The sequence below is a fragment of the Rhodococcus sp. OAS809 genome, from assembly GCF_040546695.1.
GTDB lineage: Bacteria > Actinomycetota > Actinomycetes > Mycobacteriales > Mycobacteriaceae > Rhodococcus_F > Rhodococcus_F qingshengii.
Window position 1 is genome coordinate 5,358,862 of the sequence record NZ_JBEPOI010000002.1, and the last position, 56,427, is coordinate 5,415,288.

Below are 56,427 nucleotides of genomic sequence, written 5' to 3' on the forward strand. Positions count from 1 at the left end.
GGCCCCCTCCACCTCCTCCCAACCGAAGACCAGTGTGGCGTTGCTTGACAGTTCGGATGCGTTTCCTCGCCGACGATCCCGCAGCGCAGTCGCCCGAGAAGAGTGGAAGGCAAATCCGTCGAGTCGAACGATCAGTGCGACACCGCAATTGCGGTAGTCGACGTCCTCGTAGAAAGTTCTCCCATCGACGAGGACCGGCGATTGCCGTCGTGCTTCCGGCAAACCGTGTGCTCGCTCGACCTCGATTGCGTAGCGATGCTCGAGTACCGACTGGACACCGCGATCCAACAGGTCCAATGTCGAGGACAGCGCTTTGACATATCGCCTCGGCCGTCGGCATTCCATTCGGGTGCGCAATTCCATCCGTGACACTTTGCACGCCGTGGCCGAGCGAACCAGAGAACGAGCGGCGTCGCGAGCCGACGGCTCTGCAACCGCCAGGTCAATTGCGGTGTCGGCCAGCGAAGTACGAGCAGGCTGAGTGGCAACGCCGATGTGGGCCTGAGCGCGTGAACGATGAACGATCACTCCGGGATGGGCAGTGGACCACCCCAACGGAACGGGGCGCGCCGGGGAGCGTTCGGGTCTGACCGTCGGACTCTGACAGCGCGAGGATCTGCCGTATCGGACCGTGATGTGGACCGGCAGTTCGGACTCGATGTGCGTGAGTCCCCACTCTTCAGCTGCCGTCCGGTGACTCAGGTAGGTCTCTCCGCCGCCGAACAGAAGGGCGGCCTCGAGAATCATTGCTCGGTTGAGCGGGCCGTTGGTGCTGGATTGAACGCCGTGGAGGACGGAAGTCCATTGACCCGATTCGACCAGATGTTGGATGCGCCGCGGTGAATAGCCGAAAGGGCGTAGTTGTTTATTGGTCGCGAGTCCGTGTTGGAAGTCGAAGAGTCTTCGGAGATCAGGATCGATGTAGTCGCAGCTCATGCGAATACCGTCAGATCGCGGACCGACAAGAACCGGTCGAAGATGCCGCTCAGAAGCCCGCCTGTGGAATTTGTCGGTGCCTGTGGATAAATCTGCTGTGCGCCTTTATTAACCGCCGGGGGTTAATAAAGGCGCACAGCAGAGCTAGCCGATGTAGCGCGTCAGGCGGGCCGAGAGACGCGGTTCCAGGCCACCGTCAGACATGATCCGCTCTTCGACGTACGCAAGGTCGCCGCCTTCGACGATGCCGTACAGACGCTTCGCGCCGCCGTACAGTGCACCGGACTGGCTGCGGATCACCACGTCGGTGGCAAGTTCCCACGACGCTTGGGTGAGTGCGCGCCCGTAGTACATTTCGACGACACCGGAGCTGTGGCTGAGCAGGAGTTCGACCACTTCCTGGTTGACGCTGCCCGGGATGCCGTCGCCGCCCATGCGCCAGTAACCGCTCTCGCGCAGATCGGGGCTCACGTACTTGCCCTCGGCGTCGAGGCGCCAGGACCGGGACTCCCAATTGAGGTACGGGCCGCCGTCGTGCGAGATGACGATCTGCTGACCGAAGGCGTAGTCGCCGTTCTCGTCGTGTCCTTCACCTTCGCCGCGCCAGACACCGACGAGGGGGAGAAGCGCGAGGAGTTCGGGATTGATATCCGGGCCGAGGCGCAGGTTTGCGGTGTCCTCCGGCAACGGAAGGTCCGGCAGGGTCGGAATGTTGAGCGACGCCGTCGACTTGGAGCGCTCGACGGCGATGGCGACAGCTTCGTCCCCGCTGCCGCGCCTCACGGCACCTGCAGCGGCGGAATCGTCAGCGGTCGCGTCGGACCCTGAATCCGGAGCCTGACTCACGACTCGTCGGTGACCAAGCGGTACACGACGTACACGGAGAACCAAGCGATCATGACGGATGCGAGTGCGAGGAGTACCTCGAAGAAAATGACCACGGGTACATCTTAGACCGCGGCGACCGACCGGAAAAATCGGGAGCCGGAATGCAGAAGGCCCCGCACCGGAGGGGTGCGGGGCCGCCTGACAAAGCAGGAATTACTTGCTGACGGTCACGTCCACGTTGTGCACGCCCGAGCCCTCGGGAGCGACGGTGGAGGTGCCGTTGCCCGAGCTGGACAGTGCACGCACGGTCCACTCGCCCGGAGCGGCGAAGAAGCGGAAATCGCCGGTTCCTGATGCCACGACCTCGGCCGTGAACTCTCCGGAGCCGTCGAGCAGACGCACGAATGCGCCGCCGATGGGCTGGCCGTCAGCTGCGAGAACGCGGCCGGTGATGACCGTTTCCTTCTCGACGTCGACGCCGGCAGGCAGGGTCTGGCCCTGGGTAGGTGCTCCACACATGATCAGGCTCCCAATTCGATCGGTGCGCCGACGAGTGAGCCGTATTCGACCCAGCTGCCGTCGTAGTTCTTGACGTTGTTCTTGCCGAGGATCTCCTGCAGGACGAACCAGGTGTGGCTCGAACGCTCGCCGATGCGGCAGTAGGCGATCGTTTCCTTGGTGTCGTCGAAGCCCTTTTCCGCGTACAGCTTGGCGAGGTCGTCGTCCGACTTGAAGGTGCCGTCCTCGTTGGCGGTGGTGCTCCACGGGATGTTGATGGCTCCGGGGACGTGGCCACGCTGCTGCGCCTGCTCCTGCGGAAGGTGGGCGGGAGCGAGGATCTTGCCCGAGAACTCGTCAGGGCTACGAACGTCGACGAGGTTCTTGCTGCCGATGGCGTCGATGACCTCGTCGCGGAATGCGCGGATCGAGAAGTCGGGGGTCTCGGCCTTGTACTGCGTGGCTTCGCGGTTGACTGCGTCCTTGGAGAGCGGGCGTCCGTCGAGTTCCCACTTCTTGCGGCCGCCGTCGATCAGCTTGATGTCCTGGTGGCCGTACAGCTTGAAGTACCAGTAAGCGTAAGCGGCGAACCAGTTGTTGTTGCCACCGTAGAGAACGACGGTGTCGTCGTTCGCAATGCCTTTGGCGGAGAGCAGATCCGAGAACTGCTCCTGGTTCAGGAAGTCGCGTCGGACGCCGTCCTGGAGGTCCTTGCGCCAGTCGAGCTTGACTGCACCCTCGATGTGGCCGCCGTCGTATGCGCTGGTGTCCTCGTCCACCTCGACAAAAACGGTCTTGGGGGTGTTGAGGTTCTGCTCAGCCCAGTCAGCGGAGACTAGGACGTCGGAGCGAGCCATGGTGTTCCTTTCGATGTGGTCTTGCATCGGTCGTTATCTAGCAGGGGTTCAGCAGGGTTGTGGGGCAAGCGTTTTCACGCGGTGGTAGCGCGGCCGGTATTTCGCAGCCTTGCGACGAGTGGATAGATCTGGCAGCCGAGGCAGATGCCGAACGCGGCGTTGAGCAGGGCCGCGAACAAGGCGAAGCCGGTGGCAACGGTGCCGACGATCGTCGACCCGGCCAGGAAACCGACCGTGCCGGCGAGTGCGAAGACGAAGCCGACGAACTGCGCGAAGCGCAGCGGCGCCACGGGTTCGCGTTCGCTGACCGGCGAGAGTCGCGGGGCGACGAGCTTGCCGAAGATCTGGCCGTACGGGCTGCGCTTGGGGCCGAGTACCGCTCCGACCGCGAAGACGATGGCCTGTAGTGCGAGAACGACGGTGGCGGCGGGCAGTGAGAAGGTCGAGAGGATGAGCGTGAGTACGAGAACGCCGGTGGTGACCCACGCGGCGAATCGAGGTCCGCGGACGTCGACCTGCTCGAGCTGGGGTGTGGTTGTGGACATCGGGAGTGCTCCTGCGCTGGATTGCATGATGCTGTGCCTGGACCGAGAAAACGGGACGTCAAAGTCCCACTCGGTGGATTGATCACATGAGCGAAAGCTCGAAGGTCAGAGAGATCTGACGGATGAGGTGATCAGCAACAGGTACAGCAACAGCCCCCGAGGCGGCACAGGTCTACTGCGCGGCGTCGGGTGAGCATCAGCTCGTGGCGGGTTTGCACGTCGGCGAGTTTACCCCGAATTCTCGGATTTTGGCTCGTGGGGTCCGGATAGTGGTACGAGTGCAGCTTTCAGATCGGCTGCGGATGGCACTCCGGACACCCGGAACTGTTCCTCCAGGCCACCGTCGAGGATGAAGGTGGTGGGCAGCGAGAGGACACTCATCTCGCGTGCCAGAGCCGGTTCCTTGTCGATGTCGAGCTCGATCTCCACCGGCGGACGGGGAGCGTCGGCCATCGAGATCACGACCTGACCGACGACGCGGCGTACTGCCGCGCACGGTCCGCACCAGTCGGCAGAGAAATGCAGTACGACGGGTCCGCCGTTCGGCGAAGAGACTCCAGCGGCGCGGAGCAGTTCGAGGCGACTGTCCGCCGCGCCGGTCGCGGCCGGCGTGGTGACTCGGACCTTTCCGTTGCGCGACTTGAGAAAGAGCCCGACCGCGACGACGGCCACCAGCGCGACCAGCAGAATTGTGATCCCGGTCATCGGTTCTGCAGCTCTGCGAGATCGATCGTCGTGTTTTCGGCGCTGCCCTCGATCACGATTCTTCCGCCTTCCGCGTAGACCAGGCTCGGCTGAATTCCGTAGGGAAGTGCCTGCGGATCGATCGTGTAGCTGAACAAGCCGAGGACGACGGGTTCGAGTGCTGCGGGGATCGAGAAATCGGCTTTGCCCTCCGGACCGAAGTACAGATTGCTGGCGACGATCTTGACCTGCCCACCTTCCAGAACGAGGTTGGCCTGCACGCTCACTGCAGTCTCGACCGGACCGACGGCAACCGTTCCCGTCAGCACGACGGCGCCCGCGGTGCTCGCTCCGGTTCCGCCGCTGCCCCCGGTGCCATCCGACTTGTTGGCCGGCGGCGAAGATACCTGCAGGTCAGGGATATTGAGCAGCTTTCCGAGGTCGGTGGCGTTGATTCCCATCCGGCCGTCGAGTTTGTCGACGGGGAGTTGGGTGACATTGCCGTTCACGATGTCGGAGAAGGGAACGGTGACCCCGCGCAGATCGGCCTCGACGGTCACTTCGCCCACCACGTCGCTCTGGACGCCGGTAGCTCTGACGTAGACGTCCTTGTATTTCCCGCCGAGTGCCTGGGTGAGGAAGGGGAACCCGTTGAAGGTGACCTCCGGATCCGACTCGAGTGATGCGCCGGTTCGGAGCTCGCGGGAAACCCGGTACTCGGCGTACGCGGCCGCGCCGAAATCGGCCACCAGTCCGAGGCCGAGGAGAAAGACGATGCCGATGATCAGTTTGCGCACCGCACCATTGTGACGGACTCCGGTCGGGGTTCGATGCGACGGCCCCGGTACCAGGCACGCTAATGTAGGGACCGACCAAAAGCGTCGAACTACTCGAGCGTTGCCCTCACGGGTTGCGCGGGCTACTAGATAGGAGGCCGTGTGGAACTGCTCCTCCTCACCTCCGACCCCAACCCGGAAGCTGTACTACCGGCGTTGGCGTTGCTGGCGCACTCGGTTCGGCCTGCCCCCACAGAGGTTTCCTCGCTACTCGAGGCAAGTTCCGCGGACGTGGCATTGGTGGATGCGCGCACCGATCTGGCTGCCGCACGCGGGTTGTGTCGATTGCTCGGAAGCACAGGATCCGCAGTACCTGTGGTCGCCGTCCTCACCGAAGGCGGACTCGTTGCCGTCAACGCCGACTGGGGGTTGGACGACATCCTGCTTCCCGGTACCGGTCCGGCTGAGGTGGACGCCCGATTGCGGTTGTTGGTCGCCCGCAGCGGCGGTGTGGCCAGTCCGGAAGCGTCGGGAAAGATCACGCTGGGCGAACTGGTTATCGACGAGGGGACGTACACGGCACGACTGCGTGGACGGCCCCTTGATTTGACTTACAAGGAATTCGAGCTGCTCAAGTACCTCGCGCAGCACGCCGGACGGGTATTCACCCGGGCGCAGCTGCTGCAGGAAGTGTGGGGTTACGACTTCTTCGGTGGCACCAGGACGGTCGACGTCCACGTGCGTCGTCTGCGGGCGAAACTCGGCACCGAATACGAGTCCTTGATCGGTACAGTCCGAAATGTCGGATATAAGGCAGTGCGTCCGACCAGGGCCAAGGGTGGCGCCGCTGCTCCCGTTCAGTTCGAGGACGACGAGGACGTCGACTACGACGCGGCCGACGGATCGGTGGTCTGACGTGGGTTGGACAGATTCACTGCCGGCTGGATTCGCCGAGCAGGTTTCCGCGCTTCTCGATCGCGCAACCGAGTTCGACGGCAAGGCGCCCGTGTCGGAACAGGGGCGCCATGCCGTTGCCGGGCGCGGCGGCGCGCGACACTTCCTCGAACTCGACGGCGATGCAATCGTCGGTTATGCGCAGCTGCAAGCCGGTTCGGACGAGCATCCCGACATGGCCGAGTTGGTGGTCGACCCGCAGGCGCGGCGTCGCGGCATCGGAACCAGGCTTGCTGCAGCGGTATTCGACGAGGGCCGGCCGGGCACGCGTGTCTGGGCGCACGGAAACGTCGACGCCGCAGTCGAATTCGCCAAGACCCTCGATCTGGTCAGCGTTCGTGAACTCCTGCAGCTGCGTCGACCACTCGATGCTCCGCAGCTTCCGGAAATCGTTGTGCCCGAAGGTGTGACGATTCGGACGTATCGTGGACCCGAAGACGATTCCGAGATCCTTCGCGTCAACAATGCGGCCTTCTCCTGGCATCCCGAGCAGGGTGGCTGGACCCAGGCGGAGATCGACGAGAGAACGGCCGAAGGTTGGTTCGACCCTGCTGGTCTGTTCATGGCGTTCGCGGACACCGATCCCGATACTCTTCTCGGCTTTCACTGGACCAAGGTGCACGCACCCGAAGGTGACGATCCGGAGCTGGGGGAGGTGTACGTCGTGGGGATCGATCCCGCGGCGCAGGGACGCGGCCTCGGCCGAGTGCTGACTCTCGCTGGCATGCATTACCTGCGTGATCGCGGCCTCGGAACCGTCCTTCTGTACGTCGAAGGCGACAACACGGCCGCCCTCCACACGTACGAACGACTCGGCTTCGATCGCTTCCACGTGGACATGGCTTACGCCCGCGCGCTCTGACGTCACAGTCGGACACGCAGAAATGTCCAGTCTGTTCATTCTCCGTTAACCATGTGTGGTCCAGCCGGACACCGCGCCCGCCTACTTTTCTCTGTGGGCAGCGCCGTGTTGCCTGATGCAGATTTCAATCATTCTGCGTCTCATGTCGCCGCCCGATCGTGGGCGTGGCGGTAGCGATTTCCGGAGGATCTTGGTGAATCTCAAGCGCAGTGGTGCCCTGCTCGGTGTAGTGGCCGTGGGCGCCATGACCTTGGCCGCATGTGGCAGCGACAACAACTCGTCGTCGACGGGTGTGGACGCGTCCGCATCGAACGCAACGTGCGAAGGCAAGAGCAACCTCTCTGCCGCTGGTTCCTCGGCACAGAAGAACGCCATGGACCAGTTCGTCGCCACTTACATCTCCGTGTGCCAGGAAAAGGGCAAGACGGTCAACGTCGCGTACAACCCCAGCGGTTCGGGCGACGGTCGTACACAGTTCATCGCCGGCCAGATCGACTTCGCCGGCTCCGACTCGGCCATCAAGGACGAGCAGGCCGACAAGGCCAAGGAGCGTTGCGTCGGCGGCGAAGCCTGGAACCTTCCCCTCGTCTTCGGCCCGATCGCAGTTGCATACAACCTCGACGGCGTCGACAAGCTCGTTCTCAACGCAGAGGTTCTCGCGAAGATCTTCAACGGCGGCATCACCAAGTGGAACGATCCGGCAATCGCCGCGCTCAACTCCGGTGCATCGCTTCCCGACGAGAAGATCACCACCGTGATCCGCTCCGATTCCTCGGGTACCACTGACAACTTCCAGAAGTACCTCGACGCGGCATCGAACGGTGCTTGGACGTCGGGCGCAGGGTCCGACTTCACCGGTGGCGTCGGTGAGGGCGCCAAGGGTTCGGCGGGCGTTGCACAGGCAGTTGCCACGGCACCGGGTTCGATCACCTACGTCGAGAAGTCGTTCGCCGATCAGAACAAGCTCTCGGTTGCCGAAATCAACACCGGCTCCGAGGCAGTCGCACTGACCAACGACACGGCCGCGAAGTCGATCGCAGGCGCGAAGTTCAAGTCCGACGCAACCGGCGACCTGACGCTCGACCTCGCGTCGATCTTCAAGACCAACGAAGCCGGCGCCTACCCGCTGGTTCTCGCCACGTACTCGATCGTCTGCTCCAAGGGCTACGACGCGGACACCTCCGCAGCAGTGAAGTCGTTCCTGACGAGCGCGGCCAACGAGGGTCAGGCCAACCTGGCCGAGCAGGGTTACGTCCCGCTGCCGTCCAACGTCCAGGATCGCCTCAACGCGTCCATCACGGCAATCAGCTGACCTAGAGACTCGTGCGGACAAGCTCATGGATCTACATTCAGACGTGAAGGAAGTGAGCGCGCATGAGTGACGCGCCCATCACCTCGACATCTCGTTCTCCCGGCCCCGCAACCAGCGGGGCCGGGGTGGGCGGTCCGAACGGCACCACGGAGGACACGATTACTTCCACCAAGGCTCCAGAAACCGAGCATCCTCCGAAGGGTGACGGTCCGGGTAGCGGCAACAGCAAGACGGTGACCCGTCCGGGTGACCGCATCTTCAGCTCGCTCGCATCCGGTTCGGCAATCTTCATCACGGTTGTCATCGCGGCGATCGGCGCGTTCCTGATCTGGCGTGCTGTTCCTGCTTTGAGCCGGAACCAGGTCAACTTCCTGACCAGCCGTGAATGGGTCACGCAGAACATCAACGCGATGGCGTTCGGTGTCCTCGACCTTTTCCAGGTCACGGTGTTGGTCTCGCTGTTCGCACTGGTGCTCGCGATGCCGATCGCACTGGGCATCGCGATCTTCCTGACTTCGTACTCACCCAAGTGGCTCACGCGGCCACTGTCGTACACGATCGACCTTCTGGCAGCTGTGCCGTCCATCGTCTACGGCCTGTGGGGACTTCTCGTCTTCGCTCCGGCGATCACCCCGGTCGCGGTGTGGCTCAACGACACTCTCGGCTGGTTCCCGCTCTTCGCCGACGGCAGCGGATCGATCACCGGTGGCGGCACCATCTTCACCGCAGGCATCGTCCTCGCCGTGATGATCCTTCCGGTCATCACCGCAGTGACCCGCGAGGTGTTCATCCAGACCCCGCGATCACAGATCGAAGCCGCACTCGCCCTCGGCGCCACGCGCTGGGAAGTTGTGCGCACCACGGTCATCCCGTTCGGTAAGTCCGGCTACATCAGCGGCTCGATGCTCGGTCTCGGACGCGCACTCGGTGAGACGATGGCGCTCTACCTGATCCTGCGAACCACCTCTCAGGCCTTCGGCTGGTCGCTGTTCGACGGCGGCTCGACCATCGCCTCCAAGATCGCCCTCGGCTACGCGGAGTTCAACAACGACATCCAGGCAGGCGCGTACATCGCGGCCGGACTGGTGCTGTTCGTACTGACCTTCGTCGTCAACGCGGCTGCCCGCGCAGTGATCGCCGGAAAGAAGGACTGACCCATGACCTCCACTCTGGACCGGCCGGTCAAGGCCCCCACTTTCCAAGGCGTCGGCGCTCGTCGTCGTGCCAAGGACGTCATCGCGACCATCCTGGTGAGCCTGGCAGTCGTCATCGCGCTCATCCCGTTGGTCTGGGTGCTCTTCACGGTCATCGCCAAGGGCCTGCCCGCTCTGACGTCGCCTACCTGGTTCACCAACTCGCTGAGCGGATTGACGGCGTCGGCCGACGGCGGCGGTATCTATCACGCATTGATCGGCACCCTGCTGCAAGGCATCGTGTGCGCGGTCTTCTCCATCCCGCTCGGTATCTTCGTCGCGATCTACCTGGTGGAGTACGCCGACCGGAAGTCGAAGCTGGGCAAGCTGACCACGTTCATGGTCGACATCCTCAGCGGTGTTCCGTCGATCGTGGCTGCGCTGTTCATCTACGCCCTGTGGATCGCGACCTTCGGCTTCCCCAAGTCCGCGTTTGCGGTGTCACTGGCTCTGGTCCTTCTGATGGTCCCGGTCGTCATCCGCTCCACCGAGGAAATGCTGCGCATCGTCCCGATGGATCTGCGAGAGGCGTCGTACGCGCTCGGTGTGCCGAAGTGGAAGACCATCTCGAAAATCGTTCTGCCGACGGCACTTCCCGGCATCATCACCGGCGTCATGCTGGCCCTGGCCCGCGTGCTCGGTGAGACCGCACCGCTGCTGATCCTCGTCGGCTACGCACCGTTCATCAACTTCGACCTGTTCAACGGCGAAATGGGCACACTGCCTTCCGTCATGGTCGCCGAGATGAACAACCCCACCGACGCCGGCACCAACCGCATCTGGGGCGCAGCACTGACCCTGATCCTGCTGATCGCGATCCTCAACATCGTCGCGAAGCTGATCGGTCACTTCTCACAGGTCAGAAGTAAGTGATGCGGCCTCGGAACATGTTCGTACTCAACAGCGTCAACAACTCAGTAGGGAGCCGGTAATGGCCAAGCGTCTGGATCTCAAGGACGTCAACATCTACTACGGCAAGTTCCACGCCGTCGCCGATGTGGGCCTGTCCGTCCCGCCCCGGAGCGTCACCGCCTTCATCGGCCCGTCCGGTTGCGGCAAGTCCACCGTTCTCCGTTCACTCAATCGCATGCACGAAGTGATTCCCGGTGCGCGCGTCGAGGGTTCGGTGCTGCTCGACGGCGAGGACATCTACGGCTCGAACGTCGATCCGGTCGGTGTTCGCAAGACCATCGGCATGGTGTTCCAGCGACCCAACCCCTTCCCGACCATGTCCATCAAGGACAACGTCGTCGCGGGCTTGAAGTTGCAGGGCGAGCGCAGCAAGAAGAAGCTCGACGAGGTGGCCGAGCGTTCGCTGCGCGGTGCCAACCTGTGGAACGAGGTCAAGGATCGCCTCGACAAGCCCGGTGGCGGCCTCTCAGGCGGTCAGCAGCAGCGTCTGTGCATCGCGCGTGCCATCGCGGTCTCGCCCGACGTCCTGCTCATGGACGAGCCGTGCTCCGCGCTCGACCCGATCTCGACTCTCGCGATCGAAGACCTGATCACCGAGCTGAAGAAGGATTTCACGATCGTCATCGTCACGCACAACATGCAGCAGGCTGCGCGTGTGAGTGACCAGACGGCATTCTTCAACCTCGAGGCAACCGGCAAGCCCGGTCAGCTCGTCGAGATCGACGACACCGAGAAGATCTTCTCGAACCCGACGCAGAAGGCCACCGAGGACTACATCTCCGGCCGCTTCGGATAGGTCCCGGGATCAACCCTGCACGATCATGTTTCACCCCCGTTTCCAACAGGAGACGGGGGTGAAACTTTTTGGTTGTGGTGATAGTTCCCACTCCGGTGCGCAGAGCTGAGCGTCGTTGGGCGCCCGAATAATTCGATGAGCAGCGCAAGTGCGCCGAGTGGGCGCTGAAGTAGCCGACGATGTGAATCTCGTGGATACTGACGACGCTTCGGACAATGCTAATCTCGGCCCGACAGCACGCTGTCGATCGATGTCGTTTCACAACCGGAAGGGCTTGTCAGTGCACCTCACCCCTTCAGATACCGAAAAGCTGCTCCTGAGCGTCGCGGGCATGGTCGCCCGTGACCGCCGCGAGCGCGGGGTACTGCTGAACTACCCCGAAGCGATGGCACTGATCTCGTGCTGGATTCTCGAGCGCGCGCGTGACGGAATGACGGTTGCGGAACTGATGAACGCCGGTCGGCAAGTGCTCACCCGCGACGACGTGATGGAAGGGGTACCCGAGATGATTGCAAACGTCCAGGTGGAGGCCACTTTCCCGGACGGTCGCAAACTGGTCACCGTGACGGAGCCCATTCGATGATTCCCGGCGAAGTACGTGTGTCCACCGAACCGCTCGAGTTCGGCACGGACGCGGAGAAGATCACGATGGTCGTCGTCAACGACGGCGATCGCCCCATTCAGATCGGTTCACATCTCCACCTTCCCGCGGCCAACCCGGCGTTGACCTTCGATCGCGAAGCGGCAGACGGCTTCCGGCTCGACATCCCCTCGGGAACGTCGGTTCGGTTCGAACCCGGGGTCAGCAGAACGGTGACACTGATCGCGCTCGGCGGACTCAAAAGGGTTCCGGGCCTGCAGATCGTGCCGGACGAAGACCTACCGACACATGCGCGCGAGCCCAAGACCGTCATGCCGTTCGGCACGCCCGGCGTCGAGGTCGAAGAACCTTTGCGAGCGTCCTCGGTGAACGTGCGTGTGAGTGATGTTCCAGTCGAGGCGGATTCACCGGACGACGCCGCGACGACAGTTGAGAGGACAGCCGAATGAGCAGGATCGATCGACGCGGCTACGCCTCCCTGTACGGCCCGACCGCAGGCGACCAGATCCGTTTGGCCGACACAGATCTGTGGATCGAGATCGAGCACGACTACACCGCGACCGGCGACGAGATGGTCTTCGGCGGCGGTAAGAGCATCCGCGAGTCGATGGGCCAGGGCCTGACCACTCGCGACCAGGGCGCTCTCGACGTCGTCATCACCAACACGGTGATTCTCGATCACTGGGGAATCGTCCGGGCAGACGTCGGAATTCGCGACGGACGCATCGTTGCGATCGGCAAGTCCGGTAACCCCGACATCATGGATGGCGTGCACCCCAAGTTGCTCATCGGGCCGAGCACCGACGTGATCGCCGGCGAGGGGAAGATCCTCACCGCGGGTGCGATCGACACTCACGTGCACTTCCTCAGTGAAATCGAGATGATGGAGGCGCTCGCGACCGGTACGACGACGGTGGCGGGCGGCGGAACGGGCCCCACCGAGGGAAGCAAGGCAACCACCGTCACACCCGGCGCCTGGTCCTTGACGATGATGCACCGCGCCCTCGACCACATCCCGCTCAACGTTCTTCTCCTCGGCAAGGGCAGCACCGTCAGCCATGAGGCCATGCGTCAGGAAGCTCTCGCCGGCGCAGGCGGATTCAAGGTCCACGAGGACTGGGGTTCCACTCCGGCTGCGATCGACGCAGCGCTGCGCGCAGCCGACGAGTTCGGCCTCCAGGTAGCGCTGCACGCCGACAGCCTCAACGAAACCGGTTACGTACAGCACACTTTGGATGCGATTGCCGGACGTGGGATCCACGTGTTCCATGCGGAAGGCGCCGGCGGCGGGCACGCACCGGACATCATCGTGACGGCAGGTGAGCCGAACGTTCTTCCGGCATCGACCAATCCGACGTTGCCGCATACCGTCAACACGGTTGCCGAGCACCTCGACATGCTCATCGTGTGTCATGCGCTCAATCCCCGGGTTCCGGAGGATCTTGCCTTTGCCGAGTCCCGGATCCGGCCGACAACGATTGCAGCAGAAGACTTTCTGCACGACATCGGAGCCATCTCGATCACCTCGTCCGACGCCCAAGCGATGGGCCGTATCGGTGAGGTGACCCTGCGGACATGGCAGGTGGCTCACGTCATGAAGGCCCAGTACGGCAAGCTGGGCACCAGCATGCCGGCCGACAACGAGCGTGCGCGGCGTTACGTCGCCAAGTACACGATCTGCCCCGCGGTGGCGCACGGTATCGATCACGAGATCGGCTCGGTCGAGGCCGGGAAGATGGCGGACCTGGTGCTGTGGGATCCCGCGTTCTTCGGAGTCCGTCCTTCTGCCGTGATCAAGGGCGGGGCGATAGTTGCTGCGCCGCTTGGTGATCCGAATGCTGCTATCCCGACCCCGCAGCCGGTGTTCGTTCGCCCGGCCATCGCGGCGACTCCGGGATCGGCCCCGCACCTGTCCACGACGTTCGTCTCTCCGATGGCCATCGAGGACGGTCTGGCCGATCGTCTCGGTCTCACCCGCACCCTTACCGGTGTTCGTCCGACGAGACACCTCACCAAGGCGGACATGCCGAACAACACGGCGCTGCCGTCCATCGACGTCGATCCGGAGACGTTTGCCATCAAGGTCAACGGCGACCTGATCGCGCCCAACCCCGTTGACGTGGTGCCGATGGCTCAGCGCTACATGCTGTTCTGAAGTCATGTCGATCGAGACGGCGTCTGCCGAGATAGCATCGATGCTCTTGGCAGACGGGCGTCTGCCTACCGGCGGTCACGCGCACTCGTCGGGGTTGGAACCGGCACTGGCGGGCGGACTCCTGCAGAGTCAGGTCCCTGACTTCATTCGCGGTCGACTCGAAACAGTGGGACTTGTCGAGGCCGCTGCAACGGTGGTCACGCGCCGCTGGGCCGTAAGTGAGGGTAGTGCAGGCGAGCTCGAGGACATCTCGAGGGAACTGCTCGCTCGGACTCCCAGCGCACCGCTGCGTGAGGCGTCGATTCAGCTCGGCCGTGGGCTGGCGAGACTGGCGTCGCGATTGTGGCCGCAGCACCCCGCGGTGCAGATGCTCATGGCGCTGCCTGGGCATCCGATGCGTCCGCTCGCGTTGGGCGTCTTCACGGCGGTCTCCGGGATGGACGACCTGCAGGCAGCCAGATCTTGTTTGTACGACGACGCCCAAACGGTGGCGTCGGCGGCATTGAAGCTACTGCCGGTGGATCCGGCAGAACCGGTCGAATGGTTGCTCCGAGCAGCCCCGACCATCGAAACCGTCGCCGCGGCTGCCGTAGCCGTCGAGGGCGTCGCAGATATACCCGCAACAACAGGGCCGTTGGTCGAACAATGGTCACTCGAACACCACGCTCGATCCAGGAGGATTTTCCGTGCTTGACAACCTGAACAACACCACCACTGCTGCAAGAGGTTTGAGGCTCGGCGTTGCCGGCCCCGTCGGCACCGGCAAAAGCACCCTCATCGCCACCATCTGCCGCGAACTCGCGGCGGAGTACGAGATCGCGGTGGTCACCAACGACATCTACACCGACGAGGACGCGCGACTGTTGCGCGCGGCCAACGTTCTGCCGATCGAGCGCATCGTCGCAGTCGAGACCGGTGCGTGCCCGCACACGGCTATTCGTGACGACGTCACGCCGAACCTCATTGCGGTCGAAGACCTCGAGCGTCAGTTCCATCCCCTCGACATGGTGATCGTGGAAAGCGGCGGTGACAACCTGACCGCCACGTTCAGCCCGGCACTGGTCGACGCCCAGATCTTCTGCATCGACGTCGCGGGCGGCGGAGACGTCGCACGCAAGGGCGGTCCCGGAATCGAGCGGGCAGATCTGTTGGTGGTCAACAAGATCGACCTGGCCCCGTACGTCGACGTCGACGCGGTCCAGATGGTTGCCGATGCCACGGCCGCGCGTGACGGACTTCCCGTTCTCGCGCTCAGCCAGAAGGATCACTCAACGATCGACCAGCTCAGTGCGTGGCTCCGCCAGGTCATCGCATCTCATCGCGCGGGTAGTCACACCCCGCAGGATCCGGGGCCGATGGCGCCGCACTTCCATGCCGATGAAGAAGACCACGGTCACGGTCACGGGCACAGCCACTCTCACGCTCACTGATGCGCACTGGAGCTACGCGGGTCGTCGTCGAGAGAGTGGGTGACACCGCTGTTGCGCGAGAGCTGATCTCGGGCGACTTCCTGGCCCCGCGGTTCGTCGACGCTCGCGGGCTCACCGTGCGAATTGCCCTGGTAGGGCACAGCGCAACGCTGTTGGCCGGCGACGACCTGCGTATCGAGTTCGTGGTCGCACCCGGTACGTGTCTCGAGGTGATCGAGCCGTCCGGGACCGTCGCGTACAACGCACGCGGTGGCCGGGCGTCGTGGTCGGCTTCGGCGAGCGTCGGTGCCGGTGCGGCGCTGATCTGGCGTGCGGCACCGTTTGTCGTCGCCGGCGGCGCGGATGTGACCAGGCGCGTGGATATTTCACTGGAATCCGATGCCGTTGCGCTGCTCGACGAGATGATCATATTCGGCCGGACCGGCGAAACCGGCGGTGCGCTTCGCTCGGATCAGCGCATTACCGTCGACGGTGACGCGCTGCTCGTGGAAACTCTCGACCTGCGTAGCGTTCCTGGCCGTTCGCTGCCGGGAATTCTCGGTGGCCATCGCGTGCTCGGTACGACCATGCTGTTGGGGATGAAGACTACCGACGACGTCGAAGGGCACGTGACGCCGCTGGCGGGAGCAGGGATGCTGGCACGGGCCGCTGCCGATCACGCACATGAGGCGAGCGCAGCGTTGGATCCGATCTGGTCGCAGTGGCGTGGGCGGGTTTCGCAGGAGTACACCGACTGATTCGCCCTACCGTCACACTTCGGGAGGCTGCGTCGTCCAGTATGTGACCAGGCCGAAGAGAGCCGGGCGCACAGGTTTGACGGAGGCATCATGCGAATTGTTGTTCTGGGCGGAACCGGCCAGATGGGAAAGCTGGTCGTCGAGCAGGCGAAAATCGGGGGCCATGACGTCGTCGCCGCCGCTCGATCGACGGGAGTCGACATCTCCACGGGTGCGGGGTTGGACGAAGCATTTGTCGGTGCCGACGTGGTCGTCGACGTGAGTGATCACGTCACCAACAGTGCCAAGAAGGCAATCGAGTTCTTCGAGACGGCAGCGAAGAACATCGCCGCGGCCGAAGCCAGAGCAGGCGTTAAGCATCACGTGCTGCTCTCGATCGTGAACTGCGACGATCCGCGATTGAAGTCCTTCGGTTACTACCAGGGGAAGGCTGCGCAGGAACGCGCGGTGGAAGCGTCGAGTATTCCTTTCACGATCCTGCGATCCACTCAGTGGTTCGAGTTCGGCGAGAAGACGATCGCGCTGTTCGGACTGGGGCCGATCGCGATGGTTCCTCGGATGCGGTCACAACCGGTGGCAGCGAAGACCGTTGCCGAGGCGCTCGTGACCTGCGCTCAGAACGGTCCGACCGGGAGGGCTCCGGACCTGGCCGGGCCCGAGGTCCTCGAGATCCCGGCCATGACGCGCGAGATCTTGAAATACCGTGGCCGACGTAAGTGGCTGATCCCGATCTCGATGCCGGGAGCGGGTAAGGCGATGAAGGGTGGGGCGCTGCTGCCCGCGCCGGGATCCACAACTGCAGGACCCACGTTGGAAACCTGGTTGCACGAGAACTGAATAGGAAAGGCGGCCGCGCAAGTGCGCGGCCGCCTTTTACTCACGTGGACGGTTGGGTTCAGAGATCCGGGTACGAGGTGAGGTTGTCGACCTTCTCGGTGGTTTCGGGCTCTTCGGGCAGCTTGCCGGTCACCAGGAAGATGACACGTCGGCCGACCTCGACGGCGTGGTCGGCGAATCGCTCGTAGAAGCGGCCGAGCAGCGTGACGTCGACTGCGGCAGCAACGCCGTGCTTCCACTCACGGTCCATGAGGACGGTGAAGAGGTGGCGGTGGAGGTCGTCCATCGCTTCGTCTTCTTCGCGCAGACGGGCAGCGCGCTCGGGGTCGCGGGTCTCGAGGACGACCTTGGCGGCCGCACCGATGGAGACAGCGATGCGTCCCATCTCGGCGAAGTAGCCGTTGACCTCTTCAGGAAGCACGTGGTTGGGATGTCGGCGGCGCGCGATCTTGGCGACGTGCAGGGCGAGTGCGCCCATGCGGTCGATGTCGGCGACGATCTGGATTCCGCTGACCACCGAGCGCAGATCTCCGGCAACGGGAGCCTGCAAGGCGAGCAACGCAAACGCGCGCTCCTCGCAGATGGTGCTGAGTTCGGTGATCTTGTCGTGTTCGCCGATTACTTGTTCTGCCAGGGACAGGTCTGCCTGGAGCAGGGACTGGGTGGCGCGCTCCATAGCGGCACCCGCCAGTCCTGCCATCTCGCCGAGCGTGTCTGCAAGCTCGGTCATCTGTTCGTTGTAAGCCACGCGCATGAGGTCAGAGCCTACGTGCCGTGAAAGACCAAGTCACAAGCACCAGGTGAACGCAAGGTGAATGAACGCGTGTCAGTCGCAGGTGGTGTCGCCGGCGTTGACGCTGGCGATGTCGGCGGGCAGAGCCGTCGAGGTGCTGGTGTCGACCGACGTCGGATTTGCCGCCAGGATGGTTCCCGGGTCCGCGGGGGCGACGACGGTGCCGGCGAAATTGCTTCCGACGACGACCTCGATCATGTCTCCCATGCTCGGAGCGAGAACCAGAACCGCGCCGGGAATCGACGACGCGACGGTCACCGCTTCAGCCTCGTAACCTGCGGCGTAGCGCACGACGGTGGTCGACGCTTGAGCATTCGCCAGGCCGGTGGCTGCGCTGAAGTTACCGACTGTGGAGATCTGGAAACCGTAAGCCGCGAGGCTGTCGGCGATTGTCGCGGCCTGCCCGGCGATTCCCGACGCGTTGGAGACGTCGACCGAGATGTTGTAGGCGCTCATTGCCTCGACGGAAGTGGCGGCCGGCGGCGTGCTGGACGTAGGCGCGGTTGTCGTGGAACTGGTCGACGACGGTGTGGTGTCCTCGCGCTCTTCGCCCGGAAGCGGATCGTCGTCGATGATCGCCTGGAAGAGGGACTTGATCTCGTCCGTGCGAGGAATCTCGTTGCCCCAGTCGTTGGTGCCGTCCGTGGGGACCGTCAAGAACGTGACCGCGCCTGCGTCGACGTTCTGGAGCGAGCGACCGAGGGTGACCAGTGACTTGGTGTCGATGTTTTCGACGAACGTGTCGCTGGTGAAGGCGTTGATGAATCCGTTGAGCTTGCTCGGATTCAGGAGGACCTGGTTGGACAGGGCCGAGCGGAGCAGCGCTGACAGGAACTTCTGCTGACGGGTGATGCGCCCGTAGTCGCCGTTGCCCTCGGCTTCGACGTGGCGAGCACGCACGTAGTTGAGGGCGGTACGGCCGTCGAGCATCTGCGTGCCGCCGGAGGCGAGGACGGTTCCGAGGATGCCGTCTTCGATCGGTCCGGGGGAGCAGACGTTCACACCGCCGACGGTGTCGACCATGCGCTCGAAACCGGCGAAGTCCATTCCGACGAAGTGCCCGATTTTCAGGCCGGACATCTTCTGGATGACCTTGACCAGGCATTTGGGGCCACCGAGTGCGTACGTCGCATTGAGTTTGTCCCCGCTCGCTGCCGGGAAGGTTTCGCTGGTGTACTTGCCGGCGTCGTTGTCCCATCCCTGACAGATCGGACGTTCGACGTCGAGGTCACGCGGGAAGGAGACGGCGACGACGCGGCTTCGGTCGGCGGGAATGTTCACCAGCATGACCGTGTCGGCTCGGGCGCCTTCGGCGTCTTCGACGGTTCCGGCGCCGATCTCACCGCTCGCACCGGCGCGGGTATCGGTGCCGATGATCAGGTACGTCTCGTCGCCGAGTTGACCACCGGCGTCGATGATGTCGTCGGACTCGGTGTCGAGTGCCGCAATCTGATCGAATCCGCCTTCGACCGAGCGCAGATAGCCCCACACGACGCCGGTCAATGCGAGAGACATGACGGCCAGGAACGCTACTGCCGATCGGCCGATCACTTTTGCGCGATGGCGGCGGCGAATCTTGCTTTGCGCCAGACGAGTGGCGCCGGTGTCACCGACTACCCGCGGCACTGCGGAGGTGACGGGATGTTCTTCGGTGATCCAGTCCGCAGCGGCGGGCGGAACGGTCGGACGGGCGGGAATCGGCCGGGCGGGGGGCGGCGACGACGCTGCTGAAGATTGAGTCTTGGGTGGTACGGATTTGTTCGGCGCCGGCTTGGGCGGCGTAGCCGGGGCTGGTGGCGGCTTCTTGTCGCCTACCCGACGGACCAACTCGGCGACCGAAACAGAGTCGTCGGTCGGAGGCGAGTCCCGTCGCCCGGTACGTCCACTGCTGCGACGCTCCGGGGGACTGGGTGGTTGCGGTGTTGGTCGCTGGGGTGTGGCAGGGCGCTGGGGCGTTGCCGGTTGGTCCGGTCGGGCGTTGCGGAAGCGCTTGTCTGCGAGCGGACGTTCCCAGGGGGCGCGGCTCTCGGGCGGAGGTGGGCCCGAATCGTGATCATCACCCACCGATGCAACCTGTCCCGTCGTCGACTGTCAGTAACTCGTCATTCAGATGCCGGCGTCAACCGGTTGTCGACGAAGCTGGAGCCATATTACTGGTGAATCCTGAGTGCTTCACTCAGAAAGTGATGTGAGTAATCCGACGGCGTGTTTTCGCTAGCCACCAGAGTGCATCATGTCAGCTCCCACCGGCACAAGGTCGTCTTCGGGATCGTCGAGCCAACCTTCCGGGAGTGCTACCTGACCGGGTGAGCCTTGGCGTCCGCGCGGGCCTTCGGCGTCCTTGGGGAACGGGACGTCGTGGTCGAGCTGTCCGAGCAGATCGTCCAGTTCGGACAACGTGCTGACCAGAGCCATCGAGACCCGCAGATCCGATCCGACCGGGAACCCACGCATGTACCAGGAGACGTGCTTGCGAAGTTCGCGCAGACCCTTCATTTCACCGTGATGTGCGGCGAGCAGTTGGGCGTGACGGGCGATGATCTTGGTGACTTCGCCGAGCGTCGGCGGCGTGGCGATCTGTTGTCCGTTGAGAGCTGCGCTGAGTTCCGCGAACAGCCATGGCCGTCCGAGGCAGCCGCGTCCGACGACGACGCCGTCGCAGCCGGTCTCGTTCATCATGCGGGCAGCATCCGAGGCGTCGAAGATGTCGCCGTTGCCGAGGATCGGCACGTCGGTGACGTGTTCCTTGAGGCGCGTGATCTCGTTCCAGTCAGCAGTGCCGGAGTAGCGCTGCGACGCGGTACGTGCGTGAAGTGCGACGGCAGCGGCGCCTTCAGCTGCCGCGATCCGGCCGGCGTCGAGGTGCGTGTGATGTTCGGGGTCGATGCCGACGCGCATCTTGACGGTGACCGGAATGTCGGTGCCTTCGGTGGCGCGCACGGCTGCCGCGACGATCTGACCGAACAGTCGACGCTTGTACGGTAGAGCCGATCCGCCGCCCTTGCGGGTCACCTTGGGTACCGGGCAGCCGAAGTTCATGTCGATGTGATCGGCCATGTTCTCGTCGACGATCATCTTGGCCGCGGCGTAAGTCGTATCCGGGTCGACGGTGTACAGCTGCAGCGACCTGGGCGTTTCGGTCGGACCGAACGTGGTCATGTGCATCGTGGCGGGTTGGCGTTCGACGAGCGCGCGGGCGGTGACCATCTCGCAGACGTAGAGCCCGGACGTGCTGCCTGCACGTTCGAGTTCGAGTTCACGGCACAGCGTGCGGAAGGCGACGTTGGTGACGCCCGCCATGGGTGCGAGAACCACGGGGCTGTGCAGCTCGAGTGAACCGATACGAAGGGATGACATGTCTACCTCTGAACAAATACTTGTGACAATTGGAAGTGCCCGGTACCGAATCCGGTACCGGGCACAGAATAGCTGGTGAAACTAAGAAGCCTGCTGTTCGCGCTTGGCGGCTTCGCGTGCGAGCATGCGATCGCGCTGTTCCTCGAACTTCGTCGCGTTGGCGGCGAGTGTCTCGAGGAAGGCCGCCAACTCTTCGCGCGTGTTCTCGCCTTCGGCGCTGAAATCGTTGCGCTCGAAGATGTTCCACTTGCGCAGGACAGGCCAGACGACCTCGTCGAGGTGTTGGCGAAGGTCGTAGATGCCGTGCTTGGCCATGAGGGCGCCGTTACGGCGGAAGTTCGGCATGCCGGCACCGGGCATCTGGAAGTTCTGGACGATGTTCGCCACAGCCTTGAGCGCCTGATCGGGAGCAAGATCGAGCGCGGCGGCGCAGATGTTGCGGTAGAAGATCATGTGCAGGTTCTCGTCGGCCGCGATGCGCTGAAGCATCTTGTCGGCAATCGGCTCGTCGCAGGCCTTGCCGGTGTTGCGGTGGCTGACGCGCGTCGCGAGTTCCTGGAAGGTCACGTAGGCGACCGAGTGCAGCAGGCCGGCGTCGCCCTCGTCGATGGGTGCGCTGTAACCGTTTGTCATGTGTTCCATGCGGAAGCGCTCGAGCTCGACGGGGTCGACTGCGCGCGTGACGACGAGGTAGTCACGCATCACGATGCCGTGGCGGTTCTCCTCGGCGGTCCACCGGCCGACCCACGTTCCCCAGGCACCGTCCTGCGAAAAGTTCTCGGCGATCTCACGGTGGTACGACGGCAGGTTGTCCTCGGTGAGCAGGTTGGTGATCATCGCGGCGCGAGCTACCTCGCCGAGTTGTGACTGTTCGAGACTCCAGTCTTCGCCACCCATGGCTGCGAAGTTACGGCCCTCGTCCCACGGAACGTAGTCGTGTGGATGCCATTCCTTGGCCATGGAGATGTGGCGGTTGACGTTCTCCTCGGCAACCGGCTGCAGCTCTTGTAGCAGCTCCAGCTGCGTCAGAATCCTCGTCATTTCTTGCCTCCATGTTGAGTGAATGCGCGACTTCGCCCCAGCCTACGGCACCGTAGGTTTGAAAAGAATGGCATGAAAATTGCTCCCCTCGAGGGATGTTACCGATCCGTAGTTATCCGGGGGCACTTTCACTACCAAGTCGTTCTTTCGACGTAGTCGCGGAACGTCCGGGCGGGATCGGACAGCTCGCGGCTCTTCGACCAGATCAGCCCTATTTTTCGCTGTGCTCCTTCGATCGGTACGTAGACGACTCCTTCGGCCCAGATCGGTGGATCCTGAACCGGCATGACCGAGACACCGAAGGACGCGGAGACCAGTCCGCCGACCGTTGCCAGCTCGCTGCTCTCGAAGACGAAATTCGGAGTGAATCCTGCGGCCGCGCACAGTTCATCGAGAATTCTTCGCATCCCGAAGTTCGGATGCATACCGATGAACGGTTCGTCGGCCGCGTCCGCAAGCTCGACCGAATGCAACTTCGCAAAGCGATGATCAGCCGGAACAGCCAATGCCAGTGACTGCTGGGCGATCTGCATCCACGCCACCTGCGGATCGCGCGGCTGAGGCGAGACGACGGCCAGGTCGGACGTGCCGGCGGCGATTCTGTCGACCAGGAACTGCGCGCTGTCCTGATGCAGTTCGAATCGCACTCCGGGATACTCGACGCGGTATCCGCGCAGCATGTGCGGCACCAACCAGGTGCCGAACGAGTGGAGGAAGTCGAGTCGGACCGTGCCGCTCTCGGGGCTCGCCAGCGACTGGATTTCGGTCTGCGCGGCGTCGAGGGCACGCAGTGCGATGCGAGCATGTCGATAGAGGATCTCGCCGTACCGGTTCAGTTCGAGTCGGCGTGCCTGACGGTCGAAGAGTGTCACGCCGATCTGTCGTTCGAGGCGAGCGAGTTTGCGCGAAAGGGTCGGCTGCGACAGGTGAGTCAGATCCGCGGTAGCGGTCACCTGTTGGGTTTCGGCGAGCACGACAAACCATTCGAGGTCTTCGGTCAGCATCACGAACCCAATCTATATACCCCCAGAGCATATAGAACACCAAGTTTATGCATTTTCTTTTGCCGAGTCTGGGCGGGAGGATTCTTGCCGGAGGTAAGTGATGCCTGGAGGTACGTGGTGACTGTCGAGAATGTGATCGAATCCGAAGTGATGCCGCTTCGCCGCGGAACATCGGGATATCGAACCGTGACCGTTGCGTTGTTCGCGGCCGGGCTGTCGACGTTCATCTCGATGTACGCGGCACAGGCGTTGCTGCCTGCGTTCGCCGAAGACTTCCACGTCTCGCCTGCGGTGTCTGCGCTGTCCGTCTCGGCGACGACGGGCATGTTGGCGTTGGCAATCATTCCGGCCAGTGCGCTCTCCGAGCGCTTCGGTCGCACGCGGGTGATGATCGCGTCGGCGTCGGCGTCCTGTGTGATCGGTTTACTTCTGCCGCTAAGTCCGACGATCGAGGTTCTGCTGGTCGGACGCGCAGCACAAGGATTGGCTCTGGCCGGTGTCCCGGCGGTGGCGATGGCCTATCTGGCCGAGGAGGTCGATCGGAAGGACCTCGGTGCAGCGATGGGAAGGTACGTCGCCGGCACGACGATCGGTGGGCTGATCGGACGGCTCGTGCCGTCGGCCGTCGTCGATTTCAGTACGTGGCGTTGGGCGCTGTTGACTGCGTCCGCGCTGTCGGCATTGTTCGCGCTCAACATGATCCGGCGGCTTCCCGCGTCGAAGTTCTTTCGCCCGCAACCGATATCGGCGCGCACGATCGCGTCGAATCTACGACGCCACCTTGCGAACCCGTCGCTGCGAACACTCTTCGCTTTGGGATTCATCCTGATGGGCGGCTTCGTGTCGATTTACAACTTCCTCGGGTTTCGGCTCACGGCAGCACCTTTCGGCCTTCCTGAAGCGCTTGTGGGCCTGGTGTTCCTTTTCTACCTTGCCGGAACTTTCACCTCGGCGGTAGCCGGCGGGGCCTCTGACCGACTGGGTAGGCGCAGCGTGCTGCTCGGGTCGGTTGTCGTCATCGGTATCGGCCTGGCACTGACCGTTCCGGACAATCTGGCGTTGACGCTCGTGGGGATGCTGCTCTTCACCGGAGGATTCTTCGCCGCACATTCGGTGGCCAGCGGTTGGGTGGGGCTGATCGCTACCGATCACCGGGCCGAGGCGTCGGCGTTGTATCTGTTTGCCTACTACGCGGGTTCGTCCGTGGCGGGCGCCCTCGCGGGTCTTGCATACGCGGGTGGCGGTTGGGTCGGGGTCAGTACTTTTGTGGGCGCGCTGCTGTTGGTTGCGTTTGCCTTGTCACTGAGGATGTTTCGATCTTCGACGATTGACTGAACAGAGCACTGCGGCGACCCCGAACGGGATCGCCGCAGTGCGTTCTGTCGAGCGTCTTACTTCTTGCCGCCGCCGAGGAGGCCGCCGAGCAGGTCTCCGAGGCCGCCGCCACCGGATCCACCCAGGATGCCGCCGAGTGCGCCGCCGATGCCGCCGCCGGAATTGCCGCCGCCGCCGAGAATTCCGCCGAGGAGATCCCCGAGCCCGCCGCCACCGGAGGCCTGAGTCTGCGCGCCGGCACCGCCACCGGTGAACTGCTTGGCGAGGTAGGCCAGGACGATGGGAGCGAGGATCGGCAGCAACTGCTTCACCAGATCGTTTCCACCGCCGCCACCGACACCGCCCAGTGCGCTGGCGACCTGATCGGTGTTGCCGCCGAAGATGTTCGAGACGATCTTCTGACCGTCAGCGGTGTCGACTTTGCTGATGTCGACGCCGTCGTCGAGAAGGCTGGTGTCGGCGTGAGACTGCAACGCGCTTTCCAGCGAGGCTGCACCGGCGGGATCCTGCGCGTTGGCGCCGAGGCCACCGACGAGGGTCGGAAGTGCAGTCTTGACCGCCGATTCGGCAGTTGCCTGGTCGACGCCGAGTTGCTGCGCGATCTGGTCGATGGGGATCTGGGATAGAAGGTCGTCAAGCGATGCCATTGATGCCCTACCTCTTCTGGGGTACTACTCGTCAGTACCCGGCTGTTGCAGACACTAGTGAATGTCGGCGTCGACGGTAACCCTCCGGTTGCCGAGCGGTCAGGCTCGGGTCTTCTCGCGGGGGACCAGGCACGCTAGGAGAGCGAGAATCAGTCCGCCGGCCGTCAGAATGAATCCTGTCTGATTTGTCAGGATCGTGGAGTAGTTTTCCCTGATGACATTGTCGAACTGATCGTTCACGCGGTAGTAGAACGTGCCAAGAGTCCCCAATCCCACGATAATTCCGATCCATGCTGCGATGCGAGAACCGAACAATGCGGCGATCAGAATCAATACGGCGGCGGCGAGCAGAAGTATCGCCATCGACCGGTAGAAGGTCACGGACTGATCGCCGAGTTGCTCGATTGCCCACCCGGCCGGAAAGCCGTCCCGCAGGTCCTCGAGGCGAACGTTGTCGGGTTTGACCCCGGCCAGTACGTACATGAACGAGCCGACGGCAACGGCGATTCCACAAATGAGCAGAACGAGATGAACTAACGTGCGCATGCCAGTCTCCCTGTGTTCGGAGTTCGGTGACGCGGTCGTCGCCGAGCCTAGCTGTGTCGCGGGTGTCAAGCTCGGTATCGGGCGTGCAGAATCGTCTCCATGCCCGACAACATGCGTCGACTCGAAGAGATCTCGCTGTCGCTGCCGGAAGCGGAGCGCGTCGACATCGAAGCGTGGGACGGCCACCCGACGTTCCGGGTCCGAGGCAAGAACTTCGTGTTCTGCAACCTCGAAGCCACCTCCTTGACCGTCAAGCTGAGCAAGGAGGAAGCCGAAGCGGTGGTGGCCACCGAACCAGGCGCAAGTGCTGCGGGCTACGGACTCGGTCGACACGGGTGGGTTGCACTCGACATCGGCACCGACGTTTCCGAGGAGAAATGGTCGCAACTGGAGGAGTGGATCTACACCTCGTTCACCCTCGTTGCGCCGAAGCGGCTTGCCCGGATCGTTCTCGATGCGGATGAGGAACGCCCGTAACGGATAGATTCGTCAGTACAGACGCCGACTAGACGAGGAATTGTCATGACGACACCGGAAACTTCACCGGCCACCGCAAAACCGGGCATGCCGCCGTGGGCGAAGAAGGCCATCGGGATCGCAGTGATGGCGGTGGTCCTGGTCATCGCTTACTTCATCCTTGCCGCCTTCCTTCCGCGTTGGTGGGCGCAGCGCATTGCGTCGTTGGCGAACGGCAGTTTCAGCGCCGGAATCGCGTGGGGGCTGCTGTTCGGTCTCGTGTGCACCCTGGTCCCGCTCATCTTCTTCCGGGCGGTCTGGCAGGTGCGCAAGCGCAAGCATGCTCGAATCATGCAGATCACGGCTCTCGCGTTGGGTGTGATCTTCGCGCTGCCGAATCTGCTCTCTCTGACAGTTGTTCTCGGCAACAACAACGCTGCGCATGCGGGCGAGCGGATCCTCGACGTCGACGGCCCCGGATTCCGCGGAGCATCCGTTGTCGGTGCCGTCCTGGGCGTTGCGTTGTTCCTTGGACTTGTCGCGCTCGGCTACATGTACAAAAAGCGTGGCAAGGATCTCGACAAGATGCGCGGTGAGCTCAAGCAGCACGAGCCGCAGAGCAAGGGCGAGGCTCCGGCTCCGGAAATCTGAGTCAGCTCTTCGACCGAGTACTCAGGCCGACACCGACTCCGACGGTTCCCGCCGCCACCAGTCCGGCGAGCGGGACAGCCCAGTGTCCGGCAAATGTGCAGGCGAGAACCAGGATTGCGCTCACTGGTAGAACAGCCTGCTCGATCCTGTCGCGCTTGAAATGTCGTGAGTGCATGAGCCACACGAAGATCAGGAACATCGCGGCGGGGATCGTGACCGCGGCAGATGCTGCGAACGTCGAAATGTGCGCCTCGCCAACTGCTTCCTCGACGGCTACTTCGATGCCGGCGCCGATGGCCGCAGCGGATCCGAATACGAAGTAGTGCCCGTATCCCCACAACAGGACGGCGCGATTGCCCTGGTCTGCGAGGTACTCGTGGATCGGGACGGCGAAGTAGATCCACAACGCGGAGAACACGATCAGAACTCCGCCGACAGCAATCGGAATCAGTAGGTCGGCGGCGTCGAAATCCCGGATGCCGGATTGGACCGCGATGGTGGCGGCAGCAATGGTTTCGCCGAGCATGATGATGGTGAAGAGGCCGTAGCGTTCGGCGATGTGATGCGGGTGCCACGGCGTCTGGTGGTTGCGTTCGGCGATCGCCGGCACCGCGAGTTCGGCGATCATGAGAACGAAGAAGCCGGGTATCCACGCCGACGCCGGCATCAGGAGCAGCACGATCCAGCCGGCCTGGACGATCACGAGCCCGGCGGCATATTGCAGAGCAGTCGTTCGCGCTGCACCGGATTCACCGCTGGCGGCTCGAAGCCATTGGCAGGTGAGCGCAATTCGCATGATGAGGTAGCCGACGATGGCCGTCGTACGGTCGGTTCCGTCGAATGCGTCGGGGATTCCGGCGGCGAAGACGAGCACGCCACAAATCTGTACGAAGGTCGCGACCCGGTAGGGGACGTCGTCCGTGTCGTAGGCAGACGCGAACCAGGTGAAGTTCACCCACGCCCACCACAGCGCGAAGAAGACGAACATATAGCCGGCGATGCCGTCGGCGTAGTGGCCCTCGGCGACAGCATGCACCAGTTGAACTCCGGCCTGTGCGGCTGCAACCACGAAACACAGGTCGAAGAACAGTTCGAGTGGCGTCGATGCTCGATGGTCCTCGTCGCGGCTGCGTGCGCGCATCCGGATGATCGGCATTACGGCCCGGCCGTGGCCCGCGCCTGTACTGGTGTGTTCTGTCATCGTCCCCACCTTGCTCCGACGTCTAGTGCAGGAGCGCAGTCTAGGGCGAATTCCGTCGGGTCGACGAATGAGACATTTCGCCCCTCACCACACGAGAACGGGTTTGATGACGCGCCCCGACGCTTGATCTTCGACGGCTTTGTTGATGTCGGCGAATGCGTAGCGCGTCACCAAGCGGTCGATCGGAAACCGGCCACCAGTGAAGAGTTCGACGAGTTCGGGGATGAACGTCGAGACTTCCGACTCTCCTTCGATGCATCCTCGAATTGTCTTTCCGCTCAGCATGATGTCGGCCATGTTCACCTCGACCGTGGATGCTCCGAGTCCGACTACCGCCAGTGTTCCCCGTGCTCGAAGTGATGTGACGGCTTGATTGATCACGGAGCCGATTCCGGTGGTGTCGAGGGAATGCGTCGAACCTCCGTCGGTGGCGGCGTGGACCGCGTCGATCACATCTTCATTCGAGGGATCGACAGTGACGGCGCCGAATTCCTCGGCGAGTGCGCGCCGCTGCGCAACGGGGTCCACGGCGACCAGGGTGGAAACGCCGGCAGCCCTCGCCGCCAGCAGCGCTGCGAGTCCGACGCTGCCTGCCCCGAAAACGACAAACGTCGAGTCGGGCTCGGGGCGAAGCAGATTCAGTACCGCGCCGGCGCCGGTTTGAAACCCGCAGCCGAGCGGAGCTGCGACGGTCAGGTCCACCGCAGGATCGACGACGACGGTGTTGTCGGCAGAGGCGATGACGTATTCCGCGAAGCTGGACTGGCCGAAGAAGGCGGACCGTAGCGGGGTTCCGTCTCGCCGGATCGGCGTCGAGCCGTCGGTGCGTGCGCCAGAGCTGTTGAGCCCGTGTGAGCTTTCGCAGTACGCCCGATGGCCGCTGAGACACTGCCTGCACACACCGCAACTGCGGTAGCTCAGCAACACGTGATCACCGGGCGCAATGCTGTCGATCGACGAGCCGACGGCCTCGACCACCCCCGCCCCTTCGTGCCCGAACACGCAGGGGCCGAGTCTTTCCGGTAGCGCCGACTTCGTGAACAGATCTGTGTGGCACAGGCCGGTCGCGACGATGCGAACCAGGATCTCGTCTGCGCGGGGGTCGTCGATCTCGACGGTGTCGAGCGTGAAGGGGGAGTGCGGGCCGTGTGAGAGCGCCGCTGTCATCTGCATGGAGGATCTCGAATTCTGTTCGGCGCGAATCACGCTCGCTCGAGCAGGAAGTAGTAGTGCTGCCCGCCGTCGAGGACCAACGCCGACTTTCCGTTCATGATGCCCATGAGCGTCGAATCGTCGACTTTCTTGAAGTGGTCGAAAATCGGCGCGCCGTCGTAGACCATGGTCGCGGTCACTTCACCACGAAACTCGATGTTCCACAGACTTGCCTCGCCATTGCCGCTCTTGACGTCGGAATAGAGATTTCCGTCTTCGTCTCGGCAGATCAACGGCTTGGCATCCTCGACGGAATTGAAAGTCTTGCCGTACCAGCGGCTCGCGGACAGCTTTTCGTGCAGACGATGACCGGTGGCGAAGTCGTCACCTTTCCACTCACCGAGGATTTCTTCAGCGGCGACGGTTTCCAGCGCGGCCCACACTTCGTCGAGTTCTGCTGGTGATAAACCATTTTCCGCTGCACGGAGCCGGGCGAAAGCAGTTCGGGCTTCGTTGAGATTCATGTCTCTCCTCGAGTTGACGGTAAGTGGCACGACTTGTTCGCGAACCAAATTGTTCGTCAACTCTGCACGCTACGCCGAACCGGATGGTTCGGCAACGGTCGATTCGTTCTAGGCTGTGAACATGCGCTCAGCAGGGGAAGCTACGAGGGACCGCATTCTGGCGGCCGCAAAGGACGAATTTGCCACGTACGGGCTGGCCGGCGCGCGGATCAATCGGATCGCCGCGCAAGCGCGTGCCAGCAAAGACCGTCTCTATGCGTACTTCGCAAGCAAGGAAGAGTTGTTCGCTGCCGTGACCGAACAGTGGACGTCCGAAACAACAGCGGAGACAGCACTTCGAGGTGACGACTTGCCGGGCTATGCAGGTCGCCTCTTCGACAACTACGTTGCCCATCCCGAGAACGCCCGATTGCAGCAATGGGCGGATCTCGAAGCGCCGGACGTCATGAGCGAGGACGACATACGAAGCAAGACCTTCCGGCCTAAAGTTGCGGAAATCCGCAAGGGGCAGCTCGAGGGACACATCGACCCCGCGTGGAATCCCACGGAGTTGATCCTGCTGATCACGGATATCGCCCGGATGCTCGCGCTCAAGTCGACTCGTTCCATCCCTCGACGTCGGGAGGCGGCAGTCGAGGCGGTTCGGCGTTTGATTGTGGCGTAGCGAGTCCAAACGCGAACGTCCACGCCCGTCGCTGTGTGGTTGCCCGGATTTACGGATTTCTCAGTAACGGTGCGTACGTTGGGCGTCGGCTCGTTGACGCCCTCGGGATGTTGACGTGCCGCCAAAACTTTTGTCGTCGACTGTTCAGATGCTGGTGAGCAAAAGGATCGCGGCCGGCCACCCTGACTGAATATCGTCGACGCCGAGCGTGTTCCTTCGGTGCGCGCACCTGTTCAGCATCTGGAGTGGACCCGTGTCGAAGTGGCCGTGCATATGAAGATCTCGAAGAAGGTAGCGCTGGTCGTTGTGGCTGCTTGCGCCCTGACGTTGGGATCGGCGCAAGTCGGAACCGCCCGCGCGGATGCGCCGGTCAAGGTCAGCGTGGCCGGTCATGTGGTGAGCGCCGGGCACTTCGAGCAGGTGCGGCGCCCCAACCGGTGTGTGAAGGCCGGGACGGGGAAGTCGAAACCGAGCGAGCAGAAGTCCACGAATCGCAGTGGGCGTCGAGGCAGCGGGGGATGCTTCTGACAGTGATTGCGAAGTTCCGCAATCAGCCGTCGCAAATCTGTAACACGTTCTAATCTTGCAGTATGGACGTGACTTACGAAGGGACCAAACGCGAAGTCGCTACCGACAGGGGGACTTTGCGCTATCACGAGGCGGGCGATGGTCCGCCGTTGATCCTGTTGCACGGCTCCGGGATCGGCGTGAGTGGATGGCGGAATTACCGGGGGAACCTCGAGGTGTTCGCAAAGCACTTCCACTGCTACCTCCTCGAGTTCCCGGGGTTCGGCGTGAGCGATCCCGTCGACGGTCATCCAGTTCTCACGGCAACCTCGGCGGTGGTTCGATTCATGGATGCGCTGGGAATCGAATCCGCTGCGATGATCGGCAATTCGATGGGCGGAGTTGTCGGGGTCAACGTCGCGATGAGGTTCCCTGACCGCGTCCGCAGATTGGTCACCATCGGAGGCGTGGGCCCGAACATCTTCAGTCAGAACCCGAGCGAAGGTACGCGTCTCCTCCAGGAATTCGCCGACGCTCCCAGCCGTGAGAAGTTGGTTCGCTGGCTCGAGTGCATGGTTTACGACAGATCCGTGATCACCGAGGAGCGGATCGAGGAACGATGGCAAACGGCCAACGATCCGGCCTCGCACCAGGCATTGACCGCGATGTACGGATCCAAAGCCTTTGCCGCTCAGCAGCAGATGATGTCCAACTCGGATGTGCCGCCGTACTGGTCGATGATGCACAAGGTGCAATGCCCGACCTTGCTGACATGGGGGCTCGATGATCGGCAGTGTCCACCGGACATGCCGATGATTCCGATGCGACTGATTCCGAACGCCGAACTGCACGTATTCCCGAACTGCGGGCACTGGGTGATGATCGAAGCCAAGGAGGCATTCGAGCGCGTGACCCTCGAGTTCCTGCTTCGATGACCTGCTGATGCATTGATGTGGCACGAATTGATGTGGCATGAACGCACAAGACCCGGCGCCTCTGAATGAGGCGCCGGGTCTGTGTTTGTGCCCCCAGTAGGACTCGAACCTACGACCTGCGGATTAAAAGTCCGTAGCTCTACCAACTGAGCTATAGGGGCGCGGCGCAGAGTCTAACGGGACCGCAGAGTCCGTGAAAACACCACCCCCACCAGAAGGGCGATTCCGATGACGGCGATGGTCCCGCCCGTGCGATGCAGACCCGCGTCGTCGATGGTTCCGCGCATGGTCAACTCGATGACGACGGCAGCAAGGTTGGCGCCGATGTACTGGATTGTTCGGTACAGACCGATCGCAGTTCCGACGTCGGCGGAGGTGGTCACCGAGTTGATCAGGTTCTGGTTTCCCATGTTGTTGAAGCCGTTGGGAATGCCCAGGATCGCCGCAATCAGCAGGAGTGCCACAAGGGGAGTCGAACTCGATTCGACAAAGGCGATCAGAATCCCGCCGACAGCCAACGCGGCGGTGCCGATCAGGAGGGTGATCCGTGCGCCGAATTTCCCGTACACCCTGGACGCGGACATGGTCGCGAAGATCCCGACCGCAGCGACGGGCAGCATGAAGAGCCCGGCGCTGATCGGTGACATTCCGCGGGCTACCTGTAGCCACTGGGGGAGTCCGAAGAAGATGCAGTAGAACGCTGTGTAAGTCAGCAGGGTCCGGCCGAGAGTCATGCTCAGTGCGCGGTTTCGGACGACGGCGCGGACGTCGATGAACGCCGAGGCCGTTCGACGTTCCCACCAGACGAACAGGAACGCGAAGAGGGCCGTCGACGGGACGAGGTACCACTTCGCGTGCTCGGCGAGAGAGAGGAGAAAGAGCATCGTCGATGTCGTCAGAGCCAGAAACAGGGTGATACCGAGTGGGTCGAGAGACTTGAACAACGCAGCGGCGCCGGCCCGGTCGGGCAGGGCGGAGTCGCTCGGGGCGGCGAAGAAGACCCATACGGCAGTGACGACGACAAGTGGGAGGTTCACCCACATGATCGATTGCCAACCGAGTGTGCCGACCAACAACCCGCCGAGAGTGGGCCCCAGCGCGACGACCGATTGAGCGCAAATGGTGAGTGTTGCTATAGCTGAACGGGTTTGAGTCCGGTGGCGGTCAGCGTATTCGCGGATGACGGTCATCGCGTTCGGATACTGTGTCGCCGTGCCGATTCCGAGCAGGATTCGTGCGGCGATCAGCCAGCCCAGCGACGGGGCGAGCGAGCCGAGGATCGATCCGGCAGCGATCAGGCCCAATCCGGCGAGGTAGACGCGTTTGGCGCCGAGGATCGATCCGAGTCGACCAGCCGCCGGTGCCGTGACCGCAGTCGCGATGTAGAGGGCCGAGATGACCCACGCTGTGCCTGAACTGGAACCGAAGTATGTGGCGATCGGGACGATTGCCACCGCAATCATCGACGAGTTCAGCGCTTGAAGAACGGTTCCGGAGCCGAGAGCAAGACTCAGTTTCAGTGGAACGGGAGTTTGGGGGGTCGGCGTTTCGATGACGGTGGTCACGAGTTCATCAGTGACTCCTCTGATATCGATGTCGATGCTGGGGACTCGCCCTGGCCGAGTCTTCGCAGGATTCGGCCGGCGATCAGAAGCAAGTCACGCTCGGCTTCGGTGCACTCGGCGTCGATGACCTCGGCCAGCCACTCTGTTCGTTTCGTTCGGTCTTCGTGAAGGGTCGATGTGCCGAGTTCGGTCATCGTGACCAAGACCGCGCGGCCGTCCGATGGATCCGCCCTTCGCGTCACCATGCCCTGCTCTTCGAGCGCGGCCACGGTCTTTGCGATTGATTGCGGCGTGACGCGCTCGAATTTTGCCAATTCTTTGGCGGTCGACGGACCTTGTCGGTCGAGGTGGCCGAGGGCCTGGATCTGGCTCGGCGTGAGCTTGCGGTCGTTGCGTTTGGTGCGTAGACGTCGGACGAAGGCACCCAGATCGTCCCAAAGTACGTCGATCTCGTCTCGAGCCTTGCTGCGACCCTCTCCATCGTTCATTTAGACAGTCTAACTGTGTTGTTTCGATGCTGCCAGTACGGTTTCGACGGAAAAGGGGGAATAAACAATTGCACTAGTTGTTTAAAACCTTGGAACTGCTGTCCATCGGTCGGCGAAGCAGTTCCGTCTGCGAGGTCGAATTATCAGAATCTCGGGCACGAAAAAGCTCGGATGCGCACCCCCTGCGGCGCACCCGAGCGGCCAAAACCATACCACTTGGTGTCTTTTGGGCATAAAGTCGGTTCTTGTCCCCTGAACAGCCGATTGCGTCTAGTACTTTTGGCGGGTATGGCTCTAGTCCTTACGTAGGGTGTGTTGGAGGGGATATTGTGAAGTTTCGGGGGATGACAGGCGCCGATCACGGCGGCTCTGCGTACCAACTCTGCGAGAGGCACAACACCGTAAATGGCACGTCAACAAGAGCGTGCGCGGCGTACCCGCGCCGCCCTGGTCGAAGCGGCTGCAGTCGAATTCGCCAAGCGCGGCTATGCAGCTGCGTCGGTGAACACGATCCTCGAGGGCTCCCGCGCCACCAAAGGCGCCATGTATTTCCATTTCCAGTCCAAGGAAGAGTTGGCGCGAGCGGTTCTGACCTCGGCTATCGAAACCTTCACTGGAATTACTGATCGTTGGGCCAAGAGAACAGACCTCGATCCATTCGTCGCTTTGCACGGTCTCGTGCTCGACATTGCCGAGGTCTTCCGTGCCGAGGTGATCGTGCAGGCGGAATTCCGGCTGATCATCGAGCCCGAGTTCTACAAGGATGTGCAGTCCGGTGGTGGGCAGGTCTGGGGAAAGACCGCCTATGAGTTGGCATTGCGTGCCAAGGACGACGGTTTGCTCCGAGAAGACGCCGACCCGGACAAATTCACGCGTGTACTGGCAGCGAGCCTTGCCGGCCAGCGGTACATGGCAGACCTGATTGCCTCCAGTGGAGATCTGGGCGAGTGGTTCGAGGAGTCTCTCGAAGTAGTCCTCGAAGCCATGGCTACGCCGCAGTGGTTGGAGACGTTCCATCGTGACGGGTGGCCCCAAGTCGAGTTCCCTGACACTGAATAGTGCACTTTTCTGCCCGTGAACAGGCGATTTGTGATTTCCGAATGCCGTGCCATAAGCTATCCAAGCTCCCAACGGAACGCCGTTGGGGTACTAGTTCGGAGAGATCCGGCGGGCCCCCTTCGTCTAGCGGCCTAGGACGCCGCCCTTTCAAGGCGGTAGCGCGGGTTCGAATCCCGTAGGGGGTACGTTTTGCGAAAGCGAAACGATGCAGTATGGTTTGACCCGCACGACACGCTTTGAGATGCACAAATGCCAGGCCAGGACAGTGGTTTGGGAGCGGCTCGAAGATGTAGTACGGTTTCACAGCAAGGAAAAAGCAAGGCCCTGTGGCGCAGTTGGTTAGCGCGCCGCCCTGTCACGGCGGAGGTCGCGGGTTCGAGTCCCGTCAGGGTCGCAAAGCTTTGTTCTCAATCAATCGGTTGAGAACAAAGCAATGCGATAGGCATTCGGTTCGGGTGCCGTCCGGCCAGGTAGCTCAGTTGGTACGAGCGTCCGCCTGAAAAGCGGAAGGTCGCCGGTTCGATCCCGGCCCTGGCCACCATAATTCTTATCGAAAAGCTCCAATCTCATGTTCTTCGAACATAAGGTTGGAGCTTTTTCGTGTTCGGATGTCAGTCGCCGTCAACCACTCGGCCCGATCATCTCAGTTATGCGCATCCTTTGTCTCCGTGAATGTTTCCGGTCACCGGGAACGTGCTGGGCGTCACTCCACAGAGGACATCACTATTAGCCGATTGCGGCCGATCCGTGGCTGCGTCTACTGAAAGTGAGGTGGAATCTCCGTGTCGCACTCGAGATCTTGGCGCATCGGGAAAGTCAGCCGGGTCGCCGTCGCATTGTTCGGCACCGGGGTTCTGTTGGTGGGCTGCGCGAGCAACGGTGACGACAGCGGGACCGATACGACGACCGCGTCGGCGGACGTCGTGACCGGCATGGTCAACGAGCAGCCCGATCCGGGAACTGCGGTGGCCGGCGGGACCATGACGTACGGCGTACAGGTGCTCGTTCCCTCACTCGACCCGACGAAGACGGCCGCGCGCGGCGGTTCCGGCGGTGAGGCCTTCGCTGCTGTGTACGACGTCCTGATGAGTTACAACACTGCGAGCGGCGAGTTCGAGCCCAAGTTGGCTCAATCGCTCGAGACAGCTGACGACGGAGCCACCTGGACGCTGAAACTTCGCGACGGTGTGAAGTTCAGTGACGGCACCACCCTCGACGCCAACGCCGTGATCGCGAGCATCGATCGGTACAACGCGGGCAAGGGCAATGGCGCCGAACTGTGGCTGGCTTCGGTGGAATCGGCGCAGGCAAGCGGTCCGACGACAGTGGAATTCAAGCTGAAGACGCCGTGGATGCGTTTTCCGTCGATGCTCGCTCTCGGGCACGGGATGATCGTCGCCCCGAGTTCGCAGCAGGGCGACAAGTTCACCGCCGTCGGAGCCGGACCCTTCACCGAAGATGTCTTCACACCGAGCGTCGAGCGAATCTTCAAGGCCAACCCGTCCTACTACGGCGGCGCCCCCAAGCTGGACAAGTTGCGGATGGTTGCGCTCAACGGTCCGCAGGCCAATCTCGAATCATTGAACAGCGGTCAGCTCGATGTCGCCTACATTCGCGGCCTCACGTCGGCGATCAATTCCGCCAAGTCCGCTGGCTACCCCGGCTACATCGACGTGCTCAATGCCGGTAGTGCCGAGATTATCAACAACCGTGAGGGCCGACCGGGCTCGGATGTTCGCGTCCGTCAGGCTATCGGCTACGCGCTCGACACCACGTTGATCGATCAGCGAGTGGAAAACGGTGAGGGACTGCCGGGCTCGGAGTTGTTCGGTCCGACGTCTCAATGGCATGTAGACACACCGGGTATTGCCTACGACCCCGAAAAGTCGAAGGAACTTCTGAATCAGGCGAAGGCAGACGGGTACGACGGCAGCCTCGACTACGTCGTTCTCAGTGAGCCGAAGGACCACGCGATCGGCCTCGCCGTGCAGTCACTGTTGCAGGCCGTCGGGTTCGAGGTGAACTTGATCTTGGCCAACAACGCCGGCGACATCGTGCAGAACGTCTACGTCAAGCACGATTTCGACCTCGCGCACGCGGGCATCGGAATGTACGAGTCGATTCTCGATCTCGGATTGTTCTCCACGACCAACAGCACCTCGATGGCGAATACTGCTGGATATGCGAACCCGGCGATGGATCAGCTGATCGCAGATCTACAACAGGCCAAGGACAATTCGTCGACTCTTGCGATCATCGGCAAAATTCAGACGCTGTGGAACGAGACGGTTCCGTCGGCGCCGATCGGCGGGCTCACGTCGTTCTGGGCTTGGCAGAAGAACGTGCACGGTGTGGTTCCGACTGCAACCGGCATCATGCTGTTCGATCAGGCATGGATGGGCGCGAAGTAGCGTTCCAGCGCACACCGAGAGCTCCGTCCGACGCGAGTCGGGCGGGGCTCTTTCGTGTCTACGTCGGCTAGCGTTGCGCAACCCTTTCGATCAGGATGATTGTATTGAAATATGTTGTAGGTCAATATGATTCGACAAGCGCGATTTGACTTGCCCAGCGTGGCCCGCATAGATTGCATCCACCATCCAGAGTGGCTGAGAGACCTGGCTCGATGATGCCGCAGCAACCCGCTACCTAACCGCAGTGTGGGTGCTACCGCCAGGACCGATGGAGGACACATGACTGTATTTGCCGTGGGTATCGAACTGGACGGCGAGGGCACTCACCCCGCTGCCTGGCGCCGAAGCTCACACCGCCCGGACCAGCTGCTCACGGGCAAAGCCGTGCGCGATCGCGTCGCGGCTGCCGAGAATGCCGGCTTCACGTTCGCGACGTTCGACGATTCCATCCTCCCCCCGAGTGGTGACGTCGTCGGCCGCATCGATGCCGTCTCGAGGGCGTCGTACGTGGCGGCGACAACCAGCACGATCGGGCTGGTCCCCGTCGTCGGGACCACGTACGCCGAACCGTTTCATACGTCCTCGCAATTGGCGACGTTGGACTACTCCTCGCGTGGGCGTGGCGGCTGGCTTGCTGTTCCGGTCGAAGACGATGCCGCGGCGAGGGCGTGGGGGAGGGCTCCGGTAACAACGGAGTCGGCGCGTCAGCAAGAGCAGCGGGATTCGGTCACCGTTGTGACCGATCTCTGGGACTCGTGGGAGGACGACGCCGTCGTTCGTGACTATCTCAGTGGGCGTTTCCTCGAGCGTGATCGTCTGCATTACGTCAATTTCGAGGGCGACACGTTCTCGGTGAAGGGGCCCGCAATCGTTCCGCGGCCGCCTCAAGGCCAGTTGGTGGTGTTCGGCCGCTACGGCGAAATCGATCCACGCCAGCCGGATGTTGTTCTCGTTTCCGGTGATTCGGTGGAGACCATTGCACAGTCGGCTGCCAAGGCGCGCGATGAGGGCGCGTCATTGGTGGTCGCCGAGCTCGATGTGGCATTCGATACGCCGAATCTGTCTGCGGCGCAGCGGAGGACCGAGCTGAACTCGTACGGGAATGCCGTCGTCACCGGCCGACTGCTCCTGGCTGCAGATCCGGGGGAAGCGGCCGTGGTTCTGAAGGAATTGGCCGGACACCTCGACGGTGTTCATTTCCATGCTCTCGTGATCGACGAGGACCTTCCGGTGCTGGCCAAATTCGTGCTTCCGACGCTGTCCAAGGCCGGGTTGACGCGACGCCCGGTTCCGGGATCGACCCTGAGGGGCAACCTCGGTCTGCAGCGGCCCTCAAATCGATTCGCCCACTCCTCCTGACTTGACTTCGCGCTAAGGATATTTCGGCCATGACTGCATCACGCTCCGCCGTACCTCGACCCGACGCTCACGTTCACTTCGGTGTCTTCTTCCAGGGGGTCAACCACACCACCATCTGGTCCGATTCCGCGAGCGGATCCCAGATCGACTTCGAGACGTTTAGGCGGTTGGTACTCACCGCCGAGCGAGGTCTGTTCGACGCCTTCTTCCTCGGTGAAGGCCTGCGGCTTCGCGAGCAGAACGGCAAGATTCTCGATCTGGATATCGCCGGCCGCCCCGACGCCATTGCGCAGTTGGCCGCCCTCGCCGGTATCACCGACAAGATCGGGTTGGTCGCGACACAGAACACCACGTACAACGAACCGGCCGACCTTGCGCGTCGACTCTCCGGCCTCGACCTACTTTCCGACGGACGGGCCGGCTGGAATGCGGTGACCACCGACAACGCGTGGACGGGAGAGAACTTCCGTCGCGGTGGTTTCCTCGACCACTCCCTGCGCTACGAGCGTGCCGGGCAGTTCATCGAAACCGCGCGGGCACTGTGGGATTCGTGGGCCGACGACGCGATCTCGGATTCTCGCACGTCCGAGAACTGGTCTACTCCGGGTGCCGTCGGCGACGTGCGCAGGCAGACTTCACAGTTCGACATCTCCGTGACGCCGACGCTTCCCCGAAGCCGCCAGGGGCATCCGGTCATCTTCCAAGCGGGTGATTCCCCGAGTGGACGCGATTTCGCGGCGACGCACGCCGACGTCATCTTCTCGCGACACGGGACGCATTTCGACGGCGCACTCGACTTCGCCGACGACATTCGGGCTCGGTTGCGTAGCGTCGGGCGACCGGAGGACGACGTCAAGATCCTGCCCAGCACGCAGATCGTGTTGGCGGAGAACGAGTCCGAGGTCGAAGAGAAGGCGCGGTGGGTCCTCGAAGGTCAGTTCACCGGCCAAACCGCACTGTCCCTCGTCGGATTGGTGTGGGGGAAGGACCTTTCCGACCGAGACCCGGACGGTCCATTACCGGAGGAAGATCCGGTTGCCCGCCCGGTGTCCGAGACGCGCGGTTCCGCACGAGACGGCAACGACCCCATTGCGATCGCACGTGAATGGCGGGCTCTCGCCGAGGCAAAGAATCTGTCCCTACGTCAGGTCGCCATCGAGACCTCGCAGCGTTCGGGTTTTGCGGGCACTCCGGGGCAGGTCGCAGATCAGTTGGTCCATTGGGTGCGCAACGGAGCTTCGGACGGCTTCAACATCTCGCCGTACCTGGTGCCGACCGGCCTCGACGAGATCGTGGACTGGTTGATCCCGGAACTGCAGGAGCGTGGGGCGTACCGCACCGAGTACTCCACGTCGACGCTGCGAGAGCACTTGGGGTTGCGACCGCCGCTCACGCGTCGGGCCGCGTCTGAAGCTGCGGGGTAACGGGTCCTGTCCCACACGGTCACAGCGGCGGCCGAATCCACCAAGCTCGATTCGGCCGTCCGCTGGGAGATCATCGTCTGCGTAGCCGCGGGCTTCACCACTCTTCTCGATTCGGCGGTGCTCGGAATCGGGGTTCCGTCGATCCGGGCGTCGCTGGGCGCGTCGACCTCCGAGGTGCAGTGGATCCTTGCGAGCTATTCGCTGACTTTCGGCTTGGCCCTTGTGCCGGCGGGCCGACTCGGTGACGTCGTCGGGCGTCGACGCTTGTTCTTGGCGGGGCTGAGCATTTTCGCTGTGATGGGAATCCTCGGGGCATGTGCGTCGGATCCGTCGATGATCGTGTTGGCTCGTCTTGGGCAAGGGATCGGCGCAGGCACCATCAGTTCGCAGGTGCTCGGCATCATCACCGACCGGGTGTCCGGAAAGGCTCGGGCGAAGGCGTTAGGCGCGTACAGCACCGCGGGTGGTCTGGCCGGCGTTTCCGGACCGATCCTCGGTGGCGTTCTGCTGAAGTATTCCGACGCCGACTTCGGATGGCGGTTGCTTCTCGTTCTCAACGTGCCGTTTGCTCTGATCACACTGATTCTGGCGTTTCGCTTTCTGCGCCGTGATCGAACTACCCGATCGGGCGCATCGATCGATCCGGTTGGGCTGTGTCTGCTGGCGACTACGACCGGGCTCCTGTTGTGGCCCATCGTGACCCGAACCAGTGTCACTGTGGCTGCGGCTTTCCTGATCGGTGCGTTCGGCGCTGCCGTTGCCTTCTGGTTCTGGGAACGTCGGTACGCCGAGCGCGGCGGGACGCCGGTACTGCTTCCGTCGTTGATCGCCTCGAGGGGCTTCCGGTTGGGTACGACGGTTGCACTCTTCTGGTTCGGATCCATCCTCGCCGTCAACGCGGTGCTCAGCCTCTATCTGATCGAGGGTTTGGGCTTCGCCCCGCTGAGTGCGGCGTTGATCATGACCGGTAGCTCACTCGCGATGGCATTGACGTCGGCTTTCGGATGGCGGCTGGTTGCCAGGTTCGGCCGAAGTGCAGTGGTTTTTGCCATAGTCGGCGAGATCCTTGTCATCCTCGGGTACATCGCAGCGGTCAATCTGATTCCGCGGGAACATCTGATCCCGGTGCTGGTGGTCCTGGCGGTGTTGTCGGGAGTTGCCAGCGGTTTGGTCGACGCGCCCAATCGGGTGCTGACTCTCGAATATGCACCGCCGGGCGCGAACGGTGTTGCGGCGGGTTTCCTTCAACTGTCTCAGCGCCTGTCAGCGACCATCTCGCTGGCCGCGGTATCGGGGTTGTATCTCGGTGTACTCGGATGCTCGCCCGACGGATATGGACGTGCGTTCGGGATCGCGCTTGCCGTCTGCGTGGTCATGTTGACGCTCTCGTTGGCGGGGGCGGTGGCAGACCGACGCCGGCGAAGGACGTGACCTGGTATTTCGTGGGTCTACATGGACCTCGGGAGGCCGAGCCCGTGTGACTCATGGGACTTGTGTTACCCATGGGTTAGGAGTCGTGGGACGATACTTGTGTGGTGACCGGTCGCAGTGAAGACAAGCCCAACGGTCGCGGGAGTGGAGAGCCAGTTAACTCACCCCGTGGAGCGTCGGACAAACGTGACCGCACATCGACACCCTTCCGCGCTCGAACGGCGATGTGGACGAATCGGCCACTGTTCGATTTCCATATGATCGTCGGTCTGGTCGTGCTGATCGTCGCGTTCGGACTGCTGATGGTGCTGTCGTCTTCGGGCGTCGAATCCTATGTTCTGTCCGGGACGTCCTACGCCCGCTTCTGGCCGCAGTGCATGTTCGCAGCGATCGGTTTGGTGATGTTCGTGGCGGTCGTGCGGTTGCCGACCGAAACGATGCGTAGAGCGTCCCCGTGGCTGCTGATCCTGTGTCTTGTTCTGCTTGTCCTGGTGCTGATTCCAGGTATCGGCTCGGAACAAATGGGTGCTCGCAGCTGGTTTGTGATCGCGGGCATTTCCTTCCAGCCGTCGGAGCTGGCCAAACTTGCTCTGGCGATCTGGTCCGCAGCGACGGTTGCGTCGTTCATGAAGGCGCGGATGGACGTCAACCGCGCGCTGCCGGTGATCGGCGGTACGACGCTGCTGGTTCTGGTTCTGGTGGTGTTGGAGAAGGACCTCGGAACCACCATCACCATCGGCATCATCTTCATGTCGGTGCTGTGGTTCGGGCTGTTCCGGATGAAGACGTTCATCAGCCTCACGCTCGGTTCCGCAGTCGCATTTCTCGTGCTCGGGCTTACTGCTGGTTACCGCTCGGATCGCATCAAGGCTTTCCTCAATCCTGATCTCGACCCGCAGGGTTTGAACTTCCAGAGCACTCAGGCCAAGTACGCACTGGCGAACGGAGGCATCTTCGGGCGCGGTCTAGGACAGTCCGACGCCAAATGGAGCTATCTCCCGCAGGCGCACAACGACTTCATTTTTGCCGTGATCGGTGAAGAGTTGGGTCTGGTCGGCGCGCTGATCGTCGTCGCTCTCTTTGCCGCGGTTCTGATCGTCGGGCTGCGGATCGCGAAACGGTCCACTGATCCGTTCCTCAAAGTCATGACAGCGACGGCAACGACGTTGATCGTCGTGCAGGCGTTCATCAACATCGCCTACGTCGTCGGCCTGATTCCGGTGACCGGTCTGCAACTACCGCTCATCTCGGCGGGCGGAACGTCGATGATCACCACCCTGCTGATGTTCGGGCTCATCGCGCACGCAGCCTTCCGTGAGCCCGAGGCTGTCGCCTCGGCCGAGAGCAGCGGTCGCGGCTGGATTCCTCTGGTCTTCGGCAAGCCTCGGTTCGGCATTGCCAAGAAGCCACAGACCGATCGACGGAGGCCGCCAGCTCGCCGCGCCCAGCCTGCTCCAACTGGGCAACGCCGACCGGAACGACGGGCACCACAACCCGACAGACGCCGGGCTCCAGCTCCGGGCCGACGCGCACCCTCTCGCGACTGGTCGGAAGATCCACGTAGACGCGGCCGATCCGATCGGCCGCGGCGCGCTTCCTGATCTGGGCCAGTTCCACTGGCGGGCAGTTCGGAAGCGGGCAGTCATGCACCCGACAATTGCGTTGGGCGGCTACATTGGGAGTCGGCAAAACGACGTCTAAAAAGGGTTGTGGACATGGCAGGTGGCGACAAGGCAGACCAGTCGGTGGTCGAACGTAGCTCGGTGACCGGACGTCGTACGACGCCGTCGCAGCGAGCGCGTTTTCGCCGGATTGTCGACGCCGCAATGGAATCCGCCTCCGAAGGCGGCTACGACGCGGTGCAGATGCGATCGGTGGCCGATCGCGCCGGCGTCGCGATCGGCACTGTTTACCGGTATTTCCCGTCCAAGAACCACATGCTTGTCGTCGCATTGTTGTGGATGTTCGAGGGTTTGCGTGACAGATTCCAAGACTTTGTAATCCCGGGCGAGACTCCGTCGGACCGGATTCTGTTTGTGCTGCGCAAGAATACGGAGGTCCTCGAGACCGATCACCTCCGTTACGAAGCGTTGGTTCGGGCGTACATGTTCGCGGACGCGTCGGCGACTCCGGAACTCAACGCGCTCGGTGGGGTCGTGACCGAGATGTTCGCGAAGGCGATCGGTGTCGAGGAAGTCTCGCAGCAGCAGTTGGACGCGGTGAAGGTGATCGACGACGTCTGGATGTCGAGTCTCGTCTCGTGGGTTGCGGGCCGGATGACGACGGACGAGGTGATGGCGCACCTGGAACTTGCCGTGCGACTGGTCTTTCGCAAGTTGGGCGGATAGCGCTCAGACGGTGTAGCCACCGTCGACGTTGAGCTTCTGACCGCTGATGAATCCGGCCGCGTCGCTTGCGAGGAAACATACTGCTTCGGCGATGTCGGCAGCTGATCCGAAGCGCTTCAACGGGATTCGGCTCATCGTCACGTCGAGCGCGCCTTGGTCGAGTTCGGCGGAGCTGATCAGGCGCTCCGCCATTCCGTCCGTCAACATGCCTGGTCCGACAGCGTTGAACCGGACGCCGTAGCGTCCTTCCTCTGCGGCGAATCCGCGAACAAGTTGTTCGACAGCCCCTTTGGTGCCTGCGGAGAGTCCGTCGCGCACGGGAAAACGATCCGTTGCCGCGGTTGTCACCGCCACCACCGAACCCGAGGATGCACGCAGCGCAGGCAGGGCGGTGTGGACGAGGGTGAAGAACGCCGCGGCCTCCTGGTTGAGTTGTTCGGTGAAGAACGCCGGCGTCACACGTGAGAGGTGCGTCATCGGGACGTGCGGTCCCGCAGCGTGGACGAGGGTCGTCAATGCGCCCAGATCACTGACCGCATCGTTGACGGCGGCGCTGATCGACAACTCGTCGGTCAAGTCGAGCGAGTACGAGTGGGCGCGCACACCATGCGCTCGAATCTGCTCGCTCAGTTGCTCGGCAGCGCCCTTGTTGTTTCGGTAGGTGAAGGCGACGTCGTGTCCGCGTTCGGCGAGGGTCAGGGCGATCGCCGACCCGATTCCACCGGTTCCGCCGCTGACAAAAGCGGTGCGTACTGCGCTCACAATGCCTCCAGGTGTCTGCCGATTCCAAACCTAACAAATGCTTGGTTGGGGTGCCAATCGGAATATATCAGTGCGCGAAGGACAGGCTCAGATTGCTATCGCAACCGGACTGATCGTCCTAATCTGTTGCCATGTCCGGAGACAGTGTGCAGTTGACCGACGGGGTGCCCGGTGGGGAATCGGAACCTCACGCACCGAGTTTGAACAATCGCCTGAACTGGCTGCGTGCAGGTGTTCTGGGTGCAAACGACGGAATCGTCTCGACCGCAGGCCTCGTGGTCGGTGTTGCTGCAGCCACAACCGAGCGCTCAGCAATCTTCACAGCGGGTTTTGCTGGTCTGGTTGCCGGCGCTGTGTCCATGGCGCTGGGTGAGTACGTCTCGGTCAGCGCTCAGCGAGACACCGAACGCGCACTCCTGCAGAAGGAGAAGAAGGAACTCCTCGAGACCCCGGAGGCTGAACTTCAGGAACTGACCGAGATCTACGAGAACAAGGGATTGAGTCCGGAGACGGCCCGCCGCGTCGCCGAAGAATTGACCGAGCACGATGCTTTCGCGGCACACGTCGAAGTCGAATTGGGTATCGACCCGGATGATCTCACCAATCCATGGCATGCGGCGATTTCGTCGGCAATCTCGTTCACGATCGGCGCGGCGATCCCGTTGGTCGCAATCCTGTTGCCGCCGACGGGTATCCGCGTCCCCATCGCCTTCTTCGCAGTGCTGATCGCACTTGCACTGACCGGGACGATCAGCGCGACGCTCGGCGGAGCCCGCAAGACCAGAGCGGTGCTACGCGTGGTGATCGGCGGCGCGCTGGCCATGGCCGTGACGTACGGAGTAGGTCAGCTGGTGGGCACGGGTCTCGCCTGACCCCTGCTGTGCGCCTTTATTAACCGCGGGGGGTTAATAAAGGCGCACAGCAATTCAGGCGCGACAGATCATGACCGGCCCTGGCGCATGGTGCAGCAGATTCTGGCTGGTGGAGCCCATCACGGCGCCCGCCATCGCACTGCGGCCGTGACTTCCGACAACTATCAACTGTGCGTCGTCGGCGTATTTGAGCATGACGGGAGCAGCGGCACCGGGTTCACTGATGCGGGTGACCGGCACGTCCGGGTACTGGTCGGCCATACCGGCTAGATTTTCCGCCAGTAGCGCCGATTCCTCCTGCTCGACAGCCTCCCAGTCGATCAGGATTCCCGCTCCGCCTTCGCGGAAGGTGGACGAGCCCTGCCAGGTGTGGACCGCGATGAGCGGCGCGTCGAACTGATCGGCATAACGAAACGCGTACTCGACGGCCTTCTTGCTCAACGCGCTTCCGTCCACTCCGACGATGACGGGACGCTGATCCGGACCGGGATTCTCCGCCGAACCACGCCACACGGTGACCGGACAGGTTGCATGATTGGCCACCTTCAGTGCGGTCGATCCGAGCAGCCGTGAGCGCAGTGCGCCCGATCCGGTCGACCCCATCACGATCAGGCGTGCGGTACCCGAGGATTCGAGGATATGCGTCGACGCCGGCCCTGGCGCGATCTCGGATTCGATGGTCAGTTCGGGGAATTCGGCCGAAATCACCGTGGCGGCGGCATCGACGATCGCTTCGCCGTCTTCGCGGATCTGACTGAGGAACTGTGACTGCAACATCACTGCAGCGGGACTGTAGATCGGGCCCTCTTGCGGCAGGGCGTGCGCCAGAATCAGTCGTGAGTTCACCGCGTTCGCGACGGAGGCCGCCCACCGGGCCGCCGCCGTCGAGGCCTCGGATCCGTCGATACCGGCGACGACATCCTGGTGTCCTGCAAGTGTGTTCATGTCTACTCCCTCTGAAATGATCGAGATCGGTCGACTGGTTACAGCGACGTCACCAGAGTGACGATGCTGACTTCACGGCTTCCTTCCACGTCTTGCGTAGCAGGGTCGATTGCCCGTCGGCTATTTCCAGTTCTCGTCGGTAGGCCATGCCCAATCCGAAACTGGTGAGCGAGGTATGCTCCTGCTCGGCTGCCATTGCAAGTAGATGATGTTGGGCGACAACGGAATCCTGGTGCTCGCCGAGAACATCCTGGAAGTGGCTGAAATGCTTCAGTGCACGCTTCGCTCGGCTCTTCGACACGGGTTCCATGACCTCGATCGCGTACTTCATCCGCTTGGCTCCCTTGCGGGCGCGGTGCATTCGCTCGTCACGCTCGGTGCGGCTATCGGCATCGAAGACGTGATCAACCCGCTTACCGACCTTGTGTGCCAGGTGCCGCAGGGTATGGGCCAACTCTCGTGCCGATGCCTTCTTTCCGACGCGGTGGGTGGCGGTGTCGAATTCGAGGTCGCCGACGTACTCGTCGAGGCGATCGAGCAGCGTGGTGTATCGCTCGGAATCGAGCGCCTCGAGGGCTGTTTCCTGGGCGGTTTCACCACGTGCAGAGAAGAACTCGTCGATTCGAGCTCGCACAGCTTCTCGCTCGGGCATCTCGTCGATTTCGCCGAGGCGTTCCACAAGACGCTCCCACTGGACCTCGACGTCGCGGGCGTCACCGAACTTTCCACCGATCCACCGCAGATCCGTGATGAGATCGTCGGTCTTGGGGGAGTGGCCGGCGTACGACTGCAGAGCGCTGCGGATGCGACGTGCCGCAACCCGGAAGTCGTGAACGGCTTCGTCGTCGGCCCGACGCGTGCCGAGATCCGCGGCGACCAGTGCGCGCAATTGTTCGATGAGGTAATTACGCAACAAGATCCGCGGATTCGACGCCTTGCCCGAGGTGACCTCGTGACCGGCGTACGGTGTGACCGACGTGCCCAGTGCTCGTTTGAGTTTGGACGGACTCGCAGAGCGCTCCAGCCCGGCGTCCAGTAGAACCGACTCGATTGCATCGGCCAGCTCTTGCCCGCCTGCGCCTTGTTCGACCTCGACTTCCTGCCACGTCGACTCTCCGGAACCGTCTGCCTTGCAGGCGATGACGGTGTCGGAGACCACTTCGGCAAGCAGCACACCGTTTTCGCCGTTGAGCCTGGTGCGCTCCCGATCGGTGATGATCAGGGCGACCGGCACCAGATCGTGACCGCGAATGATCGCCCGGATCAGACTCGACAGCGGCGAGGGCACATCGGTGCTCTCGTCCGGGGGAAGTTGGATTTCGGTTCGAGTGTCCTGGCCTGCGGGAAGTTTCATGTGCCACCCCGCGTCGTCGCCACCCTCACGCTTGCGCAGCGTGATCTTCTCGGCCAGCAACCGGTAGTCCGCGGTGTCGAAGTAGGTGGCAGAGAGCTGTATCGAGTCGTGGACCGGTTCGCCGACAACACCGGGAAGTCCGCCCAAGGCGGGAACTTCCTGCTCGGCCGGCGCCTCGTACTTGCGCTCGATCTCCCGTACGGCTTCGGGTACGACGGCGGTCTTGCTCATCTGGTCTCCTCTTGCGGTGCGGTCTGCGCTTCCATCCTCCCGGTATCGGAGGCGCAGTGGAAGGGTCCGGGGTCCCTACGGCGAGTCGCCACGGCCTGATTCGTCCGGCCAGGACAGGGTCCGCCGACTTTCGAACCGTTGCAGCCGGCCGGTCTTCGGATCCTCGAACTCGAGAACCTTCGACAGCAGGCGCAGCGGGTTCGAATAATCTTCTGCGGCAACGTCGTAGAAGTCGGGATAGAAGTTGTCGCCGTGGATCGGGAGCCCGAGCGAGTTCATGTGCAGCCGAAGTTGATGGGTCTTGCCGGTATGGGGAGTCAACCGGTACCGCGCGAAGCCGTCTCGCGTTTCGATCAGTTCGATCCGCGACTCGCTGTTGGGTTCGCCCTCGATCTCCGCGGCCTTGAGCACGCCGCGTTCTTTCACGATGCGACTACGCACGACCACGGGGGTGCTCACCTGAGCGTCGTGACGCGCGATGGCCTCGTACTCCTTGGCGACGCGGCGCTCGGCGAACATGGTCTGGTAGTCGCGCCGGGCCGCCTGATGCACGGTGAACAGCAGCAGTCCCGCCGTGACGCGGTCGAGGCGATGAGCTGGACTCAGCTCCGGTAGTTCGAGGTCCCGACGCAAGCGGACCAACGCCGATTCGGCGATGTATCGCCCGCGCGGGGTGCTCGCCAGGAAATGCGGTTTGTCCACGACCAAGATGTTCTCGTCCCGGTAGAGGATGTCGATCTCGAACGGCACCCGCGTTTCGACGGGAGGGTCGCGGTACAGGTAGACGAACCGCCGGGGAGCAAAAGCGCTCGTCTCGGTGATTCCGACACCCTTCTCGTCGACGACCTCCCCGGCTGCGACCTTCTCCCGCAATCGGACGGCGTCCTGGGGGAACCGTTCGAGCAGGTAGTCAAGCGTCGTCGTCCACATGCCGTCGTCGGGCTGACGGATGCGACTCGGGTTCAGGCCGTCGCGGACGGGAAGCGGTGATCGTGACACATCTTCAAAGCTAGCCGTCCGGTCGGCATTCAGACCTATTGACGACATATGGGACGGAAGTTACTATCCGGTAAGTTCGTGACACCGGTCACTGTCGTGGGGGCAGGGCTGGGTCATCACAACAGAAAATTGGAGTTTTCGTGAGGACACGACTTCTACGTCGAAGGTCGACAACGATTGCGGTGGGGCTGTGCGTCGTGGGATTGGCGGTGCCGAGCGCCGTCGCTTCTGCGGATCCGACGGGAGGGTCGGACGGGCAGGCCTGGCTCGCGGCAACGGAGGCGACGCCGCAGTATCCGGGGGTCTCGATCGAGTGGGACGTGCCCATCACGATGAGTGACGGCACAGTTCTGCAAGCGAATGTGTACCGACCGGCGGATGCATCCGGGCGGGCCGTGGAATCGAAGACGCCATCGGTCCTCAACATCACGCCGTACACGAAACTGCTGGACACACTGGTGGATTCAGCTCTGTCGATCCCGCAGGTCGGTGAGACGCTGATGGACGTTGCGAACTCGCTCGACCTCGCGGCGCCGTTCGACGGAGTGTCGGAGTTGACGGGCGTCATCGCCGGCGGAGGCGCCAGGGTTCTCGGCGTCAACCGTGATCTGGTCCAGAACGGATACACGCAGGTAGTGGTCGACGCACGTGGAACCGGCTTCTCCCAAGGTAATTGGGACGTGCTCGGTAAGCGCGAGCAACAGGATTCGGTCGAGGTCATCGACTGGATGAGCAAGCAGGGGTGGTCCGACGGGAAAGTAGGGATGGCGGGCATCTCGTACTCCGCGATCAACTCGGTGCAGGCGGCGAGCAACAATCCACCTGCACTGAAGGCGATCTTCCCGGTCGAACCTGGCAACGATCTGCTGCGCGACATCGTCGGAACCGGTGGCGGCCTCGGAGTCGGGTTCATGCCGTTGTGGTTGACCGCGGTCAACGGGCTCAAACTCATCCCGAACGTTCAGGACATCCTGCAAGGAAACTTCGATCCCCTGTGGTTGGCGAGCCGCCTCGAGGATCCGGGAACGCTGATTCCCGAACTGGTGCAAGCGATGACGGCTCAGAGAATCGAGGACGTGTCACCGTCGACTCTGCAAGTCGCGCAAGACGGGCAGTTCTATCAGGACCGAGCCGCTGACGTCGGCAACATCGCCGTTCCGACGATGGTTTACGGCGGTTGGCACGACATCTTCGCCAACAGTGAGCCGCGGATCTACAACGGAATCGATCTGCCGCCCGGGCAGAAGCAGTTGATCATGGGGAACGGCTATCACGTCACTCCCGGTGGAGGATTCGGCAAGGACGGTGCGCCGCCGCGCCTCGACGTGCTCGAACGTGCGTGGTTCGACAAGTGGCTCAAGGGCATCGACAACGGAATCGATCGTTACGGTCCGGTGACGATGTTCCAGCAAGGCGGCGGATGGATCACGGACGATCAGTTCCCGCGAGCCGGTGCGAGCTACGAACGTATGTATCTGAACTCTGCGCCCAGCGGTACTGCCGCCCACGCATCGTATGACGGTTCGCTGACGAATGACCCGCCCAGTGCCGCAGCGCGATTGACAGTCGCACCAGGACTGCGAGGCTTCTGCTCCGGTGACGGAACTCAGGGAACTGCCGGGATCTCCGTGGTGCTCGGTGCGACGTGTTCCAAGGATTCCCGATTCCAGGAAGCGGAGGGCCTGACGTTCACCGATGAGGCAGTGACGGAGCCGACCTCACTCTCGGGCCCGATCAACGTCCACCTCGAGACCGTCCTGGACGCGACGGACGGATTCTGGGCAGCGACGGTCAACGACGTAGCACCGGACGGAACATCGACACCGATCACGAACGGCGCTCTGACTGCGTCGCTGCGGGCAGTCGACGATTCGAAGAGCACTCGCTCGGCCAACGGTGACTACAGTGAACCGCACCACTATCTGACGATCGACACGCGTCAGCCGGTGGTTCCCGGTGAGGTCACCACCGTCGACATCAACATGCTCCCGACGGACGCAGTGCTGCAACCGGGGCACCGGCTCCGCGTCGACGTCTACGCTGCCAGCGTGCCGCGATACCTGGCGCTCGGCCCGATGCTCGCCGACAGCCAACTCAAACCGCAGCACATCGAGTTGGCTGCAGACCGGCCGAGCTTCGTCAACGTTCCGTTCGTCGGGGGCCGCTGACTCGGATTGGATCGGCGGCGTGAGAACCTGCGGGCTCGCGGACGTTCTGAGAAGATCGTCCGATGACAGAATCCCGACTCTCCGCCGCCGTCCACGATCGTCTGGACGGACTTCTGGATCCGGTGGACGAGCGGCTCGCGGCGCAGTACCCGGGAAACCGTGACGAGATCCAACCCGTGCACACGATTTACGTCAGTGCCGCGGATGCAACCGTCGACACCCCTCGACTCTGGGGTGAGCAGGCGATCGCGCTTCTCGATTCCCATGCTCATGTGTTCGCCGATCTCGACACGGAGAATGCGCTCGCTGATGTGCGAGTTCAACTCGGCCGCAAGCCGGTCCAAGACTTTCGGATCGATTTCGAGGACGGGTACGGACGCCGCAGCGACGAAGAAGAAGACGATGCAGCGACGTCGGCCGGACAAACGCTTGCCGCGCTCAGCGCTGATCCTGCCGGGCCGAACTGGAGTGGCATCAGGTTCAAGGGGTTGCCGGCCGGTGAGCGTCGGCGCTCGATCAGGACGCTCGAGCTTGTGCTCGACGCGGCCGGCGGAGTGCCGGACGGATTTGTCTTCACCGTTCCCAAACTGCGCGCGGTGGAGCAGGTCACGGCGACGGTGTTGCTCTGCGAAGAGCTGGAGAAGGCGCACGGACTCAAGCTCGGTTCGCTTCGGTTCGAGTTGCAGATCGAGAGCCCGCAGGCGGTCATCGCGGCCGACGGAACGGTGGCAGTTGCTCAGGCCATCCATCGTGGTGCCGGTCGTCTGACCGGTTTGCATTACGGCACTTACGATTACAGTGCAGCTTGCGGAATTGCATCGCGTCATCAGTCGCTCGAACATCCGGTGGCAGACCACGCAAAGGCTGTCATGTTGGCTGCTGCCGCGCAGACCGGCGTCTGGGTGTGCGACGGGTCGACTCAGGTCGCGCCTATCGGGAGCGCCACGGCGATCCGCGACGCGATCACTCGGCACCATCGCCTCGTCACGCGGTCCCTGGAACGCGGTTACTACCAGGGGTGGGACATGCACCCTGGGCATCTGGTCACCCGCTGGCTCGCCACGTTCGGCTTCTATCGCAACGCGCTCGGCGCCGCTGCCCCGCGCATCCAGTCGTACTTGGGGCGCCAAGGTGGCGACGTGATGGACGAACCTGCAACCGCCCAGGCGCTCGCAGCGGTGGTACTGCGCGGGCTCGACGCGGGGGCTTATCCGGAATCCGAAGTTCTCCGACTCGCCCCGAGCGCCGACACCAACGCACTCCGTCACCTCGTAGGACGCACCACACCGATCACAGGAGAACACTGACCGATGAGCACCACCGAATTCACCTTGCTGCCCGATCTCGCACTGCGCACCCTCGGCGGAGCCGTCATCTGGGCGAACGACGAGGCGTTTGCCGAGCGTGAGGCCCTGATCCGCCCAGGCAAGGCCGGGTACCAGCCGGCGACGTTCGGTCACAAGGGGCAGGTGTACGACGGTTGGGAGACGCGTCGCCGCCGGGTGGCAGGCCATGACGAGGCGATCGTCCGACTCGGTGTTCCCGGAGTGGTGCGAGGCGTCGTGGTCGACACCGCGTGGTTCAAGGGCAATTACCCGCCCGAGATCTCGGTGGAAGCAATCTCGGTCGACGGGTATCCGGATCCCGCCGACCTGGCCGGATCCGGCGAGTGGACAACCATCGTCGAGCGCTCGACCGTGCGCGGTGACTCGGAGAACCCGTTCTCGGTGGCGTCGGAGCAGCGGTGGACGCACGTCAAGCTGACCATTTACCCGGACGGCGGCGTGGCAAGATTCCGTGTTCACGGCGAAGCGCGGCCGGACCCGCGTTTCCTCGATGCCGGGCCGTTGGACCTCGCAGCACTCGAAAACGGTGGCCGCGTGACCGATTGCTCCAACATGTTCTACAGCTCACCGCAGAACATCCTGTTTCCCGGACGTGCTGCTTCGATGGGTGACGGGTGGGAGACCGCCAGGCGCCGCGACAACGGAAACGACTGGGTGCAAGTACAACTCGCGGGTGAAGGCGTGCTGAGTTTCGTCGAGATCGACACCTCGTACTTCCTCGGAAACAGTCCAGGTGAGGGTGCTCTGACCGGGCGGACGTCGGAGGGGGAGTGGATCGAACTGTTGCCGCGCACGACGCTGCGTCCGGATACGCGCCATCGCTTTCCGATCGATTCCGAAGTCCAGGTCACCGATGTTCGTCTGGACATCTTCCCGGACGGTGGCCTGGCGCGGCTGAGAGTCTTCGGCGTACTCACCGACGCTGCTCGCGCTGTGATCTCCGGGCGCTGACGGTAAAGTTGTTGGCATGAGCGACTATCCGCGCGACGACTATCCCCGGGACATGGTGGGGTACGGCCCTCATCCGCCGCATCCGCACTGGCCCGGCGACGCGCGGATAGCGGTTCAGTTCGTGCTCAACTACGAAGAGGGAGCCGAGAACAACGTCCTGGACGGGGACGCGGCTTCGGAAACATTTCTGTCGGAAATGACTCCGGCAGAGGCATTTCCGAATCGACACATGAGCATGGAATCGCTGTACGAGTACGGCTCACGGGCCGGGTTGTGGCGTGTACTGCGAACCTTCGAGCGGCGAAACCTGCCTCTCACGGTCTTTGCGGTGGCGCGGGCGATGCAGCGTAACCCCGAAGCAGTCAGTGCTTTTCAGGAGTTGGGCCACGAGATCGCGTGCCACGGATTACGTTGGAAGTCTTACCAATCCGTGGACATCGAGCGCGAACGCGCTGACATGGCCGAGGCAGTGCAGATTCTGCGAGATCTGACGGGTTCGGCGCCTCTCGGTTGGTACACCGGACGCGATTCACCGAACACCCGCGAATTGGTCGTCGAGCACGGCGGCTTCGTCTACGACTCCGATTCGTACGCCGACGATCTGCCGTACTGGGTCGACGTTCCGCGTGGCGCAGAATCGGTGAAGCACCTGGTCGTCCCGTACACCCTTGACACCAACGACATGCGTTTCGCCTCTCCCGCAGGATTTCCCAGCGGTGATCAGTTCTTTGCGCACCTACGCGATGCCTTCGACGTGCTGTATGCGGAGGGGACGGCCGGATCGCCCAAGATGCTCTCGATCGGGTTGCACTGCCGCATAGTCGGCCGCCCTGCCCGTGCGGCCGCTCTCGAGCGATTTCTGGACCACGTGCAGTCACACGAGAAGGTCTGGATCGCGCGGCGCATCGACATCGCCGAGCACTGGAAGACCGCGCACCCCGTTTAGATCACGGTCGGTCGACAAAAGACTTCATTCGAGCAGTCCGGGTACTGGTTCGACTGCCGCGTATTCCGCCATCGAATTCTAGGCCATTGACAACTGGCACGGTTGTGGATGACTCTTTGGAGATGGAGAAACACACAGCAGTCGAAGCGTCTTCAAGGTGAGCCGACCGGTGCCGACCAAGAAACCGACCAAGAACCGCGGATCGAAGGTGTCCCACAATGCCCGCGCAGTGGTGACCGGCGCCGGCAGCGGAATCGGCCGTGCCTTTTCATTGGAGTTGGCGCGCAGAGGCGGTGAGGTGATCTGCGCGGATATCTCGCTGGAACGGGCCAAGGAAACAGTGGCACTCATCGATGAGATCGGTGGTACCGCGCACGCCGTCAAATGCGATGTGTCAATTCGTGAGCAGGTTCAGGACCTGGCGTTGTTCGCGGAACTCGAACTTGCGGGTCCGCTTTCGTTGGTGATCAACAATGCCGGGGTGGGTATCGGTGGAAAACCGGTGGGCGAGATCGGTTTCGACGATTGGGAGTGGGCACTCGGGATCAATCTGTGGGGTGTCGTGCACGGCTGTGAGATATTTGCTCCACAACTGCGTGCGAGCGGCGCCGGGGGATTCATCAACGTGGCCTCGGCTGCTGGGTTTGCGGCTGCGCCGCTGATGGCGCCCTACAACGTCGGTAAAGCCGCCGTGATGTCGCTCTCGGAGACCTTGTCCGCTGAACTTGCCGGTACGGGAGTGCGGGTGACGGTGCTGTGTCCGACCTTCGTCAAGACAAATGTTGCTCTCGACGGCCGAATCACCGCGGAAGCAACACAATTGGCGCAAGCGTTGATGCGGCGAACCGGCTTTTCGCCGGAGCGCATCGCCGTCACCACTCTCGACGCCTACGACAAGGGTCGACTCTACGTGGTGCCGCAGTTCGATGCGAAGGTGATCTGGCGACTCAAACGGTATCTACCCGTTGCATACACGAGGGGCTGTGGAGTTCTCAATCGCTTTGCACCGAAACAGAAGTCGGGATCATCTGGAACTTCGGCGGCGCCGGAGACGAACTCGCCGAGCACGAAAGGAGCGTGACATGTCCTTCGATTTCGACGGCATGCTGCACAAGATCAAGGACCGCCAATGGGCTCTGGTGGACATCGACTGGGATGCTCCGGGCGCCGAGACGATCAGTCCAGAGCTTCATGCGAAGCTGAAACCGTTCATGTCGGACCTGATGTGGATCGAGAACGTCGGTGCCCGTGGCTTCGCTGCGATGGCTCTCAAGGCGCCGACTGAAACTCTCCGAGACATCTATCGGCATTTCCACGCCGAGGAACAGAAGCACGCCAACGCCGAACTCGCGCTGATGCGTCGGTGGGGAATGCTGGACGGCGACGAGATGCCCGAGCCCAACATCAACGTCAAGCTCGTCATCGACTGGCTGGACAAGCATTCCGACGGTTTGTCGCTCTCGATTCTCGGGACCGTCATACCGATGCTCGAGGTGGCGCTCGACGGAGCCCTGGTCAAGTTCATCATGGACGAGATCGAGGATCCGGTCTGTCAGGCTGTGTTCAAGAAGATCAATGCAGACGAGTCCAGGCATCTGGCGGTCGATTTTGCGGTGATCGAGATGCTCGGGCACTCGACGACGCGCAAGCTCGTTGTCGAAACCGTCGGCGCCTGGTTGAATCCGGCGTTGATCATCGGGACACTTCGCTACATCCCGCTGCTGAACAAGATGCGCGACAACATCGTCGACATGGGAGTGAACGAGGAACGGCTCTACACCGCGATGAAGCGATTCAGGAACGTAGGCGAACGGAGTCCGGCCGCGCTCCGCGTCCCGATGTATCGGGTGGTGAAGTGGCACGGCAACATGGTCATCAATCGCAACCATCCCTACCATCTGCTTGCCGATCGGATGGTCAAGGTCACTGGCCGACTTTCCGGCAGCAGGCTCAATTCCGAGCCGACCTGGGCCAAGGAACTTACGTACGAGCCACTCGCATGAGTACTGCCGAGCCACTGTCAGTGGCGATCATCGGTGGAG

General features: G+C 62.7%; 58 protein-coding genes, 4 tRNA genes and 1 riboswitch (2 of these 63 cut by a window edge). Of the genes, 37 read left to right on the forward strand and 25 right to left on the reverse strand.

Annotated elements, in window-relative coordinates:
- The 8 genes from ABIE52_RS28125 to ABIE52_RS28160 form a co-directional block, all read right to left on the reverse strand.
- Nucleotides 1–936: the 5' portion of a type IV toxin-antitoxin system AbiEi family antitoxin domain-containing protein gene (locus ABIE52_RS28125; RefSeq protein ID WP_192712244.1), read on the reverse strand. 105 nt of this gene lie to the left of the window's left edge; only the first 936 of its 1,041 coding nucleotides appear in the window; its start codon is at nt 934–936; its stop codon lies beyond the left edge, outside the window.
- Between the two features lie 144 nt (nt 937–1,080).
- Nucleotides 1,081–1,719, reverse strand: a complete 639-nt coding sequence (locus ABIE52_RS28130) for a heme-binding beta-barrel domain-containing protein (protein WP_039973378.1) — start codon at nt 1,717–1,719, stop codon at nt 1,081–1,083.
- A gap of 258 nt (nt 1,720–1,977) precedes the next feature.
- On the reverse strand, nt 1,978–2,283 hold the full coding sequence (locus ABIE52_RS28135) for a DUF1416 domain-containing protein (RefSeq protein ID WP_003939797.1): 306 nt from the start codon (nt 2,281–2,283) through the stop codon (nt 1,978–1,980).
- 2 nt (nt 2,284–2,285) lie between these two features.
- Entirely contained in the window at nt 2,286–3,119 is an 834-nt protein-coding gene (locus ABIE52_RS28140; RefSeq protein WP_003939859.1) for a sulfurtransferase, read from the reverse strand.
- 74 nt (nt 3,120–3,193) lie between these two features.
- Nucleotides 3,194–3,664 carry a DUF4395 domain-containing protein gene (locus tag ABIE52_RS28145; protein WP_003940408.1) on the reverse strand — a complete coding sequence of 157 codons (471 nt, stop codon included), beginning with the start codon at nt 3,662–3,664 and terminating at the stop codon, nt 3,194–3,196.
- A gap of 131 nt (nt 3,665–3,795) precedes the next feature.
- Nucleotides 3,796–3,882, reverse strand: a complete 87-nt coding sequence (locus ABIE52_RS28150) for a putative leader peptide (RefSeq protein WP_350318872.1) — start codon at nt 3,880–3,882, stop codon at nt 3,796–3,798.
- Nucleotides 3,883–3,892: 10 nt separating this feature from the next.
- The gene (locus ABIE52_RS28155) at nt 3,893–4,369 is read right to left on the reverse strand and encodes a thioredoxin family protein (protein ID WP_003939684.1); all 477 of its coding nucleotides are present in this window, start codon (nt 4,367–4,369) and stop codon (nt 3,893–3,895) included.
- Entirely contained in the window at nt 4,366–5,145 is a 780-nt protein-coding gene (locus tag ABIE52_RS28160) for an LmeA family phospholipid-binding protein (protein WP_003939847.1), read from the reverse strand. Before ABIE52_RS28160 ends, ABIE52_RS28155 begins: the two co-directional genes overlap by 4 nt.
- A gap of 141 nt (nt 5,146–5,286) precedes the next feature.
- On the opposite strand from ABIE52_RS28160, the gene ABIE52_RS28165 reads away from it, so the two are divergent.
- From ABIE52_RS28165 to ABIE52_RS28225, 13 genes are all read left to right on the forward strand, one after another.
- Entirely contained in the window at nt 5,287–6,039 is a 753-nt protein-coding gene (locus ABIE52_RS28165) for a winged helix-turn-helix transcriptional regulator (RefSeq protein WP_003939728.1), read from the forward strand.
- Nucleotide 6,040: 1 nt separating this feature from the next.
- Nucleotides 6,041–6,940, forward strand: coding sequence for a mycothiol synthase (gene mshD, locus ABIE52_RS28170; RefSeq protein WP_166502588.1), 900 nt, complete (start codon nt 6,041–6,043; stop codon nt 6,938–6,940).
- Between the two features lie 193 nt (nt 6,941–7,133).
- Nucleotides 7,134–8,252, forward strand: coding sequence for a phosphate ABC transporter substrate-binding protein PstS (gene pstS, locus ABIE52_RS28175; RefSeq protein WP_003940482.1), 1,119 nt, complete (start codon nt 7,134–7,136; stop codon nt 8,250–8,252).
- A gap of 62 nt (nt 8,253–8,314) precedes the next feature.
- The gene (gene pstC, locus ABIE52_RS28180) at nt 8,315–9,406 is read left to right on the forward strand and encodes a phosphate ABC transporter permease subunit PstC (protein WP_007733846.1); all 1,092 of its coding nucleotides are present in this window, start codon (nt 8,315–8,317) and stop codon (nt 9,404–9,406) included.
- A gap of 3 nt (nt 9,407–9,409) precedes the next feature.
- On the forward strand, nt 9,410–10,318 hold the full coding sequence (pstA, locus tag ABIE52_RS28185; protein WP_003940100.1) for a phosphate ABC transporter permease PstA: 909 nt from the start codon (nt 9,410–9,412) through the stop codon (nt 10,316–10,318).
- Between the two features lie 58 nt (nt 10,319–10,376).
- On the forward strand, nt 10,377–11,153 hold the full coding sequence (gene pstB, locus ABIE52_RS28190; protein WP_003939968.1) for a phosphate ABC transporter ATP-binding protein PstB: 777 nt from the start codon (nt 10,377–10,379) through the stop codon (nt 11,151–11,153).
- A gap of 280 nt (nt 11,154–11,433) precedes the next feature.
- Nucleotides 11,434–11,736, forward strand: coding sequence for an urease subunit gamma (gene ureA, locus ABIE52_RS28195; RefSeq protein ID WP_003939800.1), 303 nt, complete (start codon nt 11,434–11,436; stop codon nt 11,734–11,736).
- Entirely contained in the window at nt 11,733–12,203 is a 471-nt protein-coding gene (ureB, locus tag ABIE52_RS28200) for an urease subunit beta (RefSeq protein ID WP_007733849.1), read from the forward strand. Before ureA ends, ureB begins: the two co-directional genes overlap by 4 nt.
- Nucleotides 12,200–13,909 carry an urease subunit alpha gene (locus ABIE52_RS28205; RefSeq protein ID WP_030535249.1) on the forward strand — a complete coding sequence of 570 codons (1,710 nt, stop codon included), beginning with the start codon at nt 12,200–12,202 and terminating at the stop codon, nt 13,907–13,909. Before ureB ends, ABIE52_RS28205 begins: the two co-directional genes overlap by 4 nt.
- Before the next feature lie 4 nt (nt 13,910–13,913).
- Nucleotides 13,914–14,603, forward strand: coding sequence for an urease accessory protein UreF (locus ABIE52_RS28210; RefSeq protein ID WP_042451391.1), 690 nt, complete (start codon nt 13,914–13,916; stop codon nt 14,601–14,603).
- On the forward strand, nt 14,596–15,339 hold the full coding sequence (gene ureG / locus ABIE52_RS28215) for an urease accessory protein UreG (RefSeq protein WP_003939705.1): 744 nt from the start codon (nt 14,596–14,598) through the stop codon (nt 15,337–15,339). The genes ABIE52_RS28210 and ureG overlap by 8 nt, the downstream gene beginning before the upstream one ends.
- Nucleotides 15,339–16,076, forward strand: a complete 738-nt coding sequence (locus ABIE52_RS28220) for an urease accessory protein UreD (protein ID WP_260456834.1) — start codon at nt 15,339–15,341, stop codon at nt 16,074–16,076. Before ureG ends, ABIE52_RS28220 begins: the two co-directional genes overlap by 1 nt.
- A 90-nt stretch (nt 16,077–16,166) precedes the next feature.
- A complete protein-coding gene (locus ABIE52_RS28225; RefSeq protein ID WP_003940029.1) occupies nt 16,167–16,913 on the forward strand; it encodes an SDR family oxidoreductase in 747 nt (248 codons plus the stop codon).
- Nucleotides 16,914–16,971: 58 nt separating this feature from the next.
- Here ABIE52_RS28225 and phoU read toward each other — a convergent pair whose 3' ends face one another.
- The 5 genes from phoU to ABIE52_RS28250 all read right to left on the reverse strand — a co-directional run bounded on the left by phoU (nt 16,972) and on the right by ABIE52_RS28250 (nt 23,111).
- A complete protein-coding gene (gene phoU / locus ABIE52_RS28230; protein WP_003940130.1) occupies nt 16,972–17,667 on the reverse strand; it encodes a phosphate signaling complex protein PhoU in 696 nt (231 codons plus the stop codon).
- 72 nt (nt 17,668–17,739) lie between these two features.
- On the reverse strand, nt 17,740–19,770 hold the full coding sequence (locus ABIE52_RS28235) for an LCP family protein (RefSeq protein WP_042451384.1): 2,031 nt from the start codon (nt 19,768–19,770) through the stop codon (nt 17,740–17,742).
- Nucleotides 19,771–19,920: 150 nt separating this feature from the next.
- A complete protein-coding gene (gene dusB, locus ABIE52_RS28240; RefSeq protein WP_003939756.1) occupies nt 19,921–21,063 on the reverse strand; it encodes a tRNA dihydrouridine synthase DusB in 1,143 nt (380 codons plus the stop codon).
- 81 nt (nt 21,064–21,144) lie between these two features.
- Nucleotides 21,145–22,104, reverse strand: coding sequence for an acyl-ACP desaturase (locus ABIE52_RS28245; RefSeq protein WP_003940492.1), 960 nt, complete (start codon nt 22,102–22,104; stop codon nt 21,145–21,147).
- Between the two features lie 131 nt (nt 22,105–22,235).
- Nucleotides 22,236–23,111: a LysR family transcriptional regulator gene (locus ABIE52_RS28250; RefSeq protein WP_192712245.1), complete on the reverse strand. Its 876-nt coding sequence runs from the start codon at nt 23,109–23,111 to the stop codon at nt 22,236–22,238.
- A 147-nt stretch (nt 23,112–23,258) separates the two neighbouring features.
- Here ABIE52_RS28250 and ABIE52_RS28255 point away from each other — a divergent pair, with 147 nt between their 5' ends.
- Complete coding sequence (locus tag ABIE52_RS28255) at nt 23,259–24,443, forward strand: MFS transporter (RefSeq protein WP_167349871.1); 1,185 nt, start codon at nt 23,259–23,261, stop codon at nt 24,441–24,443.
- A gap of 56 nt (nt 24,444–24,499) precedes the next feature.
- Here the strand turns inward: ABIE52_RS28255 and ABIE52_RS28260 are convergent, their stop codons facing one another.
- Nucleotides 24,500–25,090, reverse strand: coding sequence for a DUF937 domain-containing protein (locus ABIE52_RS28260; RefSeq protein ID WP_003940105.1), 591 nt, complete (start codon nt 25,088–25,090; stop codon nt 24,500–24,502).
- Between the two features lie 99 nt (nt 25,091–25,189).
- Nucleotides 25,190–25,636 carry a hypothetical protein gene (locus tag ABIE52_RS28265; protein WP_003939955.1) on the reverse strand — a complete coding sequence of 149 codons (447 nt, stop codon included), beginning with the start codon at nt 25,634–25,636 and terminating at the stop codon, nt 25,190–25,192.
- A 99-nt stretch (nt 25,637–25,735) separates the two neighbouring features.
- Between ABIE52_RS28265 and ABIE52_RS28270 the strand changes: the two genes are divergently transcribed.
- Entirely contained in the window at nt 25,736–26,113 is a 378-nt protein-coding gene (locus ABIE52_RS28270) for an MmcQ/YjbR family DNA-binding protein (RefSeq protein ID WP_020908916.1), read from the forward strand.
- A 45-nt stretch (nt 26,114–26,158) separates the two neighbouring features.
- Nucleotides 26,159–26,743: a hypothetical protein gene (locus ABIE52_RS28275; RefSeq protein ID WP_003940111.1), complete on the forward strand. Its 585-nt coding sequence runs from the start codon at nt 26,159–26,161 to the stop codon at nt 26,741–26,743.
- 1 nt (nt 26,744) lies between these two features.
- On the opposite strand, the gene ABIE52_RS28280 is transcribed toward ABIE52_RS28275, so the two are convergent.
- From ABIE52_RS28280 to ABIE52_RS28290, 3 genes are all read right to left on the reverse strand, one after another.
- The gene (locus ABIE52_RS28280) at nt 26,745–27,944 is read right to left on the reverse strand and encodes a low temperature requirement protein A (protein ID WP_075834255.1); all 1,200 of its coding nucleotides are present in this window, start codon (nt 27,942–27,944) and stop codon (nt 26,745–26,747) included.
- 84 nt (nt 27,945–28,028) lie between these two features.
- Nucleotides 28,029–29,117, reverse strand: a complete 1,089-nt coding sequence (locus tag ABIE52_RS28285) for an NAD(P)-dependent alcohol dehydrogenase (RefSeq protein WP_003940364.1) — start codon at nt 29,115–29,117, stop codon at nt 28,029–28,031.
- 29 nt (nt 29,118–29,146) lie between these two features.
- The gene (locus ABIE52_RS28290) at nt 29,147–29,620 is read right to left on the reverse strand and encodes a DUF4334 domain-containing protein (RefSeq protein ID WP_042451379.1); all 474 of its coding nucleotides are present in this window, start codon (nt 29,618–29,620) and stop codon (nt 29,147–29,149) included.
- Nucleotides 29,621–29,741: 121 nt separating this feature from the next.
- Here ABIE52_RS28290 and ABIE52_RS28295 point away from each other — a divergent pair, with 121 nt between their 5' ends.
- The 3 genes from ABIE52_RS28295 (at nt 29,742) to ABIE52_RS28305 (ending at nt 31,726) form a co-directional block, all read left to right on the forward strand.
- On the forward strand, nt 29,742–30,284 hold the full coding sequence (locus tag ABIE52_RS28295) for a TetR/AcrR family transcriptional regulator (protein ID WP_042451377.1): 543 nt from the start codon (nt 29,742–29,744) through the stop codon (nt 30,282–30,284).
- A 219-nt stretch (nt 30,285–30,503) separates the two neighbouring features.
- Nucleotides 30,504–30,812, forward strand: coding sequence for a hypothetical protein (locus ABIE52_RS28300; protein ID WP_136470805.1), 309 nt, complete (start codon nt 30,504–30,506; stop codon nt 30,810–30,812).
- A 62-nt stretch (nt 30,813–30,874) separates the two neighbouring features.
- Nucleotides 30,875–31,726 carry an alpha/beta fold hydrolase gene (locus ABIE52_RS28305; protein ID WP_042451375.1) on the forward strand — a complete coding sequence of 284 codons (852 nt, stop codon included), beginning with the start codon at nt 30,875–30,877 and terminating at the stop codon, nt 31,724–31,726.
- Nucleotides 31,727–31,814: 88 nt separating this feature from the next.
- On the opposite strand, the gene ABIE52_RS28310 is transcribed toward ABIE52_RS28305, so the two are convergent.
- The 3 genes from ABIE52_RS28310 to ABIE52_RS28320 form a co-directional block, all read right to left on the reverse strand.
- Nucleotides 31,815–31,887 (reverse strand) — tRNA-Lys (locus ABIE52_RS28310).
- 12 nt (nt 31,888–31,899) lie between these two features.
- On the reverse strand, nt 31,900–33,291 hold the full coding sequence (locus ABIE52_RS28315) for an MFS transporter (protein ID WP_042451373.1): 1,392 nt from the start codon (nt 33,289–33,291) through the stop codon (nt 31,900–31,902).
- Nucleotides 33,288–33,779 carry a MarR family winged helix-turn-helix transcriptional regulator gene (locus ABIE52_RS28320; protein ID WP_192712247.1) on the reverse strand — a complete coding sequence of 164 codons (492 nt, stop codon included), beginning with the start codon at nt 33,777–33,779 and terminating at the stop codon, nt 33,288–33,290. Before ABIE52_RS28320 ends, ABIE52_RS28315 begins: the two co-directional genes overlap by 4 nt.
- Before the next feature lie 405 nt (nt 33,780–34,184).
- Here ABIE52_RS28320 and ABIE52_RS28325 point away from each other — a divergent pair, with 405 nt between their 5' ends.
- From ABIE52_RS28325 to ABIE52_RS28370, 10 genes are all read left to right on the forward strand, one after another.
- Nucleotides 34,185–34,838, forward strand: a complete 654-nt coding sequence (locus tag ABIE52_RS28325; protein WP_003940323.1) for a TetR family transcriptional regulator — start codon at nt 34,185–34,187, stop codon at nt 34,836–34,838.
- A 112-nt stretch (nt 34,839–34,950) separates the two neighbouring features.
- Nucleotides 34,951–35,023 (forward strand) — tRNA-Glu (locus ABIE52_RS28330).
- 135 nt (nt 35,024–35,158) lie between these two features.
- Nucleotides 35,159–35,232: transfer RNA gene (locus ABIE52_RS28335), tRNA-Asp, on the forward strand.
- Nucleotides 35,233–35,302: 70 nt separating this feature from the next.
- Nucleotides 35,303–35,379, forward strand: a tRNA-Phe gene (locus ABIE52_RS28340).
- A gap of 241 nt (nt 35,380–35,620) precedes the next feature.
- The gene (locus ABIE52_RS28345) at nt 35,621–37,249 is read left to right on the forward strand and encodes an ABC transporter substrate-binding protein (RefSeq protein WP_050654777.1); all 1,629 of its coding nucleotides are present in this window, start codon (nt 35,621–35,623) and stop codon (nt 37,247–37,249) included.
- A 179-nt stretch (nt 37,250–37,428) separates the two neighbouring features.
- A riboswitch (SAM riboswitch) is annotated at nt 37,429–37,524 on the forward strand.
- A gap of 4 nt (nt 37,525–37,528) precedes the next feature.
- Entirely contained in the window at nt 37,529–38,608 is a 1,080-nt protein-coding gene (locus ABIE52_RS28350; protein WP_050654776.1) for an LLM class flavin-dependent oxidoreductase, read from the forward strand.
- A 29-nt stretch (nt 38,609–38,637) separates the two neighbouring features.
- Nucleotides 38,638–40,032 (forward strand): NtaA/DmoA family FMN-dependent monooxygenase, encoded by a 1,395-nt coding sequence (locus ABIE52_RS28355; RefSeq protein WP_064443807.1) that lies wholly within the window; start codon nt 38,638–38,640, stop codon nt 40,030–40,032.
- A 69-nt stretch (nt 40,033–40,101) separates the two neighbouring features.
- The gene (locus tag ABIE52_RS28360; RefSeq protein WP_192712357.1) at nt 40,102–41,463 is read left to right on the forward strand and encodes an MFS transporter; all 1,362 of its coding nucleotides are present in this window, start codon (nt 40,102–40,104) and stop codon (nt 41,461–41,463) included.
- A 257-nt stretch (nt 41,464–41,720) separates the two neighbouring features.
- Entirely contained in the window at nt 41,721–43,064 is a 1,344-nt protein-coding gene (gene ftsW / locus ABIE52_RS28365) for a putative lipid II flippase FtsW (RefSeq protein WP_223304427.1), read from the forward strand.
- 114 nt (nt 43,065–43,178) lie between these two features.
- On the forward strand, nt 43,179–43,811 hold the full coding sequence (locus ABIE52_RS28370; protein WP_007733896.1) for a TetR family transcriptional regulator: 633 nt from the start codon (nt 43,179–43,181) through the stop codon (nt 43,809–43,811).
- A 3-nt stretch (nt 43,812–43,814) separates the two neighbouring features.
- Here ABIE52_RS28370 and ABIE52_RS28375 read toward each other — a convergent pair whose 3' ends face one another.
- Nucleotides 43,815–44,573 carry an SDR family NAD(P)-dependent oxidoreductase gene (locus ABIE52_RS28375; protein ID WP_042451355.1) on the reverse strand — a complete coding sequence of 253 codons (759 nt, stop codon included), beginning with the start codon at nt 44,571–44,573 and terminating at the stop codon, nt 43,815–43,817.
- Between the two features lie 131 nt (nt 44,574–44,704).
- On the opposite strand from ABIE52_RS28375, the gene ABIE52_RS28380 reads away from it, so the two are divergent.
- Nucleotides 44,705–45,445: a VIT1/CCC1 transporter family protein gene (locus ABIE52_RS28380; protein ID WP_064443809.1), complete on the forward strand. Its 741-nt coding sequence runs from the start codon at nt 44,705–44,707 to the stop codon at nt 45,443–45,445.
- A 54-nt stretch (nt 45,446–45,499) separates the two neighbouring features.
- Here ABIE52_RS28380 and ABIE52_RS28385 read toward each other — a convergent pair whose 3' ends face one another.
- From ABIE52_RS28385 to ABIE52_RS28395, 3 genes are all read right to left on the reverse strand, one after another.
- Entirely contained in the window at nt 45,500–46,390 is an 891-nt protein-coding gene (locus tag ABIE52_RS28385; protein ID WP_047271050.1) for a universal stress protein, read from the reverse strand.
- Nucleotides 46,391–46,439: 49 nt separating this feature from the next.
- Nucleotides 46,440–47,975, reverse strand: a complete 1,536-nt coding sequence (locus ABIE52_RS28390; RefSeq protein ID WP_007733905.1) for a CYTH and CHAD domain-containing protein — start codon at nt 47,973–47,975, stop codon at nt 46,440–46,442.
- 75 nt (nt 47,976–48,050) lie between these two features.
- Nucleotides 48,051–48,974 carry a pseudouridine synthase gene (locus ABIE52_RS28395; RefSeq protein WP_082920604.1) on the reverse strand — a complete coding sequence of 308 codons (924 nt, stop codon included), beginning with the start codon at nt 48,972–48,974 and terminating at the stop codon, nt 48,051–48,053.
- A 140-nt stretch (nt 48,975–49,114) separates the two neighbouring features.
- Here ABIE52_RS28395 and ABIE52_RS28400 point away from each other — a divergent pair, with 140 nt between their 5' ends.
- From ABIE52_RS28400 to ABIE52_RS28430, 7 genes are all read left to right on the forward strand, one after another.
- The gene (locus tag ABIE52_RS28400) at nt 49,115–51,142 is read left to right on the forward strand and encodes a CocE/NonD family hydrolase (RefSeq protein WP_064443811.1); all 2,028 of its coding nucleotides are present in this window, start codon (nt 49,115–49,117) and stop codon (nt 51,140–51,142) included.
- A gap of 62 nt (nt 51,143–51,204) precedes the next feature.
- Nucleotides 51,205–52,449, forward strand: a complete 1,245-nt coding sequence (locus tag ABIE52_RS28405; protein ID WP_064443812.1) for a DUF6986 family protein — start codon at nt 51,205–51,207, stop codon at nt 52,447–52,449.
- 3 nt (nt 52,450–52,452) lie between these two features.
- Nucleotides 52,453–53,439 (forward strand): allantoicase, encoded by a 987-nt coding sequence (gene alc / locus ABIE52_RS28410; RefSeq protein WP_064443813.1) that lies wholly within the window; start codon nt 52,453–52,455, stop codon nt 53,437–53,439.
- 16 nt (nt 53,440–53,455) lie between these two features.
- Complete coding sequence (gene puuE / locus ABIE52_RS28415) at nt 53,456–54,385, forward strand: allantoinase PuuE (protein WP_003940421.1); 930 nt, start codon at nt 53,456–53,458, stop codon at nt 54,383–54,385.
- 169 nt (nt 54,386–54,554) lie between these two features.
- Nucleotides 54,555–55,466 carry an SDR family NAD(P)-dependent oxidoreductase gene (locus tag ABIE52_RS28420; RefSeq protein ID WP_192712248.1) on the forward strand — a complete coding sequence of 304 codons (912 nt, stop codon included), beginning with the start codon at nt 54,555–54,557 and terminating at the stop codon, nt 55,464–55,466.
- Nucleotide 55,467: 1 nt separating this feature from the next.
- Complete coding sequence (locus ABIE52_RS28425; protein ID WP_030535274.1) at nt 55,468–56,388, forward strand: hypothetical protein; 921 nt, start codon at nt 55,468–55,470, stop codon at nt 56,386–56,388.
- A protein-coding gene (locus tag ABIE52_RS28430; RefSeq protein ID WP_007733920.1) for a flavin-containing monooxygenase crosses the window boundary here: on the forward strand, nt 56,385–56,427 show its 5' end (the start). The gene runs 1,445 nt beyond the window's last position; only the first 43 of its 1,488 coding nucleotides appear in the window; it begins with the start codon at nt 56,385–56,387; the stop codon falls past the right edge of the window. Before ABIE52_RS28425 ends, ABIE52_RS28430 begins: the two co-directional genes overlap by 4 nt.

Coding starts and splice junctions, on each gene's coding strand:
- ABIE52_RS28135 (WP_003939797.1), bottom strand. CDS start 2,283: ATGTGTGGAGCACCTACCCAGGGCCAGACCCTGCCTGCCGGCGTCGAC.
- ABIE52_RS28140 (WP_003939859.1), bottom strand. CDS start 3,119: ATGGCTCGCTCCGACGTCCTAGTCTCCGCTGACTGGGCTGAGCAGAAC.
- ABIE52_RS28145 (WP_003940408.1), bottom strand. CDS start 3,664: ATGTCCACAACCACACCCCAGCTCGAGCAGGTCGACGTCCGCGGACCT.
- ABIE52_RS28155 (WP_003939684.1), bottom strand. CDS start 4,369: ATGACCGGGATCACAATTCTGCTGGTCGCGCTGGTGGCCGTCGTCGCG.
- pstC (WP_007733846.1), top strand. CDS start 8,315: ATGAGTGACGCGCCCATCACCTCGACATCTCGTTCTCCCGGCCCCGCA.
- pstA (WP_003940100.1), top strand. CDS start 9,410: ATGACCTCCACTCTGGACCGGCCGGTCAAGGCCCCCACTTTCCAAGGC.
- pstB (WP_003939968.1), top strand. CDS start 10,377: ATGGCCAAGCGTCTGGATCTCAAGGACGTCAACATCTACTACGGCAAG.
- ureB (WP_007733849.1), top strand. CDS start 11,733: ATGATTCCCGGCGAAGTACGTGTGTCCACCGAACCGCTCGAGTTCGGC.
- ABIE52_RS28205 (WP_030535249.1), top strand. CDS start 12,200: ATGAGCAGGATCGATCGACGCGGCTACGCCTCCCTGTACGGCCCGACC.
- ABIE52_RS28210 (WP_042451391.1), top strand. CDS start 13,914: ATGTCGATCGAGACGGCGTCTGCCGAGATAGCATCGATGCTCTTGGCA.
- ABIE52_RS28220 (WP_260456834.1), top strand. CDS start 15,339: ATGCGCACTGGAGCTACGCGGGTCGTCGTCGAGAGAGTGGGTGACACC.
- ABIE52_RS28225 (WP_003940029.1), top strand. CDS start 16,167: ATGCGAATTGTTGTTCTGGGCGGAACCGGCCAGATGGGAAAGCTGGTC.
- phoU (WP_003940130.1), bottom strand. CDS start 17,667: ATGCGCGTGGCTTACAACGAACAGATGACCGAGCTTGCAGACACGCTC.
- dusB (WP_003939756.1), bottom strand. CDS start 21,063: ATGTCATCCCTTCGTATCGGTTCACTCGAGCTGCACAGCCCCGTGGTT.
- ABIE52_RS28245 (WP_003940492.1), bottom strand. CDS start 22,104: ATGACGAGGATTCTGACGCAGCTGGAGCTGCTACAAGAGCTGCAGCCG.
- ABIE52_RS28255 (WP_167349871.1), top strand. CDS start 23,259: ATGCCGCTTCGCCGCGGAACATCGGGATATCGAACCGTGACCGTTGCG.
- ABIE52_RS28260 (WP_003940105.1), bottom strand. CDS start 25,090: ATGGCATCGCTTGACGACCTTCTATCCCAGATCCCCATCGACCAGATC.
- ABIE52_RS28265 (WP_003939955.1), bottom strand. CDS start 25,636: ATGCGCACGTTAGTTCATCTCGTTCTGCTCATTTGTGGAATCGCCGTT.
- ABIE52_RS28270 (WP_020908916.1), top strand. CDS start 25,736: ATGCCCGACAACATGCGTCGACTCGAAGAGATCTCGCTGTCGCTGCCG.
- ABIE52_RS28275 (WP_003940111.1), top strand. CDS start 26,159: ATGACGACACCGGAAACTTCACCGGCCACCGCAAAACCGGGCATGCCG.
- ABIE52_RS28280 (WP_075834255.1), bottom strand. CDS start 27,944: ATGACAGAACACACCAGTACAGGCGCGGGCCACGGCCGGGCCGTAATG.
- ABIE52_RS28285 (WP_003940364.1), bottom strand. CDS start 29,117: ATGCAGATGACAGCGGCGCTCTCACACGGCCCGCACTCCCCCTTCACG.
- ABIE52_RS28290 (WP_042451379.1), bottom strand. CDS start 29,620: ATGAATCTCAACGAAGCCCGAACTGCTTTCGCCCGGCTCCGTGCAGCG.
- ABIE52_RS28295 (WP_042451377.1), top strand. CDS start 29,742: ATGCGCTCAGCAGGGGAAGCTACGAGGGACCGCATTCTGGCGGCCGCA.
- ABIE52_RS28305 (WP_042451375.1), top strand. CDS start 30,875: ATGGACGTGACTTACGAAGGGACCAAACGCGAAGTCGCTACCGACAGG.
- ABIE52_RS28320 (WP_192712247.1), bottom strand. CDS start 33,779: ATGAACGATGGAGAGGGTCGCAGCAAGGCTCGAGACGAGATCGACGTA.
- ABIE52_RS28325 (WP_003940323.1), top strand. CDS start 34,185: ATGGCACGTCAACAAGAGCGTGCGCGGCGTACCCGCGCCGCCCTGGTC.
- ABIE52_RS28350 (WP_050654776.1), top strand. CDS start 37,529: ATGACTGTATTTGCCGTGGGTATCGAACTGGACGGCGAGGGCACTCAC.
- ABIE52_RS28355 (WP_064443807.1), top strand. CDS start 38,638: ATGACTGCATCACGCTCCGCCGTACCTCGACCCGACGCTCACGTTCAC.
- ftsW (WP_223304427.1), top strand. CDS start 41,721: ATGATCGTCGGTCTGGTCGTGCTGATCGTCGCGTTCGGACTGCTGATG.
- ABIE52_RS28370 (WP_007733896.1), top strand. CDS start 43,179: ATGGCAGGTGGCGACAAGGCAGACCAGTCGGTGGTCGAACGTAGCTCG.
- ABIE52_RS28380 (WP_064443809.1), top strand. CDS start 44,705: ATGTCCGGAGACAGTGTGCAGTTGACCGACGGGGTGCCCGGTGGGGAA.
- ABIE52_RS28385 (WP_047271050.1), bottom strand. CDS start 46,390: ATGAACACACTTGCAGGACACCAGGATGTCGTCGCCGGTATCGACGGA.
- ABIE52_RS28390 (WP_007733905.1), bottom strand. CDS start 47,975: ATGAGCAAGACCGCCGTCGTACCCGAAGCCGTACGGGAGATCGAGCGC.
- ABIE52_RS28405 (WP_064443812.1), top strand. CDS start 51,205: ATGACAGAATCCCGACTCTCCGCCGCCGTCCACGATCGTCTGGACGGA.
- alc (WP_064443813.1), top strand. CDS start 52,453: ATGAGCACCACCGAATTCACCTTGCTGCCCGATCTCGCACTGCGCACC.
- puuE (WP_003940421.1), top strand. CDS start 53,456: ATGAGCGACTATCCGCGCGACGACTATCCCCGGGACATGGTGGGGTAC.
- ABIE52_RS28425 (WP_030535274.1), top strand. CDS start 55,468: ATGTCCTTCGATTTCGACGGCATGCTGCACAAGATCAAGGACCGCCAA.